This window comes from Acinetobacter sp. YH12129 (assembly GCF_013418685.1).
In the GTDB taxonomy this organism is placed as follows: Bacteria; Pseudomonadota; Gammaproteobacteria; order Pseudomonadales; family Moraxellaceae; genus Acinetobacter; species Acinetobacter amyesii.
Window position 1 is genome coordinate 1 of the sequence record NZ_VPBP01000017.1, and the last position, 57,671, is coordinate 57,671.

The window sequence follows — 57,671 nt, forward strand, 5'->3', positions numbered from 1 at the left end:
CTGAGGATCAGAAAGCTTGTTTGAATCGATGTATTTCATCCGCAGATTATGCACGAATGCTAAGAAATCCGGAGTGCAAATATTAACCAAAAAGAAGATCGTTTTTTGATTTATGAAAGAGATCTAATAAACAATAATAAAGTTCTGTTAGCTCATCTACTAACTTAAGTTCTCCAATTTTAAATAGCTGTTCTTTTATAATAAGCTCAAAGTTTTCAGTATCTTTTGCATGTTTTAATTCGATCGTAAAATCAATAAACTTTGTTAAATATTCTTCACCAAGACTTTCATCATAACCATAGTTATGGCATATCACTTTCGAAAATTGAGTTTTATCCATGACCAATATAAAAACAATTTTAGGAATATCAAAGAAATGTTTAATCCTTTCAATTAATCGTATCGCAAAATCAGGCCGACAACGATCTAACCCATCAATAATAAAAACTAAAGGTTTATCTAATTTTCCAGCTAATTCAGCAAGTTCTCTCTTAAAGTCATGAATTGTTTGTTTCTCAACTTGATGATTCTCTATTTTCTTTTCGATTTTCTCCTTAACTTTTGCAGCTATTTCCTTACTTGCTGTGTCATACAACTCTTTTCCTTCTTCATATATCTCTTTAAATGCTTCTCCAGCTCCACCCAAGCCAATCCAATGCATCCCAGCTTTAGCTGCAATCATTGGTATAACAGCAGCCAACGATATTAAAACTGAAGCAGTCTTAGCATTAAAATCTTTAATTTCATTATCATCAATTTCTTTTGATTCTTTAAAAGTTTGACTTATTTCAGCGGCAATCGTTAAAAAAGGATCTTCCAAATAATCATTAGCAAATGCATCCAAATAGATCACGTTATGCTGAGTATCATCTAAATGTTTCGCCCAGTGACGAACAAACCACGTTTTTCCCTCACCCCATCGTGCATCCAAAGCAAGAACAGCTCCGCAATTTAAGCGATCGACGTAATTTGTAAGTTGCTCTCCTAAGCGACGGCGATCCCAAAGATCGCCTTCCCATGCAGTTTCAATATTCTCAAAATTATCTTTAGCCCAGTTCAATTGGTTATCTATCATTTCTATTTATATTCATCAAGTTAACTATGTATTGAGTATAGCAGTAGCGCTATAAATTAACATTTAACCCATGAGCATCTCGTAACTTGTCATAGCCTTTTCCTCAAATTCAGACTATAAAGAACTCATAAAATAAAAAGACCCACTTTTCAGGATGAATGATGACGAGAACCACTCAATTCTCAGGCATATTTATACTTGCCCTGCTGGCAGCAGTCGTCGCAACTTTTTGCGATGCGATTCATGTCTATACAAAAACACTTAGTTATCCCAACCCATTATTTTTCCATCAGGCTTGGTGGGTATTCCCCGGCTTTTTTATTGCCTTTGCTTTCATGGCATTTAGCTATATTCAACTTACACAACTACTTAAACACTATGTGATGACTCAGCTCAGTTGTCATCATGACGGCACTGCGCCCCTCGTCGAGAGCCTAATACTATTTGCCATCGTCTACATACTCAGCGGATTTGGTAATTTTCATCCCGAAGCACTTTGTTGGATTTTTTACCTGAGCTTTTTTATTCGCTGGCTATTTAGCTATGAGCGTACATGGCTACTGATATTGGCCATCATGCTTGCCATTGGTGGCATGTTCTTTGAAGGACTATTGGCTGAGTTTACTTTAGTTAAATATCGCCATGAAGATATTTACAATGTGCCGTATTGGCTCGGTGGCGTATATATGCATGGCGCATTTGCCTTACGTGCAGGTATGCGTCGTTTTGTCTATCGATGATATTTAAGATCTGATGTTACGCCTTTAAAATAATGACGTATTTTTTTAAAAAATGATTTTTAAGCCTATTCGACGGAGTCTTACATCTAGGGTTTAAATAAAGGGATTAGCCTTCAGCTGGAGGTACTCTTACGAAACGTTGTTTCTCATTCGGCAAAATGAGAAGCGTGCTTCGCAAGGAAACCATATTGCGGTGCAATGCACCTCACCGACAAAACTCGTTCACTAGCGTCAAATTATTCAAAGTATCGCAAAAAATATTTTTGAATAGATATAGTCTTGTCTCAAACACTTGCGGATGACCTTACCGCGTATCGTTCTTTTATTTGAATCAAATAGCGCTTCTGATATTACTGCTTAACATCAGTTATGATGATAAAACTTTCGATTTTAAAACGTCGAAACAAAAAAAGACCACTCAATCGGAGTGGTCTTTTTTTGAATATGGTGGCTATGACGAGACTTGAACTTGTGACCCCCGCATTATGAGTGCGGTGCTCTAACCAACTGAGCTACATAGCCTTAAACTGTGCGCGCATTATGGAGGGATATTTAAATATCGTCAAGCCCATAATGCGCGTATTTGATCAAAATTTGTTGAAGTGAACCGATAAGCCGGGTTCTGTCGAGGACGATCATTCCTCTAGGCGTACAATCACTCATACGCTCAAGCGACCTACCCGGATCCAGCATGGGCCATGCCTAAAGGATCCCTATTTGGTCTTGCTTCCGGTGGGGTTTACCATGCCGTGAACTGTTACCAGACACGCGGTGCGCTCTTACCGCACCCTTTCACCCTTACCTCCGATTTCGATTACTCGAAACCATAATGAAGGCGGTCTACTCTCTGCTGCACTTTCCGTCGGCTCACACCGCCCAGGCGTTACCTGGCACCTTGCCCTATGAAGCCCGGACTTTCCTCCCCTGCTTTAGTCACGGAGACCTATACACAGCAGCGATCGTCTGGTTCACTTCGGGGCGCATTCTAACAAATCTGACAACTAATTGCTTGATGTTTTTTGAGCAGTTAGTTTTTCGTACTTTTGTTGAAGCTGTTCCTGAGTTTCAGGATGTGCCGGATCCAATGGAATACAATCCACTGGACAGAACAACTGACACTGCGGTTTATCGTGATGCCCAACGCATTCCGTACACAAATCAGGGTTAATCTCATAAATGAGCTCCCCCATGAAAATCGCCTCATTGGGGCATACAGGTTCACAGACATCGCAGTTGATGCATTCATCAGTGATATATAAAGACACTCTACCAACCTTGCTGTTGTTTACGCTTAAAGGCTTCCACAACAGCTTGTGGTACAAACTGAGTGACATCACCATTTAAACGTGCAATTTCACGCACGAGCGTAGATGAAATAAACGAATATTGCTCTGATGGGGTTAAGAACACCGCTTCAAATTTACTATCCAAACGGCGATTCATATTTGCCAATTGAAATTCATATTCAAAATCTGAAACTGCACGTAAACCACGTAATACGGCTGTTGCTTTTTGCTCGTTAAAGAAGTTGACCAACAGCCCATCAAAACCTACAAACTCAACATTTGACAAATGACTTAAAGACTCTTGCGCTAGTGCAACACGTTCTTCCAGACTAAACACAGGGTTTTTGTGATGTCCAATTGCAATTGCCACGACAACTTCGTCAAACATGCGTGATGCACGTGTCACTAAGTCGATATGACCATTAGTAATTGGATCGAATGTGCCCGGATAAATTACACGAGTTTTAGACATCCAGTTGTACTCTGTTATTTTGTAGACGGGTATTTTAACAAAATCTTGATTTATAGGTGAAGTCAGCTTGTAAATTTAAAAACTTCATCTTATTCAAAGTTCGGGTACAATAGTGCTAAGTTTGGAAGTTTTTGATTATGACGAAAGCAGTAGTTAAAAAAAATAGTAGCAGTACGATTGCCCTAAATAAGCGTGCGCGTCACGATTATTTCATTGAAGAAAAATTTGAAGCGGGTCTTTCATTACAAGGCTGGGAAGTCAAATCAATGCGTGCGGGTCGTATGACTATCGTAGAGAGCTATATTACGTTTAAAAATGGTGAAGCATTTTTATTCGGCGCTCAAGTGCAACCTTTACTGAGTGCTTCGACACATGTGGTGCCTGAAGCAACACGTACACGTAAATTATTGCTGAACCGCCGTGAAATTGAAAAACTACAAGGTGCGATTAACCAAAAAGGTTATTCATGTGTGCCTTTGGCATGTTACTGGAAAGGTCCTCATGCCAAACTTGAAATCGCCCTAGTAAAAGGTAAGCAGCTTCACGACAAGCGTGCGACGGAAAAAGACCGTGATTGGCAGCGCGATAAAGCCCGTATTTTTCATAAATAAGTTCAATAAAAAAACCTCCAAAATGGAGGTTTTTTTATGGTTAAGCGTCCTCACTTATCCATCTTCCACGAAGGGTACCTATTTTTGCGGAAGGGTGGATTATGCTTTTATCAGGATTTACAAGCCGTACCGAGCCTTGAGGTAAACCATAATAAAGTTCAATACTTCTTTGAATTTTTCTTACTCTTGCGTCACTTCTTGCTGCTCGTTGTCGCATAGCACCATGACGGTCAATGGTTTTTTTCTTAGCAATATTTATTTCTGCTGTAAGGTGATCAAAGACAACTGCCTCTTTATCAACTTCTACATCAACAGCATTCAATACCTCTTGCTCACCAATTTCTAATAAGGCTTCGAAAGTTTCAAGTTCACCATTTTCTTCCCAGTTACCCGTAAAGTATTCCCAAGAGTCATCTTCAAATGCACCTGTCAATTTATAAGCAAACTCTTCCTCTAAACCATCCTGATAACGATATTGAATTAAACCCGAAGCGACCTGTTCCTCTAATGAAAGGTGCAACTCAATTTTTCCTGAAAAGTAACGCCCATATTCAGTCGATTTACCTTCAAATAATAAAAATATTCTGTCATCTTTACTTGTTAATTTTACTGAACTAGATGGATAATTTTCCCAAAAAATTTCATTCATAATCTACACAACACCAATTGCTTCATTGTTAAATTTATTTTTCGCAGATGTTACAATTGCGTCGAAATACGGATGTGCTTGCTGTAATTTTTTTAATGCGATTTCAAAAGGTTCTAAAGCATCTTCAATTGTTTCATTTTTATAATTTTCAATTAGTTTTTCTGGATCAATTCCATCAATAATTAAGTACCAACTTCCTTGCTTTGCATTATATTTAAAGCCAAATTCTTCAATTTGCTGATACATTTGATTACTTTCACTCGCAAAATCCTTCCAATCTTTTACCGTACATTTTATAAAATTTTCTCTCCAAGGATAAAAATTGAAAACCAACTTCTCTTTATCATTTTTTAGTAAAGCCGTTAAAAACCATTCCGTCGAATCTCCACCAGTTTCATCACTTTCATAGCCTAAAAAGTATCTCGCATAAAACTGCTGGTGTTTAAAGGTATCACCATTTGTTACTCGCCATTTTTCAGGTGCAAATTGGCTATAACAGTTATCATAAAAATTAAATACTCCCTCCCATTTATCTTCAAAATCGTCGATAAAATTATGTATTTTACTGTCTAAAGCTGCACATATTTTTTCAGAAATTTCACCTTCTAATAGTTTTTTTGCATCCTCCAAATATTCAATATTCTTGATGATAAGTTCCACTGCTTGCATATTGTTCATTTGATTCTCCTAATTTCAATTTTTTAAAACATTTTTGTATGATCAGCAAACTGGCTTAATAGCCATAGGCTTCGATTATTTAAGTTCTGACTATTGGCATATTTTTTAAATGCTTTAGCCATTCTTCCCCATGAAAGCCCACGTAACCCCTCAGCATTATCTAAATAATCTGTTGGTAGCTTTCCATCTTTTGTTAAATAAACGATTAACCAAGGTCTTCCTGCAGCTTTTTTCTTTGCAATTCCTCTATAACGCTCTAATTGCTGAAAACTCTCATTTGCATGAATTTTTATTTCAATAAATAATAGAAACTCTAGAGCATCAATTTCTATATCCACTCTACTTTCTAAATTACCTAACGGACAACATTCTTCGATAGTAGAATAAAATTCTGATTGAAAATCACAAAAAGGAGCTTCTAACAGTTTCAAAAATTGTAATAGTATCTTATTACCTTGACCATGATCACCACTACAATCTAGAAACCATTTCAAAACCTTTGAATTACGAACTTCATCACTGCCTAAACCTGAATTTTTCCAGACATTTAGTAATAAGCCTGCTTCTCTAGCTTCTAGAACAGGAAATAAGGCTTTCTTATAGGCATCAAAAAACCTGCTTAAATTCAAATGATCAACACTGATGACTTTTTCAGGTGTTGGTATATCAAGACTTATCTTTTGCCAAGCTTTAAAAAAAGCTTCTAACTGTTTCGAACAATTCTGTTCTTTAGCAGAAACTATTTCAGTTTCCATTAAACATACACTATGTGTTAAAAAATTCTCAGAGGAATTTTTCGCTATATCCTGAAATTCCAATTATACCCCCAACATTCTAAATCGTTTTTAAATTAATAATTTTGCCTTCTTTTCAATTAAATCAAATATATCTAAAGCCTGATATATTTTTTTAAAGGCATCTTTAACAGGATCCAGTGAACCTATAAATTCTTTATTCTCAAAATCCGTAGCGACTTGAACTGGATCAAGAGTTTCAATAATTAAATACCAATAACCTTCACTTTCATTTAATTTAAAACCAAATGTTGTGAGCTCACCGTATTGCTGAATAAGTTCATTCCTCTTTTTTTTCCAACTCCTTGCTTTTGAAATGCATGTTTGTTGATCATTCTTGTATATCATGTTTTTATTTAAATGAAATTGAATACAAACAAAACCATTTGTATGATTAAAAAAATTTACCGTTGGTAAACGATTTCCGTTATTTGCAAAATAATCATCCAAATAAACTTCTTTTTTATCATGATTCTGAATCGTTAACTTAAAAAATGCATAGCACTCATCTATATTTAAATGTTGGTGATTTGTTTGAATATTACTCCCCAAAATCGGAGAAAACCAAATTTCTTTATACTCAAAGTTTGCGCAGACATCCCATCTAACCGTATGCCAGCGCACATCAGGGTATCGTTTATTTTGATCATTACGGATCAACTGTTCTATTGCTAAATATAAATTTTCACTAAGCACTTCTTCTATCAAATAACATGAGTTTACTAATTCAGATAAATGAAGAAGTTGGTTAATCATAGATATTTTTGAAGACATTACTCATAATCTCCAAAATTTAATTGGTTAAAAACTTCATGCTTTTCAGCTGCTCTCATTATCCGATCCGCAACTTCCTCCTTTAATTCATCGGGTCCTATAATTTGTATATACTCAGCATTTTGAATTAACCAATCCATACGGCTCATTGTAAAAATACAACTTGTATTTAATTCATAATAACCTTCATCTATTTTTACTATAGATTGACAATCACCCAAAGGATTACGCGTCAGCTCATCCAATAATATTTCTTGAAACACAAAAAAAATGTCAATTTCTTCACGGTTAAAATAGGCATCTTCAAACTCGCGTTTTTCAATTAAATCATCTAAATCATATGCATCTATATCAATTGCTATTTTCTCAGGAACTATTTCTAAAAATTCAAAATTTAAAATATTAAATGTTCTTAATACACTTTTTTTAGAATCTATTTTACTTGCCATCAAATATGGTTTTTGCCCAAATTGGACAATTCCTTGTGGCTTTAACGTATAGTTTCCTATTTGCTGCGTACCTTCTTTTCGATATTTTGCTTTAAGCCAAACATCACCTTGTAATAATGCTTTATAAACTAACTGTTGAATTTCGATATGATGTTGCGCTTTCTCTATCTCCCCATATCCATCAGGAATAAATCGCACACGCTTATTCCAGCCATTCAATTTTGTATTTTGCTGAAGTTGCAATTCAGCAGACTGAAAAAAACCCTCAACTTTTGTATAAATTTCATCAGGCAGACTATGATGTAAATATTCATTTGCCATAACCAAAATAAGTGCTAGCTCTTTAGACATTGGCTCTATACACGCATCTTGGCTGAGCTGATAAGTTGCAGGTTGATTTCCTTTGCCCGCTTTTAAAATAAGTTCTCCAGAAATTAAAAGTTCTGGTAATAAATCAAGATCTCTCCGTATAGCTTTTATTAATGAAAGTTCATCAATACATTCTGAATAGTTACTACTGACTTTTTTCTTTAATGTAGATATAGAAACCTGTTCTTGAGGAAATCTCGGAATTATCTTATATAAAGCTAATATTCTATTTATCAATTTAGATTGTATTTTTTTCATTGTACTCAGATATGCTCATCAAGTTAAAAATGAGCATATCAACTTTGTGAGACAAATGATGTCTCACAAATAATTTTTAGCAGAATTTCAACCCACCAAAACAGTTTGTTCGAACTTCCTGATTCCCCAAGACCTGATTTTTTAAAGTTAAATTGGCCGCACCGGCATTGCTGAGGCTAATTGAACCGACATTTTTATAAATCGGTAGACCAAATGCTGCACCAACAGCAGAACCTAAGGGAATATAAATCGGTTCATTGGTTAAAATTTGCGATACTTTTTGTGCAACTTGTGGCAAGACGCCTGAAATATCTACTTCAGATGTTGGATTTAATTTGCCAATATTAATCGGGTCTTTAAATGACATCCACCAACCTGTACGTGCAATATCATCTGCATTGGCATCTGGCCAACTGATATCTTGAGATTGAAGCGATAAATAACCTGCTGTGCCATTTAATGGAATGTTATGAATCATATTTAAGGCTTGCTCAAAGGTAATGTTCATTTTCAAACCATCAATTGATGAACCCGAATCCATAAAGAACTGCGCCCCTTCTACCCATAACAAATTACGGTCAAGTTTGACCTGCAAACTACCACTATCACGGTTGAGTTGAATCGACGGTACAGTCGCACTGATATTTTTGGCAACGGCTTGAGTTTGTCGTTTTCCGTTGATGGTAATTTCAGGGACGGTAAACGGCACATTCATTGAAGGAATTTTTAATCCTTGACTATTTTCAGGTTGGCTGACAAAGCTACGATCATTGTTCCAAATCGTATTAATCACCAAGTTACCGGATAAAGTCTCGCCACTGCTATCCCCAAAGATCGCGGCTTGGGTCTTTGCTGTCCCTGTAGTCGGTGCAATTTTCATATAACCGCTCAGTGACTTAATCCCGTCTGTCGGCACACCCGTGTTTTGAATACCAGTGGTCAGTAAACCTGTAATTGATTCAGCACTGACACGAAAGCCTTTAACTTCGCGTAAAGCGGCTTGTTTAGGGTTTTTAATTGCAAATTCAATAAATGGATTTTTTAGTTTGGCACTTGTTGACGCTCGATCACCATTAAAGACGGGATTACCATTGGCATCGGTCAACGTTACATTACCACTCAGCGCTAGATGACGAATATCAATATCACAGCCATTTGACCCATTTACCCCACCACAGCCGAGTTGCAAACTTTTGACATTGACGTTCAAATCCATGACGGCATCTAAACTGAGTTTGTAGAAACCAATATTTTCATCGACCATTTGTTGGTTGACCAAAATAGGATCGGTATAGGACATATTCATCAATGCCGCACCATTGATGGCAGACAATTCTTCATCGGCTAATCCCACCAAGCCTTCTGCTGCAAAAACAACGTCAGAAACACATAAGGTCAATGCCATTACTATTGTTTAATCCTTTTTAATATTTACCACTCATCCAGAGTGAAATTTATGAGAAGATTAAATCAATAGCTTTGGCGCAAATGAATGGTAATATGTGACTCACATCACATATTAGTTATACGAAATGCCAATTTTCACAGATTTTAGGCCAATAAAAAACCCCAGTAATATTTCCATCACTAGGGTTTTCAAAGATTTATAAATGATAGTTCAAATAATTTATTTACAAATTAATTAACTTTATTTAACAACAACCCCAGATATTCACCAAACCAAATGGCGGTTTCTAAATCGCCCGTAGGTGGAGTGACTTCAACAGGCGCATTATCAGATTGTGTCATCAAACCTAAAAAGCTCGACATCCGATTTAAATCTGTTGTGCTCCGTCCAGTTGGCATCAATGGAAGACCACTCCACAACATGCCGTGCTGCATGGCAAATAAATTAATTTGCTGCAATACTGCCAATTTATCACCACTTAAGCCGCCACCATTGGTAAAACCAGCAGCCAACTTGCCTTGCCATGTCCGTGCTAACCAGCGTTTAGATGATTGCTCCATGAATAATTTCATTGCCGCACTCATACTGCCCATATAGGTTGGGCATCCAAAAACGATGGCATCTGCACTGTCCAATTCGTCCCAATCCACATGCTCTACATTCATGAGATGGACTTTTACACCGGCTTTTTCTGCACCTTGTACAATGAAATTCGCCACTTTGGCAGTGTGCCCATAGGGACTGTGGTAAACAACAGCAAGAGATTTAGCAGTCAAAGACATAACATTTAAAAGTCGATAGATTCAGTCAAGTTTAGCATTTTCAAAGCATAAAGACGAATGTTGCCATACGTCCTGTTTTCGCTTCTCGGCGATAAGAAAAATATTCTTCAGCTTGCAAAAAGGTACATTGGTCGCCACCGGTTACAGCTTTAACCCCATGTAATGCAAGAATATAACGCGCTATCGCATAAAGATCAGCATAATATTTGCCTTCCTTTACACCAGCTTTAAATGCACTTTCAAGTTCTGGGTATTTGGAACAAAAGGCAGCTTTGACTTCTGTGCCAATTTCAAAACTCTCTTGGCAAATGGCTGCCCCCAACCAAGCCCATGTTGGCTGAGTGTGCATGGCTGCAATGGTGTTTTCCACAATACCATTAGCCAGACCCTTCCAACCTGCATGCAGATTGGCAACTTCAGTCCCGTCAGCATTACCCAAAACCACGGGTAAGCAGTCTGCAGTCATCATCATCAGGGCATGGTGTTTAGACTGCGTGACCATACCATCGCCTTCAGGTGCAACAAAGTTGATCTGTTCATCAATGCGATGGCAAAGCGTACTGTGTGTTTGGTTCATCCAACTGATTTTATTCACGCCATATTCAGCAAAGTCTTTGAGCAATTGCATCCGGTGCTTTTGCACACGCGCTGCATCATCACCTACATGCAATGCCAGATTAAATCCTGCCAGCTCAGGCTGTTCAGCGGGTTGCGTCTGATCATGATGAACTCGAGTTTGTCCCACAAAAACACCCTGTGGAAGTCCCTGAACAAATTGCATGTTGCCGTCCTTTTCTATCTATGGCGTGTAAATCAGTTTTAAAACTTAATACGCTTTGTTTTCGCTACGTAAAACTTCAACCAATTGATTAAAGTCTTCAGGCCATGGTGCTTCAAACATCATGTCTTCTCCTGTACGTGGATGAACGAGACCCAATTTAACCGCATGTAAGGCTTGACGTTTAAAGCCACGTAAAGTGTCATCTAATAACATCGACGCGCCTGCAGGCATACGTACACGTGGTACATACACTTGATCGCCAACGAGACCATGACCGATATAAGTGAAATGCACACGAATTTGATGAGTACGACCCGTTTCTAGACGTGCTTGAACGCGGGTAAAGTTTTGGAAACGTTCTTTCACATTGTAGTGAGTCACCGCATCTTTACCGCCCGGCAAGACTGCCATTTTGATGCGATCAACAGGATGACGTTTAATCGGCTCATCCACTGTACCGCCAGCAATAATGTTGCCATATACGATCAAATCGTAAATACGGTAAACCGATTTCTTCGCCAATTGCTTACTTAAAGAAAATTGGGATTCGAGGTTTTTCGCAACCACCAACAGACCTGAGGTGTCTTTATCAATACGATGCACCAAACCTGCACGGGTCAACTCTGAAGATTTTGGGTAGTGGTGCAAAATTGCATTCACCAATGTGCCTGTACTGTTTCCAGCGCCTGGATGAACAACCATACCGACAGGTTTATTAATCACCATAATATCGTCATCTTCATAGACAATATTAAGTGGAATATCTTCAGGTAAGCTACGGGTTTGTGCTTCTAACTCGACGTCTAAAGTCAGTAACTCTGTTCCTTCGCATTTGTACTTTGGTTTCACAGTGTTACCATTGACCAACAAATGGCCCTCTTTGAGCCACTGTTTTAGCTTTTCACGAGAAAAATCAGTCCAAACCAGTGCTGAAACCTGATCAATACGTTGTCCTAAATAGCTTTCATCCAATTGAAATTGCAACGATAAACGTGTTGCAGTTGAGTCTGAAGTATGGTTATCTGCATCCTCAGAATCTTCAAGTAAATTGAAATCAGTTTCAGGGAAATTAGAATTGGAAGATTGTGCTTGACTCATTTGCTCATTCAGACAAAAGTGGTTTAATAGTTCAATTGTAGCTCATTGCCCGTATTAACAGAGGAATTTTTATGTCGCTACCAAAATATAAAATGACAATGCTTGCTCTAACAATAGGCATTGCATCGGCAATGGTAGGCTGTAGCAGTAATCCAAAGAAAGAAGTGGTCGACACAGGTCCACAATCAAGCGAACAGATTTATATCGAAAAAGCACAAAAAGCGCTTGAACGTAACCAATATACAGATGCAGCAAAACACCTTGAAGCTCTAGAGACCTACTACCCTACAGGTAACTATGCGCAGCAAGCACAACTTGAACTATTGTATGTAAAGTTTCAGCAAAAAGACTATGAAGGTGCGATTGCACTTGCAGACCGTTTTATTCGTATGAACCCACAACATCCGCAAGTTGATTATGCGTACTACGTGCGTGGTGTTTCAAACATGGAGCAAAACTACAACGGTTTACTTCGCTATACTTCTTTAAAGCAATCGCATCGTGATGTGAGCTATCTCAAAGTGGCTTATCAAAACTTTGTCGACTTTATCCGTCGCTACCCATCGAGCGAATATGCAGTCGATGCCGCACAACGTATGAAGTTCATCAGTCAAGAATTGGCTGAAAGCGAAATGAATGCGGCACGTTTTAATGTGAAGCGTAAAGCATGGTTAGCTGCTGTTGAACGTTCACTTTGGGTGATCGAACATTATCCGCAAGCACCGCAAGTTCCAGAAGCTCTAGCGACTGTAGCCTATGGTTACGACAAACTTGGTGATAAAACCACGTCTCAGCAATACATTGAAGTACTTAAACTGAACTATCCAAAACTTGTGAAGTCAGACGGTACGGTCAATATGCGTGCTGCACGTAGTGAAGGCAGCTTCCTTAACCGTGCAACTTTGGGTATTTTCGGTAAAGAAGCACAGACGATGTCTGAGCAAACCTCTACAGACGTAGTTGAAACCGATGAAGAAAAACGCAGTTTAACCAATCGTTTAAGCTTTGGCTTATTGGATCGTCCTCATAGCGAAAAAACTGAGTCGTCAGAATAAGCTGAATAATATAGTCGCAACGAAGGTCGATTTTTCACAAAGGGCAAGTTAGAATACTTGCCCTTTTATCTTTTCAGGATCTACAGATTCGGTTAGATTAAAAGGTATACAATAGTTCGATGGACGATGCTGTACTGCATCTCCACCTGAACTTACAGCATTGCTGATTTCAACATATTTCACGAACTGCCCAAATTCAATAGATAGACAGATAAAACAGCATGGCCATTCCTCAACATACAATTGATCAAATTTTAGATCGCACCGATATTGTCGATGTGATTGGTCAATTTGTGAAATTGAAAAAGACTGGACGCACCTACTCAGGATGCTGCCCATTCCATCAGGAAAAATCGCCATCTTTCCATGTCTATCGTGATAAACAATATTTTCACTGCTTTGGTTGTCAGGCCAATGGTAATGCCATCCGTTTTTTAATGGATATTGGTAGCCGTAACTTCATCGAAGTAATGAAGGATTTATCTAGCCAAACGGGTATTGAACTACCGAAAGACAATAACGATTCCAATAAACTCAAATATAAACGCGAATCTAAACCAAAACCTGTACAAAAACCTGCAATCGAAGCAAAAGCTCTGCCGCACAAAACAGGCGAAACCGATACAAATCCTGCTGCAGTAAATTTCGAACACGACCCATTTGCTGAGTTTCAAAATAACGAAGATGCGTTTTATGGGAACGATCCCTTTGCTCACTTTGACCAAGTTACCAATGGTTTTGAAGATGTGCCGCAAGACGGAAACTTATATGACTTGCTGGAAAATGTCGCACAGTTTTATGAGCAACAACTTCCGCTCAGTCCAATCGGGCAAGCTTATTTTAAACAACGGGGTCTCAGTGCAGACACCATTGCCTATTGGCGTTTAGGCTATGCCCCTGAAGATTGGCAACATTTAGAAAAAGCCTTTCCACAAGATATCGAAGGACTCAAACTTCTCGGTTTGATTCGAACCAGTGACAGTGGTCGTGACTTTGACCTACTGCGCGAGCGGGTGATTTTCCCGATTCGAGATGCGAAAGGTCGTGTGGTCGGTTTTGGTGGTCGTGCCCTAAATGATGAAATCAAACCGAAGTATATCAACTCTCCAGACTCTGAAGTTTTCCATAAAAACCAGTTACTTTATGGTTTATATGAAGGCCGTAAACAAAAAGCCCAAGACTGGTTAATGGTCGAAGGTTATATGGATGTCATTGCCCTTCAGCAATATGGCATTCATGGCGCTGTAGCAACTCTTGGGACAGCCAGTAATACAGAACATTTAAACATTTTATTTAAGCAAAATAGCCGTATTACCATTGCATTTGATGGTGATGCCGCGGGTCAAAAAGCAGCTCGTCGTACGCTTGAAATTGCCCTGCCATTACTGAATGATGGACGAGAACTTAAATTCTTTGTTTTGCCGAATGACCATGACCCAGATTCATTGATCCGTCGTGAAGGTATCGAAAATTTTCGACGTTTATTGGACACCTCACCGCTACTTTCTGAATTTGTTTTTGCACATTTAACGCAAAATCATAATGTTGCTTCGCCTGAAGGTAAAAGTCAGGTGATGGGTGAACTGAGACAACTGACTGAACTGTTACCGAAAGGTGGTTCATATCGTTATTTGCTACAACAATATTTCCGTGAAAAATTAGGGTTTAGCCGAAAGTGGCAGCCTCAAGTCAATAATGATGCGTCTCTGAGCTTTAGTACAAAAATTGATGCTGAAGAATATGTGATTGCGATTTTAATCAATCATCCTTATCTCTACATTCATTTTGAGCCTTTACGCGCCTTAGTTTCACAAGATCTCTTGCTTTATCACGTTTTAAATATTTTCAATGTGATTTTTGATGAATTGCCTGATGACCCAGAGTTATCGACCTATTATGTACTCGGTGCTTGCGCAGCACATCATCATGAATTACAACATATTTTAGAGCATGCCAATATCAGTGACTATACATCATCACCTGAACAAGCAGATAAACTCGCAGCAGATTTATCGACAAAATTGCAATATCAATTCTTACAACTCAAGATCAAGTCGAATAAGTTTTCTAGCCTTGCAGAAATGCGTAATTTAAAACAACGTATTTATGATATTGATAAAAAAAGATCGCTCACACTCCTTGAAGATTAAGTTTTAACTTCAAGTTCAAGCTGTGAACAACATACTTTTCAATGAATCAGCTTATTTATTTCTTTGGTTTACGGCGATTTTCAGCCACATTAACTAAATCTTGCTCTATCATTTCAAAATATGCTGGGTCTTCCGCCATCGCCGCATTACGCAGCACAATAGAGGTTGGATGCAGCAGCTTTTGGGTTAAACGATGCGACATTTCTTGCATAATCTTCGCAGCATCTTCACCCTTTTGTAGACGATTCAGCGCCAAAGTCAGTTCTTCTTGACGTAATGACTCACCATGTTCACGGTATGCATGAATCGTCGAACCAGCCAAATTCACTTTTTGCTGTGTGATTAAATCTGTCGCAAGCTGATTGACCATCACTTCGGCTTCAACTGCCGCCTGACGACGCTGAGCCAAATTTTCTTCAATGACAGTTTGCAGGTCATCGACACCATATAAATAAACGCCATCTAGACTTTCAACTTTGGCTTCAATATCTCGTGGTACAGCCAAATCAACCAATAGCATTTGTTTATAACGACGTTTTTTCAGTGCTGCTTTGACATCCGCAAAATAAATCACTTGATGCAAGCTTCCGGTACAACTTGAAATTACATCTGCACGATGTAAATTGTCTGCCAAATCTGCAAAATCAATAATTTCAACTTCTACACGATGAGCAATCTCTTGCGATAAAGCTTCGGCACGGGCACGTGTACGGTTACAGATAATAATTCTACCCACACCCATTTCGGCCAAATGCTTTGCAACCAAGCTATTCATTTCACCAGCAGCAACAATCATCACCGTCAATTTTTCAGGCTGACTAAAGACCTGTAAAGCGAGCTGAGCAACAGCATAGCCCATCGACACCGCATGACTTCCAACGGCTGTTTCAGAACGCACACGTTTTGCCGCATAAAAGGCATATTCAAAAATACGGTTTAAATTTGGGGAAACGGTTTCGGCATCTTTGGCTAAGGACAAAGCCGTTTTGACTTGACCTAAAATTTGAGGCTCACCAAGCATGAGCGAATCCAAGCCGCTAGCCACACGCATGAGGTGTGTCACCGCCTGTTCATTTTCATAACGATACACATGATTTGACAATTGCTTTACATCAATACCATTTGATTGGGCAAGCCAATTCAATACCATGTCTGCATTTTCAGACATCGCATAGACTTCAGTACGATTACATGTAGATACCACCACCATGTCATTGAGTTCAGGTGCATGGCTTTGCTGTTCAAGCAGCGCTGTTAACTTTTCAGGGTTAAATGCAATCTGTTCGCGCAGTTCTACAGAGGCGGTTTGATGGTTGACACCCAATGCAAAGAAAGACATATCAGATCATCATTTCGCTAAATTTATGCTATTGTGCATTATCGGCGTCATAAAAAGCATTACTTGGATCAAGAAAAATTGCGTCTAACAAATAGCCGACTGAACGGCCAGACAATAAAGCAGTATTCTACCACATTCTTACTTGTTGGTAGCATGGCTTCTACTGCCCCAATTCGGGCCGTGGGAGAAGTTTACCATGCAAATTCAGGATATGATGCAATTAAACAAAGTATGATTGCAGAATTTGCCTTAGCTTATAACGACATTCCAACCGCGCTTCATAATTACACCGTGCTTGCAATCAAAAGTAAATCCACCATGGTCAAACAGCGTGCTTTAAACGTTGCTATTGAGCAAAATGATTTACAAGCAGCCTTAGATATTGCTACACATTGGGTTGTGCAAGAACCTGAAGATGTACCAGCATTATTTTATTTATCACATATTGCTTTGAAAGCCCATGAATATGAGCTTGCCGCCGAAACACTTGATAAAATTTTAACCATTGACCCAAATGCAGATTTAGAACAAATTTTGGCGGGTATTTCCCCTGAGTCAGAGGAAGATCGTGCTTATCTGATCCAAGCACTGACCGCCAGCAAAGAAAAAACCAATCCCTCTATTTTGGTCTTAGTCGCAGGTTTACAAGCTCAAAATGGTGCCTTTGCTGATGCCTTAGACACCATTAATTTAGCACTGAAAAAACGCCCGAAAGTGACTGGCTATATCTTAATGAAAGCCAATTTACTTATGTCGTTAGGTGATGAAGAAGAAACCTTAAAATGGTTCGAAAAATCCAGCCGTAAACACCGCAACAATATGGAAGTTCGCTTAGCAGAAGCAAAATATTTAATTAAAATCAATCAGTCAGAATTAGGTCTAGAAAAACTCGAAGATATACTAAAGAAATGGCCATCTGCTGAAGAACCGCTATTTATGGCAGGTTTGACCAGTATTGACTTAGAGCTTTATGAAAAAGCCGAAAAGTATTTGGTGGAGTTACGCTATTCGAGCAAATACCAAAATGAGGCGTATTACTATCTCGCGGTAAATGCTGAACGCAAACAACATTATGAAACAGCGAAAGCCTATTATCGCCTTGTAGATGGTAGTCTTTATACGGTTTCACGTCGCAATATGATCAGCATTTTTAGCCAGCAAAATAAGCTGCATGATGCACTGCGCTTTTTAACCCAAGAGCGGGTTAATTATCCTCAACATGCCAGTTTTTTATATCTTGCTCAGGCAGATATTTTAAAACGCATGAACAATAAAAAAGCAGCAGTCCGTTTACTTGATGAAGCGGTAAAAAACTTACCTGAAGATCCAGAGCTCATTTATGCCGAAGTTCTATTGCTCGACGCCCATCAAGATAAAGATAGACTCGACCAATTACTAAAACAATTACTTGAAATTGAACCCAATAGCCCGACTTATTTAAATGCATATGCCTATACTTTGGCGGTACAAAATAGACGCTTAGATGAAGCCCGAAAGTACGTCGAACATGCCTTAGAATATGCTCCTGAGCAAGCCTCAATTTTAGATACGTTCGGTTATATTTGCTATTTGCAAAATGATTTTAGTACCTCTGCATCGGTTTTGGCCAAAGCGTATGAACTGAGTAATAGCTTAAAAATTGGCATTCGCTATGCACGATCCGTCTTCATGCAAGGTGATATGAATAAATTTGACGCGTTGTTACAACAACTCCAACAAAAACATCCGAATGATCCGCAATTAGAGCAACTACATTCGTTATTGTTACCCCAACCCATGAAAAAGAGTTAGAAAGAGTTTATGCAAGTATCTTCAAAATTTGGGGTATCTGCCCTGACCTGCTGCGCTTTATTTTTTACCGGTTGTCAGCAATATGTTAAAACACCCGATCAACCCAGCCCTGAAGAAGTCGCTGCAAATCAATTCAACTTACAAGGTAAGATTGGTGTGCGCACGCCACAACAGTCAGGAAGTGCTTTTTTTACTTGGGTTCAAGACCGCAATGAATATGATATCGAACTGAGTGGCATATTAGGTGTTGGAAAAACTCAAATCAGCGGTAAACCCGGTCAAGTTCAGTTAAACAGTGCAAAAACCGGTTTAATTGAAGCAGAAACACCTGAAGAATTACTGGAACGTGCTACTGGTTGGCAAGCTCCCATTACCCACCTCGTCGACTGGGTACAGGCGCGCCCTGCAACCACACAAGCAAAAATTCAACGCGATACTGCACAGCGCCCACAACAGATTATTGAAGATGGTTGGACGGTTGACCTAAGCTATAACGAGACTGCGACGGTACCGAACAAGTTAATTTTAAAACAAGCACTTGAATCCGGTCAGGAAAACCGTATTACAATGGTGATTCAAAATCGTTAATTTGCCTAAAAGCTGAGCTATGACTTCTGTGATTCGTGTACCTTCTCCTGCAAAACTCAATTTGTTTTTGCACATTACTGGCCGACGTCCTAATGGATATCACGAATTGCAGACGATTTTTCAGCTCATCGATTTATCTGATTGGATGGAATTTCACCCACTTGCAAATTCTGCTGATGAAAATTTTATTCAAATTGAGGGCTTAAACAGCGTCAATCTAGAGCAAAATTTAATTTATCGTGCTGCTCAAATACTCAAACCGTTTGCTAAAGCACTGACTGCACAAAAAATCCACATCGAAAAAAATATTCCGATGGGTGCCGGGCTCGGTGGTGGTTCATCCAATGCAGCAACAACCCTTATTGTGCTCAATCAACTGTGGAAATGTGGTCTAAATACTGAACAACTAGCAGAACTCGGCTTACAACTTGGGGCAGATGTTCCCGTGTTTGTACATGGTCTAAATGCATGGGCTGAAGGCATCGGTGAACACTTAACATTCATAGATTTAGCTCAAAAACAGTACATTGTGCTGAAACCTGACTGTTTTATCAGCACTCAACTGCTTTTTTCACAAAAAACGTTGACAAGAGACTCAAAGCCCACTAAATTTTGCGGCTATCAGGAAACGCCATCTGATTTTGGAAATAACTTTGAGCCTGTGGCACGAAGCTTATATCCCGAAGTCGATGAAGCAATGCAGTACTTAGATCAGTTCGGTGCCGCAAAGCTTACAGGTACAGGTGCTTGTGTATTTACTGAAGTGACTGAAAATATGAATATTGATGACATATTGAAAAATGCACCATGTAAATCTTACTTGGTTCGCAGTTTACAAGAATCACCATTACGTCATTTTGAAGTTTGATATAGGGGCGTCGCCAAGTGGTAAGGCACCGGGTTTTGATCTCGGCATCCGTTGGTTCGAATCCAGCCGCCCCTGCCATCATTTTTCACCTGTAGATGTAATTGCTGTAAAGTATTAGGGGCGTCGCCAAGTGGTAAGGCACCGGGTTTTGATCTCGGCATCCGTTGGTTCGAATCCAGCCGCCCCTGCCATTTACTTTATTCGCTATTTCATCAATTTAGGGGCGTCGCCAAGTGGTAAGGCACCGGGTTTTGATCTCGGCATCCGTTGGTTCGAATCCAGCCGCCCCTGCCATTAACTTCAAAAAAGACAGAGCATAATTTGCAGTATCTTTGTTGTTTCAACTTGACAAAATACCGCAAAAATATTAAAGTTCTGCCGCATTAGGGGCGTCGCCAAGTGGTAAGGCACCGGGTTTTGATCTCGGCATCCGTTGGTTCGAATCCAGCCGCCCCTGCCATCTAATTCCCTAATTTGCCAACCGCCAAGGGTGCTTCATGCCCAATCTTGTCGTTTTTAGTGGATCTGCACATCCACAATTCGCCCAAAAAGTCGTTAGCCACCTTCACATCCCTCTAGGTGCTGCATCTGTAGGTCAATTTTCTGACGGTGAAATCGCTGTCGAAATTACTGAAAATGTTCGTGGTAAAGACGTATTCATCGTACAACCAACTTGTGCCCCAACTAACGATAACCTTATGGAAATCTTAGTTATGGCTGATGCTTTGCGTCGTGCAAGTGCTGGTCGTATCACTGCTGTCATTCCTTACTTTGGTTATGCTCGTCAAGATCGTCGTCCACGTTCAAGCCGTGTGCCAATTACAGCAAAAGTTGTTGCAGATATGCTCACAACTGTTGGTATTGACCGCGTTGTCATGATCGACCTTCATGCTGACCAAATCCAAGGTTTCTTCGATATTCCTGTAGACAACATCTACGGTACTCCTGCGCTTTTAGCAGATCTTCGTCAACAGTCACACGACAACTTAATGGTTGTTTCTCCTGACGTTGGTGGTGTAGTACGTGCGCGTGCTGTTGCTAAGCAAATGGGTGATATCGATCTTGCGATCATCGACAAACGCCGTCAAAAAGCGAATGAATCTCAAGTAATGCACTTGATCGGTGACGTTAAAGGCCGTGACTGTGTCATCGTTGATGATATGGTGGATACAGCAGGTACATTGTGTAAAGCTGCTGACGCACTAAAAACTTTTGGTGCTCGCAAAGTTGTTGCTTACGCAACTCACCCAGTACTTTCTGGTAAAGCTTTAGAAAACTTGAAAAACTCTGTGATTGACGAATTGGTTGTAACAGACACCATTCCGCTTTCAGAAGAAGCTCAAGCTCTTGGTAAGATTCGCCAAGTTTCAGTTGCAAGTATGGTTGCTGAAACAATTCGTCGTATTAACAACGAAGAATCTATTAGCGCAATGTTCGATTCTTATCTATAATATAGCGCTAAATTTAAAAGCCCTGCCTTTTGGTGGGGCTTTCTATCACTAGACTGGTCGAAGGTCTAGTCAATTAAACTTAAATAGGAATGTCTATCATGGCAAACTTCGTATTAAATGCAGTAGCACGTGAAGAAGCAGTACAAGGGAAAGGTTCGAGCCGCCGCCTTCGTCTTCAAAATAAAGTACCAGCAATCATCTACGGTGGTGCAGCTGAACCTGTAGCAGTTACTTTGGAACTTCGCGAACTTGTTAAAGCTTTAGAAAACAACGCATTCTTTGAAGAAGTTGTTGAAATCAACATCGACGGTAAAGCTGAAAGCGTTAAAATCCAAGCTTTACAACGTCACCCAGCTAAAAACACTCCTATGCACGCTGACTTCAAACGCGCATAAGTGTTAAATGGTGTAAATGAGTGAGTAAACTTTCACTGATTGTTGGTTTGGGTAACCCAGGTTCTGAGTATGCCCAAACCCGCCATAATGCAGGCTTCTGGTTTGTAGAACGCCTTGCAGAACAATATGGCATCCAACTTAAAGCTGATCCTAAATATAAAGGCATCAGTGGTCGTGGTAATATCGAAGGTCAAGACGTTCGTCTGCTGTTACCCACAACCTTTATGAACCTCTCTGGTCAAAGTGTTGTTCCCTTCGCCAAATTCTATCAAATTGCTCCTGAAGCAATGCTTATCGCACACGATGAACTTGATATGAACCCTGGTGTCATTCGCCTGAAAACTGGCGGTGGTCATGGTGGTCATAATGGTTTACGCGATATCGTCCCGCATATTGGTCCAAATTTCCATCGTTTACGTATTGGTATTGGTCATCCAGGTTCTAAAGAACGTGTCTCAGGCCATGTCTTAGGTAAAGCACCAAGTAGTGAACAAGGCTTAATGGATGATGCTATTGCACATGCCTTATCACGTACTAAATTGTTGGTAAGTGGTGAGATTCAGCAAGCCATGAACCAGATCAATGCTTACAAATAGAACTGACAATTCCACAAATTGTTGAACAATACTTATTGCCATCTGAATAATTTCAGAGCAAAATGCGCTTGCATTTGACTGCTCACCCAGCATTCAAGAGATTGTTCCACCATAAGATACGATCTTAGGTCTACCAAGGAGACGCTAGCCATGCTATCTCGTTTATTAAAAGCTAAAATCCACCGTTGCGTCGTTACACAAGCAGAATTACATTATGAAGGTTCTTGTGCAATTGACGGTATTCTTCTAGATTTAGCCGGTATCCGTGAATATGAAGAAATTCATATGTGGAACGTGACTAATGGTAAGCGTTTTACCACTTACGCCATTCGTGGTGAAGAAGGTTCTGGCATTATCTCTGTAAATGGCGGTGCTGCTCACCAAGCAGATATTGGTGATTTGATGATTATTGCAACTTTTGGCGATTTCACAGAAGCTGAAGCAAATGCACATAAGCCACGTTTAGTCTATGCGAACCCAAATAACACAGTGAACCACACAGCGAACTGTATTCCAGTTCAAGTTGCTTAATTCAAGCATTCAAAGATTCTAAATGCCCGCAAATTTGCGGGCTTTTTTATGCGATCAATCACATAATCCGCTTTTATTCACTTCGTGGCCCCTTCCACCAAACTTTCTTCTGCTCACACAGAAGTGACTGCAGGTTTTCACCCACTAGACCCACCAATAAGGGCTGACCATTTTCCTGTACTTTCAGCTCTGCAAATTGCGCATTGCGATAGCACGGTTCCAAGCCTTCGGCAAACAAAAAGCTGCTTGCAGCGGGATATAAACCCTCAAATCTATTGTCAGGATTTTTGAGCACCAGTTTTGTAGATGAGCTTGGATACTGCACTAATAACTCTGGGTTGAAACTGGTTCGAATCACTCTACGCTGTGCATCAAGCTGCACATAACTCACAATACTTTTTTGATCTACAAAATAGTCACGGTGTACATTTTCTTCTTTGTTCGCTTTGGCAGCCTGCCCATTAGCAGATTGCTCTTCAGAAGGCTGACCACCAAAATAGAGCTGATAATTCAAGGCCATATAATCCCCTTGAATCAAAGAGCGAGGATCGACCGGTTGCAGCTTTACATAAATACTCTGACTGTTTGCCAGATGCCATTCATGCCGTGCAATCATCAGTACAAATAAAAGAATACTGAGTACAGCCAAACCAATAGGAAGCATTTTTTTATTGAGTATGTTCATCATGCTCCTTCCCCTTGTTTATGCTGTATCGCAGTTAACATTTTGGTGATGCCAAGCAGCAAAAGACCAGAGATCAAAATCGTTAAACTTTTCAGTAAAAAGCTCAACCCTAAATTGTAATACAGCATCCATAAGCTAAAAATGATCAACACGATGCAAAGGGCTTTAACCAAAGATTGCTGATAGACCTGCGCCCATGCCAATAAAACCAATAACAAGAAAATTCCAAAATAGCCCATCGCAATCAGCACAAGGCCCAATAGCAGTAACAGCCATTTTTCGCGCCCCGCCTGTTTTTGCTGATTTGCGATGTAAAGGCCAAGCCAAACCACAGGCAGTAGATAACAGACAAATAGGTCAAGAATGCCATGTTGGGTCTGTTCAAAATGTAGAACGTTATTTGACAAGGTCTGCAACACCACACCCGCCAATACGATGCATAACATCCACAACACAACACTTTTTCGATACATCGAGTGCAACCAAGCTGTTGCACTCCCGAGCAAGAAAATCAGTAGAATATAATTCAATCCAATCACAGCTAAGATGACATGTTCATCGCTCATAAAAAGATCGGCATCAAATAGTGTGGCCACTGCAAGGCCATATCCTGCAATGAGTTGAATAAAAACAATAAACCAATGCATTCGACTAAACAAACAGAGCAAGATAACGCCAATTTGTAATACTAAAATAAACCCAATGCTATCGGTCAAGCTCTCTGTATGTATGAAGACCGCAGATTGGCCACATACCCATAAGCAGTAAGCAAATTGGCGACTAAAGATACTTTTAGCTCGTCGAATCAACCACCAAGCCACAGCCACAAAAACTAAGCCCATGACGATTGAAAACGCCTTCCAATAGGTCAGCAATAAGCTCGATAAAATAATGCCTGCGAACCATGCCCCAATCGCTAAAGGAATAACCGCAAATTTAGTCTGTGGCAGAAATTTCATCAGTGCCCAACTGATCACCGCAAACCAAGCAAATATCAGCAAGGCAAAAACCAACAATCCTGCACTCGAGTCAGATAAAATATGTTCTGCCCATTGGAAAATCAAAATACTGAAACTCGCGGCGAGACCTGCAGCTTGTAAACTGGTTTCTAATGCACGATGTTGTCGATAAAAATAGATAATCAGATAAATTGGAAGCAACAATGCAAAAATTAAATATTGCCATTGATACTGCTCTGCCCCATTTCCGCAGTATAAAAACATGCAATACATCGACATTAGTGTAATAAATGCAACAAATACAAAGCGCAGTGCAGCATAATATTTCAAACACAAGGTCACACATATTGCGGTCAATACATTCATGCAGAGTAAATACCACCATGAATGATCAACGATTAAATAGCTTTGTTTAAAATATAAAAATAATGCCAATTGACTGATCAAACACAGTAACGCAAAGACTCCAATATTCGGTCGAGATAACCAAGGTAAAAGCAGCAAAGCCCAGACCAAAAATAACAGATAACTGTCTGCTCCTGTTTGATAGACCTGCCCAATCACAGCTAAACTTAATCCGAGCAACAAAGCACTTAAAGCATCTAAGCTTTGCTGAATCCAAGCATGCCTTGCAAAATATACACTCGTCACAGCACTCAGTAGCAACAGCAACATTGGAATTGCCAATTGGATGAATTTTGGCAACATCAGCCAGTTTGCCGCGATCAAATACACGAAACTGGCTGCTATCAGTGCAACACCGATCACTTGCAGATACCGAATGACCTGTACATCTTGGAACAGATCTGTTGAAAACTCTTGATCTAACTGTGAACAATGCAGCTTTATATTCTGCTGCTGAGAATGCTGAGGAAGCGTCATTTTTTATCATTATGCAATCATGGTTGATTTATCGGCACGATAGCATGCTTTGGCACACTTTATAAAAATGCTTACAAATCCAATCTTATAACTTTACTTATCTAAAATTTTGCAAATGATTCTACGCAATAATTCCCCATCACCACACAAACAGGTCTATACTCAAGACACATCGCTTCAGGGCGGGGTGAAACTCCCCACCGGTGGTAAATTTGCTGGGTTGAACGCCCTGCAAAAAGCCCACGAGCCAATCGTTTAAACGCGATTCGCAGATCAGGTGCAATGCCTGAGCCGACGGTATAGTCCGGATGAAAGAAGACGACGTCACATCTCTATATCATTGATCATTTTCAATATATATCGTAACGCCACTATTTCACATGTCCTGAAATGTTCAACCGTATCTAAAATTTACGCGAGCGTTTCAATGTCTAGTTTAATTCAACCCGAAATTTTCTTTTCTGCCCTTCCACCTGCAGAACAGCGCATGCTGCAAGCCTTAGAAGACATTCGTCATGGCAAGCCTGTTTTAGTCATGGACGATTTTGACCGTGAAAATGAAGCCGACCTGATTGTTGCTGCAGAAACACTCACTGTAGAAACCATGGCACGTATGATTCGTGACGGTTCAGGGATTGTCTGCCTGTGTTTAACCGATGCTCAGGCTAATCATTTAGAACTTCCACCCATGGTGTCTGATAACTCTAGCCATTTTAAAACTGCCTTTACTGTCACCATTGAAGCTGCGGAAGGTGTTACTACTGGAGTTTCTGCAAAAGACCGAACAACTACAGTCAAAGCCGCAATTAAAGATGGTGCTGTTGCTGCTGACTTAAACCGTCCGGGTCATGTTTTTCCTTTACGTGCGCGTGAAGGCGGCGTATTGACCCGTCGCGGACATACTGAAGGGACTATTGATTTGGCCCGTCTGGCCGGTTTAAAACCTGCAGGTGTTTTGTGTGAATTAACTAACCTAGACGGCACAATGGCGAATGGCGTACAAGTTTTAGCGTATGCACAAACCCATCATTTGACTGTACTCACCATTGAAGAAATTGTGCAATATCGTTTACAGCACAATCTCTAGTGCGAATTAATTAAAGCTCTACACGTTCATAAAAAGGCTGATTTAATCAGCCTTTTTATTTTTTTAATAGACGTTTCAAGTTAAGAATTAAGCCGTGAATGTGCTATAGATGCCATAGATGGCAACCACCACTAAAATCAGCCCACACAGTGCCAACAATTTTTTATACCAACGTGATTTCGACAAGCGATGAAAAGATAAATACACCAAAGACAAGGTCGCAAAATCTAAAACGATCCAACTGAGGGTCAACACAATTAAACTCAGATCAAGATGAGGAGTAATTCCTACAAACTGCGGAAAAAATGAAGCAAAGAAAATAATATCCTTAGGATTTGAAATCCCCACGATCAGTCCTTGCTTAAAGCCCCCTTGTGCTGCTTTTAACTGCAGAGATTACTCAGTGGGCTGTGTCATCACTTCTTTTAAAATATCAAACCCAATATAAGCAATATATATACAACCCAGTGTTTTAATGCCATCGAGCCAGTGCGCATTCACATTTAAAATGCCTTTTAAAATACACACCGACAGTACGATCAAAATCAGTGAAGCAAAATTCGTCCCGACAATGGTTTGAAATGCCTTTTTATAGCCGCCTTGTAAGCCTGCACTTGCGACCAACAGCATGACAGGTCCAGGCGTTGCAATCATCACGATGACTGCCACACAATATAAAAAGTACTCCGAATAATTCACGCTGAGATTCCTTCACTTATTTTTTAGATCACGATAAATTTCATAAATAAAAAAAGAGGACTTAGTCCTCTTCATCCATGTTTTGCAATAAATGCAAGCGAATGGCATCTGCTCTTAAAAATGCCAAATCATAGCTGGCTGTGGCGAGTGCTAAAACACGACGCTCAAATTCATCCCACAACGGTCGCACCTGTTTGTAATGTATCCCGAGTCCACTTTCATCTGTGAAATGACGGTTTTTTTCGCAGAGCTTGAGTGCGTGATACAGTTTACGGCCTTTGCTTGCATCTGGACGTAAGCGAACTCGCTTAGACAAGACAAAGCCTTCGACATGGATGATATCTGCTTGCGGCAACATCGGTATTAAAATTTGATCTAATTGTGCATCTAAACGACACCAAATGGCCGTGTGTTGCTCTGCTGTATAGGTATTCCATTTTATGACTTCATGGTTAAAGCGGCGGCAACCACGACAGACTGAATCACCAAATACCGTAGAACAACGCCCTGCACATGGGGTTAACGAGGCAATTCGACGAGCAGTACTCAAAACCGGCTCCATTCAAGCAATATTTATGGGATAAAAACAACTCGGCATGACTATACACGCTAAAACTACTGAAATGAAGCTATGATCAAATGTGTGGTTAAAAGCCATCGCTTTACTCGCTTATTCATCCAAATCACGGTAGAATGTGCGCCTTAATTTTTATCCTGTTTATTCACTTGGAGTACTCCATGAACGCTACTGTAGAACAGCTTGCACCTGTAGAACAGCAAGCGACCTCTGGTTGGGTTGTTGCCGCACTTTATCAATTCAAAGAAGTTCAAGATCCTGCTGATCTTCAACAACGTCTTTTAGACTTGGTAAAAACCATCAACCTTTGCGGTACTCTAATTGTGGCAGGTGAAGGTATTAACGGTACGGTTGCCGGTGACCGTAAATCTGTAGATATCATCCATCAATTCCTTCTCAATGAAGGCTTCAATGCGATGGAATACAAAGAATCGCATAGTACGGATAAACCATTCCGTAAAATGAAGATCAAACTGAAAAAAGAAATCGTGACTTTAGGTGTGGAAGTGAAACCACGTGATTTAGTCGGTCACTATCTTGATCCTAAAGAATGGAATGAACTAATTACACGTGATGACGTAATCCTAATTGATACACGTAACGACTATGAGTACAAAGCAGGTACATTTAAGGGTGCGATTGACCCGAAAACTGAGACTTTCCGTGAATTCCCTGAATACGTGAAAAAAGAGCTTGAGCAGCATAAAGATAAGAAAATTGCCATGTTCTGTACAGGCGGTATTCGCTGTGAAAAATCAACCTCACTTTTACTTCAAGAAGGCTTTAATGAGGTTTATCACCTTAAAGGCGGTATCTTAAAATATTTAGAAGAAACCCCTGCTTCCGACAGCATGTGGGAAGGTGAATGTTTCGTATTTGACGGTCGTACTGCTGTCACTCACGGTATGGAAGAAGGCGAAAATATCAAATGTCACGCATGCGGTTGGCCACTGGCTCCTGCTGAAGTTGAACTTCCGAGCTACGAACACGGCGTATCATGCAAATACTGTATCGACAAAACTACTGAACAGCAAAAAGCAGGCTTCCGTATGCGTCAATCACAAATTGTGGCAGCAAAACGTAAGCGCCTCTAAGGAAAATTTGTTGTAACGATATATAAATAAAAGCCCTATTTTTAGGGCTTTTTTTACGCATTCTCAACAGTGACTTAATTTTTTTGACAAAATAACTATATCTGGTTATTTACGAGAATCAGTTCGCGCATTTATGCTTATTCTGATCAATTGATCCGAGAAAATCATTATAGATAATTGAAAAGGAAAGCATTATGCCAAAATTAATCAACTCTCCAATTGCAACCTCAAGGCGCCTTGCTTTACCCGCTCCCCGTGTAAAAGAAAGTGTAGGAGAATTAAAACACCTCCTTAACCAACAGTCGCATATTTTGATAGTCAGTATTGCCACATGCATTGGTGCAATTTTTGCCTTATTTATTGCTTATACCTTGCACTTACAACCCACTCTGCTCAACATTCTTGGACTTTGTGCGATTCCATTTGCTTTATCTCTGAGCTTACGCCAAGTCTATATTCACACCCTGTTAAATATGGAACATGATGATTAATTTACGCACATTGCAACGTCACTTATTGCAACTTTGTCCTACGCTGTTCAGTACATAAAACGATTTTTAAGGCTGCTAAAGCGCCAAAAATCAAAAATAAAATCCAAACTGAACAGCGTACGCTCAATACTATAAAAACTATGATCCAAGCCTTTCAATTATTCAGCCTTATATCATTCAGCATATCTTAATGCCCTCACGCATTGATACATTTTCCTTCTCATTAAGCCTACGTGCTACTTAATACAAGATGAACTCAACATTTGTTGTTTTTGCTTAGGTGGTTTCAGGAATATTTAAAACGGAACTTTACCCACTGCGCTTTTCAACATAGGATAAATACACCTTTTCTCTGCCTTGGCTGCCATGAATTTAACTGAATGGATCATTTCAATCATGGAACAATTGGGTTATCTCGGTATTGCCCTACTCATGTTCCTTGACAATGTCTTCCCCCCAATCCCCTCAGAAATCATCATGCCCTCGGCTGGCTATTCTGCCTCCCAAGGTCAACTGCTGCTCATTGGTGTCATTATTTCAGGCTGCATTGGCTCTTTACTGGCGGCAGCATTGCTGTATTGGATTGGCTATAAATTTAAGCATGAATCTATCTTTCACTTCGTCGATCGCTATGGAAAGTATTTATTTATCAAATCGGCAGATGTAAAAAAATCTCTAGCATGGTTTGAGCAATACGGTCACCGCATTGTATTTTTCGGACGAATGATTCCAGCTGTGCGTTCTCTCATTAGTATTCCTGCGGGAATGAGCCGCATGCCATTTTGGAAGTTCATGTTTTATAGTGGTTTAGGCACGATTATTTGGACCACTTTTTTAGCTTGTATGGGTTTTTATTTAGGTGAAAATCAGCAGTTAATGCAGCAAATATTTAGTAAAGTTGGCCATGTGATTATTCTGATCACAGTCATCATTATTGCTTGGATTTTGTACCGTCGACATCAACGTCGACCTCGTTAATTTTTTGTTTTGGGGCTTAAATGAAACACTATCTCCTACACTTTGCTGCTGTTTATAGCATCGCCTTGGTGCTTTTGATTACCGTATTAATTTTTGGATTAAATCTTGGTGGTATTACATTAATTCCTACATTGGTGGCATGTGCATTAATCAGCGTTGGGCATTTTGTAAAGAAAGAACAACGTGTGCCTAGCAACCATGAAAAGATCCAACTGGTTTGGGGCTCCAGTGCCGTTGCAATCATCATTGGTAGCTTTTTTGTGCTGTTCTTGGTGCTAATGAATCCCAATGCCGAAAGCATTATGAAATCTGTAGATCATGCAGGCATCGGGCTAACTGCTGTGGTTATGCTTTGTTTGGTCGCCATTCATGGCACAATATTTCATATTGCCTATGGTTGGTATGCAGACTACTGCGCTAAAAAATTATAAATTTTTTCAATGTATTGCGTTAAAATTTAAATCATCACCACTTCAATGAAAGTTAAAATTCAGTGAAGACACTTCAGGTAAGTTATACTCGCACTTTATATAATGAAAACATGAACATTAAATAATGAAAAAATACATCATCACATTTAGCATTGCTTATGCCCTCGCCATGGTCGCTGTCGCAGCCATAGAGTCTTTCTTTGATTTACCCGGTGGTTCATCCATTACCTGTCTCATCGTGGGCGGTTTTGCTGCGGCATCCAGCTTTGTTAAAGACCATCAGCGAGTGCCAAATAAGTTAGAAAAGCGAACTTTGATTTGGAGCTGTATTTTAGCTTCGGTTCTCATCAGTGTCGTTGCTACAGTCATTTGTCTCTTGATCTTCCCTGAAACCCAAGCCTTTATTCAAATGGCGCTAACGCAATTACCCGCTTGGGTCTGGCTGCTTGCTATCAGCTTTACCTTATTCATCCATTATCTCATGTTGGCTTTATCTTTTGGATGGATGGCAAAGAGCTTCTTAAAAGCCAAACGTAGTTAAGCCTTTAGACTAACTTTGAATTGAAAAGGTATAGCGCTAAAAAAAGCACCCCAAGGTGCTTTTTTTAAATTTCGTCGAAATTAATTTGGTGTGTGATACATCAAATATAATTCGTTCAAATTGGTTGGGATTTCTTCTGCAAGTTCATCCATCAACTGACCATTACGACGGAAAGATTCCATTTGTGGATCTTCTTCATCAATGCCGCTGAACACCATGATTGGCAAAGTTAAATCAACCAATTGTTCTTCAAACTCGTCGGTGAACCATGCATCTTCGTTTAGGAACATGGCATCAACGAAGCCAACACTCCAGTCACCAAGACTTGATTCAACATCGGCTTCTTCAATTTCAAATGGAAATTCAATACCATCTTCATTGGCAAGATTCTGACGAATCGATTCGAGCCATGCTTTTACTTGTGCAATAATTTCAGCAGGTACTTTTTTCTGATTGTTATCAAAAAGTTCGTCTAGCCATTTATCAAAAGCTGGGCCTACTGCAATTGCACATAAAAAACCATGAGTCGCTGCAAAATCTAGACCATGCTCGTTGTCATCGCCGTCTAAATAGTCACTCAAAAGGTCTAAATCTAAAGCACTCATTTCAAATCCAGAGTTAGAAACTTAATGCGTAAGCATAGCATTTTCAAGCGCTATGCTAAATCGCTATTTAGTCTTCTTCGTCATCAAAATCATCGTCATCGTCGATGTCGTAATCAAAATCTTTAAGCTCACGTTCAAGACGGCGCTGAGCCAGAAGGTCATCAATAAGTCGGCGCTTTTCTAACGATTCTTTCGCGCTAGTTTTTGCACTGGCCTCATCGAAATTCACATCATCATCACCGTAGTTATCATCTAGTTCAAAATCTGTAGAAGACACCAAAACTACCTCATAATGAAAAAAATTGAAGGGGTCTAGCCGCTATTTATATGGGATATAAAATATTGTCAAGTTTTATTTGTTTTTTTAACAACTAAACTTTAAAAATAGGTCTTTTTTTCTTACCAAAACCTGTGGCATGATATAATCCACCCTGCGTCCTTCATTTTTATGACAGTCAAAGATGACCCATAAAATAATCGATGCATGGGATGAACTTGAAAACAACAATTTCAGCCCCACCTAAATTACTGAATTTAAATTTTTAATATCTCATTGGACAGCTTGATGCTGTACCGTCCTAATGGGATAAGCCAGCTATTCACAAGATTTAATGAGACGATCGTGCTAAAATGCACGGTTTTTTACTGCCACAGATTCAACGAAGAGTAAGCAAAGATGAGCGATATGACTTCCCCTACTTCTCAAGTAGCGGCTCTGATTAGCCGAGGCAAAGAGCAAGGTTACCTAACTTTCGCCGAGGTTAACGATCATCTCCCGGACTCAATCACCGAAAGTGAACAGATTGAAGACATCATTCAGATGTTGAATGACGTGGGTATTCCGGTACATGATCGTGCACCAGAAACTGACGATACAATGTTTGAAGGTGGCAGCGAAGCGACTGACGAAGTTGCTGAAGAAGAAGCCGCTGCTGTACTTGCATCTGTTGAAAATGAGCCCGGTCGCACCACTGACCCTGTGCGTATGTATATGCGCGAAATGGGTACAGTTGAACTTTTAACACGTGAAGGCGAAATTAGCATTGCAAAACGCATCGAAGAAGGTATTCGTGACGTTTTACATTCTATTGCTTATTGGCCAAATGCAGTCGAAGTTGTATTGCAAGAATATAAAGATTATGAAGCGGGTGAACGCCGTTTAGCTGATATTCTTTCTGGTTATTTAGATCCAGAATCTGACGAAGCCATCCCAGAAGTGATCGATGAAGATGATTCTGAGATCGATGAAGATGAAGCGTCAACCAACAAGCCAACTAAAGATGTCAAACTTGATGATGACGATGAAGAAGAAGAGTCTGAAGGTGATGATGATTCTGAAGGCGAATCTGGTCCAGATCCTGAAATTGCTAAAGCACGTTTCACTGAGCTTGAACAAGCATGGTTAGTCACTAAAGCTGCAATTGAAAAACATGGTCGTAACAGTAAAGAAGCTGCTGCTGCACTTGAAGCACTTGCAACTGTGTTCATGATGTTCAAATTCACACCACGTTTATTCGACATCATCTCTGATTTGATTCGTAATACCCATGACCAAATCCGTACTTCTGAACGTGAAGTTATGCGCTATGCAGTACGTCGTGGTCGTATGGACCGTACTCAATTCCGTACGTCTTTCCCAGGTCAAGAATCTAACTTTGCTTGGTTAGATGAACAAATTGCTAAAGCACCTGCAGAAATGAAAGGCTATCTTGAAAAAGTCCGCCCTGACGTTCTGGCTTTCCAACAAAAAATCGCTGACATCGAGAAAGAACTTGGTTTAGATGTTAAAGGCATCAAAGACATTTCTAAACGTATGTCGATTGGTGAAGCGAAAGCTCGCCGTGCGAAAAAGGAAATGGTTGAAGCTAACTTACGTTTGGTAATTTCGATTGCGAAAAAATACACCAACCGTGGTTTGCAATTCCTCGACTTGATCCAAGAAGGTAACATTGGCTTGATGAAAGCGGTGGATAAATTCGAGTATCGTCGTGGTTATAAATTCTCTACTTATGCAACTTGGTGGATTCGTCAGGCGATTACGCGTTCGATTGCTGACCAAGCACGTACTATTCGTATTCCAGTACACATGATCGAAACCATTAACAAGATCAACCGTGTATCTCGCCAACTTCTTCAAGAAATGGGTCGTGAACCTACACCAGAAGAATTAGGTGAACGTCTAGAAATGGACGAAGTGAAAGTTCGTAAAGTGCTTAAAATCGCGAAAGAACCAATTTCAATGGAAACACCAATTGGTGATGATGAAGATTCGCATCTTGGTGACTTCATTGAAGACGGTAATATCACCTCTCCTATTGACGCTGCAACGTCAGAAGGCTTAAAAGAAGCAACACGTGAAGTTCTTGAAAACTTGACTGAACGTGAAGCGAAAGTCTTGAAAATGCGTTTCGGTATCGATATGCCAACCGACCATACCTTGGAAGAAGTGGGTAAACAGTTTGACGTAACACGTGAACGTATTCGTCAGATTGAAGCGAAAGCATTGCGTAAATTACGTCATCCTTCACGCTCAGAACATCTGCGTTCATTCCTTGAGAATGATTAACCTATAACTAGGACAATGCAGGCTTGAATATGGGGTTTTCCGCCCCATATTATGAGCATGTAGCAAATGATTCCAAATACCTGCTCATTGCAGGTATTTTTAAATAATGAGGTGTCCCATGACTGATATGACTAATCGCGCTCCTTCACGTGAATTGCAAGAGCATCTTTGGGTCTTCCCTATGGACTACCCTATTAAATTGATTGGTAATGCAGGTGAAGAACTTCGCCTTGCAGTGAATGAAATTTTTGTTAAACATTTTCCTGATTTTGATGGCAGTAAAATGACTGTGACTCCATCTCGTACAGGTAAATATCATTCCATTACTGCTCAATTACGTTTCGAAGAGTTAGAACAAGTACATGCGGTCTATGCGGATTTAGCAGCTTGTAAACACATTCGTACCGCGCTGTAATTCTGTTGATTTAAATAAAAAAGCACGCTTTAGGGCGTGTTTTTTTATGTCTAAGTATAATAGTAATACCCTCAAGTATTCAGTATTTAACCCCCCTTTTGTACGTCTAATTCATTATAATCCATACATGACTTTGATAGAAAAGGACACGAAATACGTGACTGAAACTGTTCAAAAACCCGAATTAATTATTCGTCAATATAACCACCTGACCCCTTATGCAGACCGCTTTTTAGAGATGAAAACACTCACTGAACAGCGCGATGAAAACACACCTGATGAACTGTGGATTTTGCAACATCCCGATGTATTAACTCAGGGGCAAGCTGGCAAACCTGAACATATTTTGGTGCATAGTAACATCCCTGTGGTACAAACAGACCGTGGTGGGCAAGTCACTTGGCATGGGCCGGGTCAATTGGTGGCTTATTTCATGTTTGACCTAAACCGTTTGGGATGGAATGTTCGTACATTGGTTTCGTATGCCGAAACCCTCATGATCGATTTGCTGAACAAATATGGTATTCAAGCTTATGCCAAGCCTGATGCACCGGGTGTATATGTCAATGAACGAAAGATTGGTTCCTTGGGCTTTAAAATTCGTAAAGGCCGTTCATATCATGGTTTAGCACTGAATATTGATTGCGATTTATTTGGGTTTCATACCATCAATCCATGTGGCTATGCAGGATTGGAAATGGTGCGCATACAAGATTTAGTACAGGATTACCCTAAATTTGAAAACTTATGCGTCGATATCATTGATACTTTGAAAAACAGTGGTTACTTTAAAGACGTAACAGTCAAACAACTATAAAAGACTTTGCTTTCTCAAATAAAATAATTTAGAGTAAAAGCTCTAAATTTAATAATTATAGATAAGGGATGTACACGTGATTGCAACTAAATCCGTTAAACCCGCGCTCCAGCAGGCCTATGTCAAACTCATGATGGATGTGATTGGCAGAGGTCTGGTCATGGCGAGCCAGGTCGATGAAGAAATTAAACAAGAAGTTGCTAAATTTCCAGTTAATTTTATTTTATCTATGAATGTTTTTCCAAATGGTGCTGCATTTGTCGCGCAAGTCACGGAAGACCACCAACTCAAACTCCTCACACCCGGCACTCAAAAGCCTGACTTAACCATTACGTTTAAGCATTTGAATCATGCCTTTTTGGTCTTCTCATTTCAAGAAAGTACCGCACAAGCCTTTGCCAATGACCGCATGATCGCCGATGGTGATTTGTCTTATGCCATCCGACTGGTGCGTTGTCTCAACAAAATGGAAGCGTTAATTTTACCTAAATTGGTGGCTGAATTGGCTGTCAAAGAATATCCAACACATTTAAGCCTAAAAGAAAAACTGAGCGGTGCTGCAAATATTTATTTAAAAGTAGCCCAGTCTTATTTAAAACGGAGCGCATAACACATGGCTAAACCATATTACGAATTTTTCTGTCCTGTAAAAGTGATTGCTGGCCATGCTGCTTTAGAACACATCCCATTCGAACTGTCTACTTTCGGTGCTAAACGCCCCATGATCATTACTGACAAAGGCGTTCGTAGTAATCAATTACTTGCACCGATTGAAGCGGCATTTGAAAGTACCGAGACGGTGATTGGCTATATTTTTGATGATGTTCCGCCAGACTCAAGTCTAGAAACCGTACGTAAAGCGGCTCAACTTTACCGCGACAACCAATGTGATGCCATTATTGCCGTCGGTGGCGGTTCAGTGATTGATACCTCTAAAGCAACCAACATCTTGGTATCTGAAGGTGGTGATGACTTACTGAAATACTCAGGTGCGCACAACTTACCAAAACCTTTAAAACCATTTTTTGTGATTCCAACAACCTCAGGGACAGGTTCAGAAGTGACTATGGTCGCTGTGGTTTCTGACCCTGAAAAGAATGTTAAAATGGCTTTTGCATCGAATTATTTGATGCCACATGCAGCAATTCTTGACCCACGTATGACGCAAACTTTGCCACCTCATCTTACAGCAATGACAGCGATGGATGCGATGACGCATGCCATTGAAGCCTATACGTGCATGGCGGCGAACCCGATTTCAGATGCCTATGCAACTGCCGCAATCAAGAAAATTAGCAATAGCTTATTTGGTGTATTAGATAATACCAGCGATGCACATGGGCGCTTAGAACTTGCACAAGCTTCTACAATGGCAGGAATTGCATTTTCGAATTCGATGGTTGGATTAGTCCACTCATTGGGTCATGCTTTAGGTGCTGTTGCTCACCTGCCCCATGGATTATGCATGAATTTATTCTTGCCGTATGTGTTGGAATACAACAAAGAAGTGAATGGCGATAAGATTGCTGAATTGCTATTACCACTGGCTGGTCCTGATATTTATGCACAAACACCGGCCAACCTCCGCGCTGAAAAAGCCATTTCAACGCTTTTAGCCATGCGTGACCGCTTGTTTAGTTTGACCAAATTACCACGTACTTTGAGTGAAACAGGTAAAGTGACTGAAGCTCAATTAGATGAAGTGGCAGAGAAAGCACTGAATGATGGATCTATTATTTATAATCCTAAAGAAGCCAGCTTAGAAGACCTTAAAACTGTTCTAAAAAAAGCTTGGTAATTGCTGAAAAATAAGCGAATATAGCGAAAAATTAAGCCTGATGTTTTTTTAAACATCGGGCTTTTCACTTGCAGAACGCAATATCAGTTATTTTTTAATCAAACTGGCATAATTTCTGCTAAAAATAATTTCAAAGTTACTGACAAAATGTACCAATTTGGAGTAGATTGGCGCACTTTTGTTTTAAAACGTAGGGGGGATCGTTCGTCTCAAACGATCCTTAGAATATGACTGATCCTTGATCAACGATAAGAGGATAACGCCGTTGACAAATATCTCTGGGACTCAATCGGCAGCTAAACTGCAAAAAACGCTTGGACTCTGGCACATTATTATTATTGGTTTGGCTTACATCCAACCAATGACTCTATTTGATACTTTTGGTTTAGTATCTGAAGAAAGTCATAGACACGTGCCGACTTCTTACATTATTGCCCTTATTGCAATTCTGTTTACCTCGATTAGTTATGGTCATATGATCCGTCGCTACCCTTCTTCGGGTTCTGCGTATACCTATGCCCAAAAATCCATTCACCCGAACGTAGGTTTCATGGTCGGTTGGTCGTCATGGCTAGATTACCTGCTGTCTCCAATGGTGAATATTATTCTTGCAGTGATTTACCTTGAAGCACTATTTCCAACAGTAAACCACTGGGTATGGGTCATTGTGCTAACGGCATTCATGACTGGAATTAACTTACGCGGTGCGCGTTTTGTTGCTAACTTTAACAGCTTGATTGTACTTGTGCAGTTATTAGTAATTGGTATTTTCACGTGGATGGTCTACAGCAAGCTTCAAATGGGCTTCAATGCTGATGGCCCTATTTCTGCTGCAGAACGCTACCAATTATGGAGCCTTGAGCCATTCTGGAATGAGCTGACGTCTGTGGGTGCGCTGATTACAGGTGCAACATTACTGTGCTTCTCGTTCACTGGTTTTGACTCATTAAGTTCATTGGCAGAAGAAACCAAAGATACTGAGAAAACACTGCCGAAAGCGATTTTCTTAACTGCTTTAATCGCAGGGATTATCTTCATTATTAGTACCTACTTTATGCAGCTGTTCTTCCCTGCTGAGCCGGGTAACTATTTCAAGAATATTGCTGAAACACAGCCAGAGATACTCTTGCTCGTCGGCGGCTCACTGTTCCAATCCTATGTGTTAACTTTTGCGATTGTGACAGTAATGGCATCAGGTATTTCTGCACATGCTGGCGTATCACGTCTGATGTATGTAATGGGTCGTGATGGCGTCATTAACAAAAAGATTTTTGGTCATATTAGTCCGAAAAACTTCACACCATCGTACAACATCATGATCGTAGGTGCGGTTGCATTAACTGCGGGCTTTATGAATCTTGATATTGTCATTTCGATGATTAGTTTTGGTGCATTGACAGCCTTTACTTTCGTGAACTTATCTGTGATTTCACGTTATGCGCTACGTGATGGCCGCACAAAAACAGCCAAAGATATTTTTAGCTTTGTCGTTATTCCAATGCTTGGCTTTATCAGTATCTTTGCAATGTGGTTGGAAATTGAAGAAACTGCATTGAAATATGGTTTGTGGTGGGCAATGTTTGGTATTTTATACCTTGGTTATAAAACCAAAGGTTTTAAACACCCTGCCCCGCAACATAACGAATTTGATGATAAATTCTAAGCAAGTTTATCTCTAAACAAAAAAGGCGCTTAAAGCGCCTTTTTTGTTTTAAATATACCAATTAAGGTTGTATGAATTTTCTAGATTGCTGAAATTGAATTGAAATTTCTTCACACTTGTCTGGTGTATTGCCTTTTAATTCAACCGATGCTCCATCACCGTGTGACCATATACCATCTTCAACAGTCTCTAAATTTACAGCTGCTTCAAATATATGCTGTTGTTGTGGATAGAGTTTGATATCTATAGGTGTATCACATACTTGTTTTGGAAAATATGGTCTAACCTGCTCGAATAATTGCATGGTTAATGGCATATCACATTGCAAATGAATGGTGACTGGTACGCTATTGGTATTTTTTAAGATCAATTGAACATTTTGCGAATTAAGATCCGCTTGGGCAGCAGGTATTTCTACATACGTTTTTGTGTCAATCGACTGACGATCAAATGGATTGAGGAAGGCTAATTTACGTTCCACGCCATAACAAGAATCCTGCACGGAAGCTGAAAACTCTAAATATCGTGTCCCCAAGATAATTGTTCCGCGGCCATCCCCTGCATGACCGATATCAATGATTGGATCACCTGTGCCTTCGATCGTTACCCCACCGCTCGAAAAAAAATCAATTTCACAGCCTGACAATATGGACATCAGGCTGCAAAGTGTCAGTATTTTAAAATTTAATTTTCGCATCATGTTGATAAACTCCAAAGCGAAATGCACGATTTGCTTCAGGATTCCCGTCATCCATTGCGCAACGCTCCGCGGCAAGTTTTAAAAGTTGTAGTGAGTATTTCTGCCAAAGCTCTAAGCTCATTTCATGTAATTTATTAATCGATTCTTCTGTTAATTCGTCAGCACAAATGGCTTGTTCTAAGTAAGGTATTTCATCAGGATTCAATAAATTATGCAAACCCGCTTCTAAATGCGCTTGAACATTTCGCGTTAAAATTTTACGTGCTTCTAACTGCGAAGGATCTGGAATAAAACGACGTTGTTGTAAATACACCTGTCCATCTTTTTCAGTGGCAATTTCCAAACGAACAAGCTCATTGAGTACCGAACGTGGATGGCGCTCGGTGGAGATACGTTTCACTAACATTTCAAAACTATTTTCTGACTCACTGCTGAAGGGCAATGAATCCCCCCAGCCTTCTGCAAGCCACAAACCAATCACACGTGATGGCACACTAATTGGCTCTGAAACAGTTGCTTCATTCAGATCCTTACCCTCAGAAATCACTTCTTTATAAGCAGTCACGTCTTTACGGTGTAGGCCAGAAAGTAAACTGATCGCAGAAATTGTCGGTTTTTGATCGATACGCTCTAACTCATGTACAGCTTGTTGGAAAAAAACCGGTTTCAATGCAGCAGTAAACTCGGTATACCCCACACCTGAGCGAATCAGCCATTGGCTCAGCTCATTCATCAGCACCAATACTTGCTGTAAATTTTGATCTGCCTCATTAGTGAGAAGTTTGCTCATTGAATTGCCATGAAAATTAGACTGCATAAGTGAAATTTTCGCATTATTTAATCTACTTCACAATTTTTATCTGATGAGATCTTGAGGATATTCAGTAAAAAAATGATTATTTACATTAAAATGCGTAAAAGAAACACTGATCGATATGTCTAAACTTTCAACACTATGCCACCAGCCAATTGGGATAAATAAGGTTTCTCCAGGTTGCAAAATGCACTCAAATGGCGTCACTTTTTCTAACAATGGATAGTCTGCTAGATCAGCCTTTGCGACGTCTGAAACCTGACTGAATACCCAATGATCGTTATACATATACGGCATTTGCCATGCAGGAATCAAAGTCACTTTTTTACGTCCATAGATTTGTGCCAACATATTATTGGTTAAGTCATAATGCAGTGGTGTAAATGTGCCTGCAGGGCCAAACCATAAAAAATGTCGATTTTTGATCTCTTTTTGACAATAAGCTTTGGCGAAGTCACCTAGATCTTCACTAATCTTTTGCATAAATTGCTTATTTTGAGCGGCGTTATTCGCAGTTAAATAAATGTCATTGCTGTGCTTAGTGGCTTTAATTTGTGCGACAAAATCTTGCATCAAAATAATACGTTTCAATTGTACCGATTTTTTTTCAAAATCTTGATGTTGCTCACGATGCATCTGGACTTCAACCAACTCATTTTCAAAATGCTGTGCAAAATAATCAGGACTCCATTTATGCAGTGCAGGCCAATGTTGTATCCCACCTTTTAAAATGACTGGTCGCATCTGGCTATAATACCGCTCTATAAATGTTTCAAAATCAGGTGTTTCTATGCAATCGATTGTGGATGGAATGTGGTCGTTCAATTGATTCAATTGACCCATCACCTGTAATAGCCAACGCTGTTTATTCTGCTGTTGCTGTACTTGCTTCAGTTTTTTAAAAATTACGTTATTGTTTACACGCTTTAAAAACTGAATGATCAAATGATTTGAAATATTTTTTTGCTTAATTTTTTCTAAAATTTCATCTGTCTCTAAGCCCTCAAGACTGTAGTCCAAAAGTTCATTTTGCAGCTGTTCTGAAAGTTGGTCTGCATCAGAAAATAAGTATTGATCCGCCCTTGGGCTTAATCCATGTGATTGTAAAATTAGACTTATTTTCTGTACATCGCAACCATTTTCAATATTTTCATTCAACCAATTTTGCCATTCCGTCGGTAAGGACTGATACCAATTTTTACTTTGCTTTAGATGTTCACTCTGGCTTTCTACATTCATTTTCACCACTCCACCCTCTTTACAAGTGAAGTATAAATGATCTATTTTAAAAATGCTAAATTTTCGCATTTTATAATTATTTAAACACCGCGAATGTTATGAATCCGTCAGATATCACGCGGAATGACATAACAAAGTAAAGGAGAAAGTTCATGAAAATTCGTCATTTAGTCATCGTTAGCAGTCTGTCTTTAGCTTCAATATCAGTATATGCAGGTTTTGCCGATACCATGCGTGATTTAAGAAATACACTGAATCAATTTAATGAAACATCCAAAGAAGTATCGAATACCGCAAAAGAATGGACAGGCAGTCAGGCCACGACTAATTCAAATTATGCTGCAAATGGTTTCAGTATGGGACAGCAACTTAGACCTAAAATTAATAATCTACCGCTTTATAAAACTGCCGATAAATCGAGCCAAGTCATTAATAAACTGTCAAAAAATGCAGATATTATTTTTGCGGGAAACATGACTAAAACAGGTTTGATAGAAGTCACTACAGAACATGGCAATGGCTGGATTGAATCACACCTTGTTCAATAAATCTTGATTTTAAATGTTTATACAACCGCATCAGCCGTACATAACAACTTTACTCTATTGAGCACTAGTCATGAATAATAATCACAAAATCAGCATTATCGCTGCTGTATTTACGACATTGGTGGGCTGTGGTGGATCAAGCTCCAATGATGATGGCGCGACACCTACACCTACACCTACACCTACACCTACACCTACACCTACACCTACACCTACACCTACACCTACACCTACACCTACACCTACACCAACGCCAACGCCAACGCCAACGCCAACGCCAACGCCAACAACTGTAGCGGATAAATTCACAGGAGAATGGATTCAAGGGAATTCTGCCCTCGGTAACAGTAATTGTGATTTGCCACAAATTTCAATTCATAAAACCAGTGAAAATTCAGTCAGTTCACTGAACGAAGAACTAAAATATGCGGTACACAATAGTTCAAGTAAAACTTGCAGCGGTGAATTTGTTTCCAAACGCTATCAATTACTTCATGACATGGTTATAAGTGAAATACAGCCGGCTGCAACACTAAATAACTTTGAATATCATTCGATTAAGTTTCAACCAGTCAGAGGTGGCGCGACGAGCAACCGCGTTTTAACTTTTTTAAATAATCATTCTTTCTGTGTAATTAACGCGACGATTTCAAATCCAAGCTATATCATCATGCAACGAGGTCTAATTACCGACCCACTCAAGGACAGCCGCTGCTATACAAAAAATTCCAATGAATTCTTCACCAATTTAAAACCGAAAACCAAAATCACAACTGCAGATTTTAAGTCTGAGAATTTTATTAATACCACCGACACAGTAAACTTCTTGGCTCAGCTCAATACAATGGGACAAAGCGGTTATAAGTTAATTGGCTATGATACTAAAACCCTGGACAATGGTAATGTTAATAACTACATGAAACTTGCCAATGAAAATACGCGTTTCAATCATATTGTTGCAGACCGTACAGCACCCTCTACCGCTGACATATATTTTACATGGCGTAATCAGTTAAATGAAAAAGGTAAATCAGGCTATCAATACTTGCATAGCGTCAGACCAACCAATGCCCTGAATTTCAAAGATTATTTCATTAAAAAGGAAAATGATACCGCGACATATACCTATGACAGCGGCTATGTTTCCCCGCTCGTAGACCCAGTGCAACTGGAAACTATGCTCAATACACTGGGTGCCCAAGGCTGCCGTATTATTCAATTCAAAAGCTATTTCACTGGTTTACGTCCTGAAATTCTAAACGGCAATCAAAACAGTCCTAAAGTTGCAACCTGTATAAATAGCAGCGCACACCATGGCACCTACAGCTATCGCTATAAAACTTACCCAACCGGCAGCAATAGTGTAGAGCGCAGCTTAAAATTACAGGAGTTGATTGATGAGCAAGCTAAAGACGGTTACCGCTTAGTCAGCCGTGCTTTAGATATGAGTTCAACCACCAAAAACGGCATGCTGTTTATGAAAGACAGCGAAAACACTAATGTCGGTGAGTTTAAAGTCTTTAGTGAAACTGTCTTTGCAACGTCGACATTTAACGACGTCTTACTGAAACGTCTTCAGCAGCAAGGTCAATTGGGTTGGTTATACACCAGCGGTCAACTGCTGTTTGCAAATAATCCAAAACATCTACAAACAGAACTGAGTGACTTTAATTTAATTGATTAATTCATGAGGTATCTCGAGCTTTTCCATGTCCTTTATTTTTTACATCAAGGACATGGATCATTCACATAAATCAAAGCAGTGATAAAAATCACTTATTTTAAGCGGCAATTAAAACCCATCTTGGTATCAACGATATTATTTTCATAACCTAAGCTTTGAATAAATTGATTGCGGTCTGATATTTGTTTTTGATCCGCTTGACTCAATCTTGCTTTATTTTTTTGTGCCAACCCATAGGTTTCATTCACTAAACCCTGATAGATCCCGCAAACTTCCTGACGCTTGGACTTTTTCAATTGACGACCACCATACCATGAACGTTCAAAATCGTCGGCTTTTAGTGTTTTTCCCCATTCCTCAATACGCTGATTTTGTCTTTGCTGCATTTCCAGCATGCCCTGTTGTACTTCAGCCTTAGTAAAAGGCTTAACCACCTCAACCTTTGGTACAACTGGAACATTTTCTGTAGTTGTAGTGACGGTCACTGGTGTCTGTTCCGTTGTAGTCGATACGGTTGGATTAGCCCAACTCACTGATGAAATGAATCCGGTCGCAATCACGACACCAAAAGCTTTTAAATTTATAGATTTCAAGTTTTAAGTACCCGTTTTATTTCTTCACAGTGTTCTTATACACATTTTTATATTGATGCTGAAGTTTTTAAGCCCGTATTTTACAAAACTTCATTGCTGTAAATGGTTCACTGTGTTCACTCCCAATAAAAAACCGCTCGATAGAGCGGCTTTTTGAACAGATCACACTTAGACCAATTCTTTAAAGTCTTGCTGACGCCAAGCTTCATATAAAATCACAGCAGTAGCATTAGACAAGTTTAAACTGCGTGAATTTGGTGCCATCGGCAGGCGAATCCAATGTTCTTTCGGAAACATCATACGGACATCTTCCGGCAAACCACGTGTTTCTGGCCCCATTAACAATGCTACAGGACGGTTTAAATCAGAGGTATGCGGTGTTTCAAAACCTTTGGTGGTTAATGGATAAATGGCATCCATCTCAATACCTTGTGCTTTTAAGCCAGCAAGGCATTCTTCAAAGTTTTCCCACACTTTCATGTGTGCCCATTCATGATAATCCAAACCAGCGCGGCGAAGTTTTTTATCATCTAGCTCAAAACCTAATGGTTTGACCAAATGCAACTGCGCTCCAGTATTGGCACATAAACGAATGATATTCCCTGTATTTGCAGGAATTTCTGGCTCGTATAAAACAACATGGATCACAGTTTTTTTCTCTACTCTTTAGTTAAATAATGGCTTAAAGCTCAGGCTATAGTTTCTATAGCTGTAGCATAAGTTTAGATGGTACAACAAGCGCTTGTTTATCCTCTTTGCTTAGCTTTCGCATTGCAATTGGATAATACCAGAACTTGTTTATCCTCTTTGCTTAGCTTGCGCATTGCAATTGGACAATACCAGAACTTGCTTATCCTCTTTGCTCAGGCATAGCCTTCGCCTTGCGCTCGGGCAACGCGTTGCGTTGCTTATCCTCGCTCATGCCATTGAAGTTGTTCACGCAGACTCACCACATCACCAATAATCGTCAATGTAGGCGCCTGAATTTGGTATTCACTGACTTTAGATGCAATATCTGCCAATGTCCCGACCACGACTTTTTGTTCAGGTGTCGTCCCTTTAGAAACCAATGCGACAGGCATGTCTGAACGCTGCCCATGCGCGATGAGTTTCTCACAAATTTTTTCTAGACCGACCAAGCCCATATACAGCACAAGCGTTTGATTTTGATAAACCAACTCATTCCAAGGCAGCTCAGGCGAACCTTCTTTCAGATGGCCTGTCAGGAAGCGTACACTTTGCGCATAATCACGATGCGTTAAAGGAATCCCTGCATAAGCCGAACAACCAGATGCAGCAGTAATCCCTGGAACGACTTGGAAGGCAACGCCTGCCGCAAAAAGTTCCTGAATTTCTTCACCGCCGCGGCCAAAGATGAATGGATCTCCGCCTTTTAAACGGCAGACACGTTTGCCTTCACTTGCATATTTCACCAGTAAGGCATTGATGCCTTCTTGCGGAACAGCATGATTAGATCGTGCTTTACCTACGTAAATTTTTTCAGCGTCACGGCGGCAGAGGTCCATAATCGGCTGAGAAACCAAACGGTCATAGATCACCACATCCGCTTGCTGCATTAAACGCAGGGCTTTTAAGGTCAGCAGTTCAGGATCACCCGGCCCTGCACCCACCAAATACACCTCGCCTTTCGGCTGTTTCCATTCCAATATGGCCTGTTCAATCAAACGATTGGCTTCGGTCAAATTGTCATTAAATACCTGCTCTTTGAGCGGACTTGCATACAAGTCTTCCCAAAAAATACGGCGTTCATCTGGATTGACGATTTTGGATTTAACGGCTGCGCGCCACTTACCTGAGAACTCAGCCAGTTTGCCCATGCCATGCGGTATTGAGCTTTCTAACTGGGTGCGTATTTGACGCGAGAGTACTGGCGATGTGCCATTAGATGCAACGGAGATGACCAGCGGAGAACGGTTAATAATCGCAGGAACCATAAAACGGCAATGCGGCGGATCATCAACACTATTGACCAAGACATTTTCAGCTTCGCAGGCTTCAAATACCGCCTGATTGACAGCTTTGTCATTGGTTGCTGCAATCACTAAACGAAACTGACGCAGCGCAATGGCATTTTCTTGATAAACCGATTCGTGATAAATCGAGTTGAGATATTGACCTTGGGTTTTATTAACCAAGCTCAATAAATCATCTTCAATTTCAGGTGAGCAAACTGTCAGCTGAGCGCCCGCTTTTGCAAGCAGCACAGCCTTTCGATATGCAATTCGACCACCGCCAACAATCAGACAAGGTTGCTGCTGCAACTTCAAAGAGATTGGAAAGATATCCACACACGACCTCAATAGTTTAAATCTGATTGTCTTAAGTAATTTTTGTGCACAAATGTATGCACTTTATCGACTATTAATCGATAAATTCAGCACCGCCCATATATGGACGAAGTACTGCTGGAATTTCAATTGAACCGTCTGCACGTTGATAGTTTTCCATCACGGCAAGTAAAGTACGACCAACTGCCAAACCTGAACCATTCAGCGTGTGTACAAACTCAGTTTTCTTTTGGTCAGCACGGTAACGCGCTTTCATACGGCGTGCTTGGAAGTCACCCATGCATGAGCAAGATGAAATTTCACGGTAGGTATTTTGACTTGGCACCCAAACTTCTAAATCATACGTTTTGATTGCACCAAAGCCCATGTCTCCGCCACACAGAACGACTTTACGGTATGGTAAGCCTAATGCTTGAAGAATACCTTCGGCATGACCCGTTAATTCTTCCAAAGCATCCATCGAAGTTTCAGGTTTTACAATTTGAACCATTTCAACTTTGTCGAATTGATGCTGACGAATTAAGCCACGCGTATCACGACCATACGAACCTGCTTCACTACGGAAACATGGTGTATGCGCTGCATATTTTAATGGCAAACGTTCTGGGTCAATGATTTCATCACGCACGAAGTTGGTTACAGGCACTTCTGCAGTAGGAATCAGGTAGTATTCTTTTTCGCCTTGAAGTTTAAATAAATCTTCTTCAAATTTAGGCAATTGGCCTGTACCACGTAAAGAGTCTGCATTAACCAAATAAGGTACATAAGCTTCGGTATAGCCATTTTCCAAGGTATGTGTATTTAACATAAATTGGGTAATTGCACGTTGTAAACGCGCCAATGGGCCTTTGAGTACGCTAAAACGAGTACCTGTCAATTTAGTTGCGGTTTCAAATTCTAAACCGCCCATCATTTCACCAAGATCAGTATGGTCTTTGACTTCAAAATCAAACTGACGTGGTGTACCCCATTTTAGAACTTCAACATTGTCATTTTCGTCTTTACCTTCTGGCACAGACTCATGAGGTAAATTTGGAATCGATAAAGATTTGGCTTCGAGTTCAGCCTGAAGGTCAGAAAGTGCGAGTTCTGCCGCTTTAATTTCATCACCAATGGCAGACATACGTGCCATGATTTCAGATGCATCACCGCCAGCTTTTTTAATTTGACCAACTTGTTTTGCACCAGCATTACGTTCAGCTTGTAACGACTCAGTTTTAGACTGAATTTCCTTACGGCGAGCTTCAAGGTCTGCCCACTCTGCTACGTTGAGTTGAACACCACGTTTTGCTAAGGCTAAGTTTACAGCCTCAATATTATTTCTGAGTAATTTCGGGTCGATCATAGCCAATCTTAAGTAAAGAAAAAAACTGGCTATAGTGTAAGCTCTTAACACTCAAAAATACAGTGACCGAGCTTACAGCTGCCCCTTATTAGACCAATAATCTTGCTGCAAATTGTCTTATTTGGTTTCGTAATTTGGCAAACTTGGTAAATATTCAGGTTTAAATAGCCCTTTAGCCATAAAATATGGAAGTTTTAGCTCAGGCATGCCCTCTGCGTAGCTCGCCAATTCATACAGCGGATAAGCAAATACGATCCCGTTCGCGCCATAATAAAAATTATCGCTTAACTGTAGTTTTGAACGTTCAATATCGTGACTATCTAACCACATATAGTTGGCATCAAATAATGCGCTAATCACTTTCGCATCTGCACCTTTGACCAAGACATCTTGTAAAGCCAAACGTTTTTTGGCTTTTAAATCAAAATTGACATATTCGACATGAGACATGCCGTGAGCAGCATGCGCTGCATAGGTATAGCTTTCGATCGCAAAAGTTGCAATATACCCCCACTGACTAATGTATCGAACAGAAGTGGTACTTTGACTTAGGCCTGCATCCGTCTTGTCCGATAAATCAATTTTTTGATTCGGCTCAGTTGAAAATGCAATCGGATCTGCCTTTTTAATTCGGTCAGTAAAATATTGATTAATCCAATCAACATTGGTTTCAACCGTTTGAATCGTATATTGGGTACAACCTTCCGCATCGCAAGCTTGTGCTTTCGGCAATTGCATCGCAACAGATTTCGATTGAATAAGTGGAATCGCATCAGCGACGACCGCTGGCTTCTGTTCCGTCGTTGTACCTTCAACAGGTTCATTTCGAGGATGACAGGCCGTTAATGACCCAATTAAAACCACAGCTGAAACAGCCCAAGCTATATTATTCATATGATTTTTTTTCATCCCAAAATTCCCTATAGCAACAGTCAAAACCACAAGTCACTTCATTTAAGCAACCTGCGAATATCAGCATACTACTAAATTTCACTTAAATTCAGCTTGCTTGCTTTACATTTCTCCATAAAAAAAGCAGACCGATGTCTGCTTTTTTTCGTTCATGAGAATTATTGATCAATAATGTCCGTACCTTTTGGAGGTACAAAGTTAAAGGTTGACGCTGGAATAGACGCATTCACCTTCACATTATTGAAACGTACATTTGTTGTTTGACCTAATGAGTCTTGGAGAATCATTAAGGTTGGTGCATTTTTCGCACCAAAACTAATGGTTAAGCTTTGAAATACGCCATCATCACTTTTTGGATATAAGGTGTAATAAGTTTTTGTCTTATTTGGCTGTGTAATACGATAAGACTTCATGATTTGAGCCGTATTACCCGACAATAATAATGCAGGCGTATTCGCAACTTGGTCATCTAAGCTTTGGCGTACTGCTTGTTGTAGGTCTGGGTCATAGATCCAAACTGTTTTACCTGTAGTCGCAATGGTTTGCTTAGATGGGCTGGTTGTTTCCCAATAGAATTTACCCGGACGCTGAACTTTCATTACCCCAGTAAAAGTCTGGTTCATATGCTGCGCACTTAAACCTTTCTTTTGAGTGGCTTTCGGGTTGGTCACTTTTGTAGTTTGCTGAAAGTTAGCAGTAAAACTTTTAATACCCGATAATTGTTTCACCAAATTGGCAGTTGCCTGCTGCTCCGACGCTGCAACTGGTGCCGCGAATACTGTCGTACTCATAACCGGTGCCAGTGTCGCTGCACCTAATGCCATAGCACAGATGGTTTTACGAAGCATTTTCATAGATTCACCTTTTATATTTGCATCAACGCAATTTGTTAGATGGCTCCATCTTAAACCACTTTCATTGACTAAATTTAGAGAAAATAAGAAGTTTTGTATGGTTATTAATGCAAATTGCTGTTTTTTATTCATCATGATGGAGAAATATAAAATAAAAAGGCACTTGACTTGACTCAAATGCCTTTCAAATAATTAAACAACATTTTAGCAATTTCAACATTCCAATATTGAGTTATTTCCATTGCCAACCGATCGATGCACCAGCGCCAAAGTCACCTTCAGAGTTCCCTGTTGCAGCCAATTTATAAACATATTTATTGCTCTCAGTTACTCCTCTAAAACCAACTGCATAGCCTTGTGAACCTTCCCAAGTCCCCATACCTACACTAAACATGTTGTATCCAGCATCTGTGGGTTGCGGTAAGGAGGCGATTGCAATACTTGAAGCAACAGCACCATAAACATTATCTTTAAATTTATTGAAATTATGGTTCAATTCATTCACACGTTGGTTGGTATAACTATTGGCTTGATTGAGTACATTTGCCCCATGCTGATCTGTATATGTTTTTGAACTATTTAGCACTTCTAGATCTGCTTGACGCATTTGCTTCACATTCACTGCATCAGTGTCTGCCGTACCAGCTGCCACATGAATAATTTGCCGCTCTGCACCAGCCGAGCCAACAGAAACCGTATTATTGCGATTAGAGCTTGAACCATTGCCTAGTACAACAGCATTATTTGCCGATGTGTTGATATTGTTACCAATCACATAGGTATTATTACCTGTGACTGTATTATTTGAACCTACTGCACCAGAGCCATCACCATTGACGGTATTGTTTACACCGAGGGCAATAGACTGATTGCCATCAGCTTTATTACCGGCACCGACTGCAATCGCATCTTGTCCATTCGCAGTTGGTTTAGGTGCGGTATTGGCAACGTTTGATTGTATTTTAATGTACGGATCTGTTCCTTTTAAGCTCAATAACCAGTCCACTTCAGTACCGACAAATCCATTTTTTATCGCAAGTTCATATGCACTGAAACCATTTTCACCTGTTAGCCCTTGTGCGCCAACTGCACCACGTAGACTTTCTAACCATTGGTCTTCATTGCCTTCATAACCATTGCTCACCGCAACTTGATAAGCACTTGCACCATCTAGACCATTGCTTCCATTCAGACCGTTCAAACCATCTTTACCATCGATTCCGTCTCGGCCATTGAGTCCATCACGACCATTTAATCCGTCGACACCATCCTTACCATCGATTCCGTCTCGACCATTGAGTCCATTGACGCCATCTTTGCCGTCAATTCCATCTCGGCCATTGAGTCCATCGACACCATCTTTACCATCGACTCCATCACAGCCATTAAGTCCGTCGACACCATCCTTGCCGTCTATACCATCTTTGCCATCGACGCCATCTTTGCCGTCTACACCATCCACGCCATCTTTGCCGTCCACACCATCCACGCCATCTTTGCCATCAGCGCCAGGTAAACCTTGATGCCCACCATGAGGTTTTCCTCCGCCACTATGTCCATAACCATTGCCATCTCCATGACTTGTGTGTCCTTTTCCGCCCGAATGTTGATGTGAATCATTACAACCACTCGAACAGGTTAAACCACCTGAGGTATGCTCTCCTGAACCACCAGCCCATGCAATTGAACCTAGAGAAAGTAAAATACTCACAGCAAGTAATTTTGGTATAGCTTTAATAGCGATTGAAGTTGTTTCACCAAGTCCTAGCGTCTTTTCAAATGCAATTTGTCGGCTTTTATCAGGACAATTCCTTTTCTGATAGTCAGCATTGATAAAAACTGTATTCAAGATTTTATTCATGTCCTTATCCTTTTTTAGTATTTATGCTCCTCTATTACGCTCTTTATATTTTGTGATTTAAGTCACTATTTATGGTGATTTATTGATTTATACATCGTTTGTAACAATCTAAAAAAATACTTCACATATTCTTCGGACGAAAAAAAACCCGCAAAAAATACGGGTTTTTTTCTATTAAAGCTTACGCTTCAACAGATACGTAGCGACGACCGAATTGGCCTTTCACTTCGAATTTTACAACGCCGTCAGCAGTTGCAAATAAAGTATGGTCACGGCCCATACCTACATTTACACCAGCGTGGAATTCAGTACCACGTTGACGAACGATGATGTTACCAGCAGTCACAGATTGACCGCCGTAGATTTTAACACCCAACATTTTTGGGTTCGAGTCACGACCGTTTTTAGTCGAACCACCGGCTTTTTTAGTTGCCATGTCTACTTACTCCTCGTAATTAGCCTGAAATAGCTGTAATTTTCAACTCAGTGAACCATTGACGGTGACCTTGTTGTTTACGATAGTGTTTACGACGACGCATTTTGATGATGCGGATTTTGTCGTGACGACCATGGCTAACTACTTCAGCAGTTACTTTAGCGCCAGCTACTACTGGTGCACCAATTTGAATGCTGTCACCGTTAACAAGCATCAACACGTCATCAAAAGTAACAGTTGAGCCAGTTTCAGCTTTCAATAATTCTACTTTAAGGGTTTCACCCTCAACTACACGGTGTTGTTTACCACCGCTTTGGATTACTGCGTACATTTAAGTACTCCAAACATGCCCGTGTTGTCGTGCCGGTAAAGGGATATACCGATCTTAAAACGATCGTCACTGGGGTTTCGCAAAGGCAAAGATTTTAAGGGATAACCCAAAAAACAACAAGTCATTTCCGTAAAATATTAGATGAGTATGCGTTTATTATATAAACAGTGTCATTAAAACCATTAAAATGAGTGCTCTATTTCACTTATCATGCTTTTGGCAAGGTTTAACATAGATTTTTAGCAACAATTCGCTAATATACACTGGACTGACATCAACAACATGCTGTTCAAACAACATGCTAAAGATAAAAGTCTGTTAAAAAATAAGTACAATACTTCCGCTTGATGAAAAAAATCACTTAAGATTAAGTCAATTGAGTAAGTTCTTATCTGTTATTCATATAACAAATTGCTACACTACGTCTGTAATTCAAAAATTATTGAGGTTTCTCTTCATATGACCATCGACTTTAAGCAAGATATTCTCGCGCCTGTTGCTACTGACTTTGCTGCGATGGACAAATTTATTAATGAAGGGATCACGTCTAAAGTTGCCTTGGTCATGGCAGTCAGTAAACATGTGGTTGAAGCAGGCGGTAAACGCATGCGTCCCATTATGTGCTTACTTGCAGCAAAGGCATGTGGCGCAGAAGATTTAGAAAAACACCGTAAACTTGCAGCAATTATAGAAATGCTACATACCGCAACCTTGGTTCATGACGACGTAGTCGATGAATCGGGTTTACGCCGTGGCCGCCCAACAGCAAATGCGACATGGAATAATCAAACTGCCGTACTTGTGGGTGATTTTTTGATTTCTCGCGCTTTTGATTTATTGGTGGATCTAGACAGCAAAGTATTACTCAAAGACTTTTCAACAGGTACCTGTGAAATTGCTGAAGGTGAAGTTTTACAACTTCAATCACAACACCAACCCGAAACTACTGAACAAACCTATTTAGATATTATTCACGGTAAAACTTCGCGTTTATTTGAGCTCGCTACCGAAGGTGCAGCGATTTTGACGGGTACACCAGAGTACCGTGAACCGCTTAGAAAATTTGCGGGACACTTTGGAAATGCCTTTCAAATTATTGACGATATTTTAGATTACACCTCAGATGCTGAAACATTAGGTAAAAATATTGGCGATGATTTGATGGAAGGTAAACCAACTTTACCTTTAATCTCTGCCTTAAAGAATACCACTGGCGAAGAACATGACATTATTCGCCGCAGTATTGCCACAGGTGGTACGGCAGATTTAGAGCGTGTTATTCAGATTGTACAAAGCTCTGGGGCACTTGATTATTGTAGCCAACGAGCGACTGAAGAAACTGAGGCAGCACTAGCCGCTTTAGCAGCGCTACCAGATACTGAATATCGTCAAGCTTTAATCAACCTCGCAAACTTGGCATTACACCGAATTCAATAATTAACAATATTCCTCGTAATTCCCCTTGCCTATGCATATAAAACTCAATGATATCTTTTTGACCATGCAGCAACAGCTCGATACCCCTCGGGCTGTGCTGGATGAAAACTTGCTGATCGAATTGGTCAACCGAATTCGACCAGAAGATACAAAAAATACCGACGAAATTAAGAAAAAATTTCAGGCTTTCATCCAAGCTTTACTCATCACGCCAGATGCAGCCTCTACCTTGCAAAGTTTTGTCCTAAAACTCATTAGCCGATATAAACAAACCAGTTTATATGCGGACACGGGTATTTTGTCTCTCGATGGTTTTTGGGGACAACTGTTCCAACGGCTTGGCGCACATTTTCTTCCTCTGATCAATGACGAAACTCAATTACAAGATTTAGTCCGTCGAGTTTTTTATCGTCATAGCGACAAATATTGGCTGGACAGTATTGATGATCAGCAATGGATGCAGCTCTTTCGATTGTTTAACCAAGGCCATAGCAATCAGGAAGAAAAAAAGAAAATTCGCCGTGAGTTAATTAAAGCCATTACCGTTTTGTCCTATCGGGTAAGTGGTATTGGCTTATATCCTGAATTTATTAATGCACAGCCTGAACTGACCGAATATGAATCACCTTTTTTGGTGCAAAACCGCGAAATAAACGATTTTATTCAGCAGTATAAAAAGCTCCATCAAAGTGCTGAAGAAATGAGTGCTGTGCTACCGCCAGATGCTTCTCAAGCGTTGGTAATGCTGGAACAATGTCGTGATGTGGTGCTGAAGATTCGGCGTGCGACCAAACGAATTGGTGTAAGTGTCAGCCTGACTTACTTATTGTCGCTTTTAGAACAGTGTTTAGATCGCTTAGAAATCTTACTCAACCTGATTGTTGAAGAAGATGATGTCCGCTATGTGTCCATGGGCAGTTTACTCAGTGATGTGACGTCAGCGATTTATAGCGAGCGCAGTGTGCGCGATTTGCTCGCCACCAATAGTGAATTGGTTGCCCTACAAGTCACCGAAAACGCAAGTAAAACTGGCGAACACTATGTAAGTACGGACAAACAAGGCTTTATGAGCATGTACAGATCTGCGGCAGGTGCCGGTGTGATCATTGCGTGTATGGCAACTTTAAAAGTACTGATGACACGTTTGACAATGGCTCCTTTAATGCAAGCCATTTCATACAGCCTAAATTACTCTCTCGGCTTTATGCTGATACATGTCTTACATTTTACTGTTGCCACTAAACAGCCTGCGATGACAGCTGCCGCCCTTGCCTCGACGGTTCAGCATCGTAAAGGCTCGAAAATGGCGCAGATTGCCGAACTTGCCGCGCTAATTATTAACATCATTCGAACCCAGTTTATTGCAATCTTAGGCAACATCAGTATTGCGATTCCTGTTGCAGCATTGATCGCATTAAGTTGGGACATGGCTTTGCATGAGCCATTAATGAATCATGCAAAAGCAGCTAAAACCTTACACGACCTCAATCCATTTACCTCATTGGCTGTGCCACATGCTGCGATAGCTGGGGTATGTTTGTTTTTATCAGGTTTGCTTGCTGGATACTTTGACAACATGGCGATCTATCGCAAAGTTGGACCACGGATTCAAGCACATCCAAAGTTAAAACGCATCATGGGTCAAGAGAGACTGGATAAGCTTGCCGCTTACATTGAGCGAAACTTAGGTGCTTTAGCAGGTAACTTCTTATTCGGGATCATGCTGGGCAGTATGGGAACAATTGGATTTATTTTTGGTTTACCTTTAGATATTCGCCATATCGCCTTCGCCTCGGCCAACTTCATTCAAGGCCTCATCAATATTAATGGTTCACCAGACATTGGCTTAATCATTGTGTCATTCTTAGGGGTTATTCTGATCGGTCTGACTAACTTATTCGTCAGTTTCACGTTAACCATTATTGTGGCACTACGGGCACGTCGCGTAAGATTTGAACAATGGAAACCACTGGCTAAACTGGTGATGACTCATTTTCTAACGCGACCAAGTGACTTTTTCTGGCCACCGAAAACCCCACTTGAAGTTGAAGATGGCACACAAGCCAGTAAGAACAATCATTAGCAGATTTGTGTTTTATTTTAGTAAGATGTAAATGAACACAAAAAATAAAATCAGTATGATTTACACATACTTGAAATAAAGTGTACTGATGAGTACACTTTAATCCATTAATTAACCGAGCTCAAACCGGTTAAAATGACAAGGAATAAAATATGCCACGAACGCTACTGTTTGTTGGTTTTTTTGCATTAATTATCAGTGTGTTGTCGCTTTATTCTAGCTATTTAAATCTATTAGATTTAAGTATCGTGGAATGGATGAGTCAGCACCGTATTGCTGTTTTTAATCAAATTGCCATCGGACTTTCGGCGCTAGGGGGCATGCCTTTTGTATTATTTTTCACCACGCTATGGTGTTTACACTTTGCGTGGTATAAAAAATACACAGAGATTGTTTTTATCAGTATAGGGATCTTTGGAAGTATCGGCCTTGCATGGTTGCTTAAATTTACGTTCACCAGACCGCGTCCCCCAGAAATGTACTATCTTGTAGCGTCTTACGGGAGTTCATTCCCAAGCGCACACAGTTGTTATGCTGCATCGCTTGCGTGTCTTATGATCTTGATTTACCGACAACATGCTCAACATCGCTTGATCACCATTTTGGCATTGTTATGGATGCTGTGTATGGGTGTTTCGCGAGTTTATGTTGGGGTTCATTTTCCGACAGATGTCTTATCCGGTTGGAGCATAAGTTTTATTTGGATCACGCTACTTTATTTGAGTTACATCAAAATCAGTAAAGCGTAAACAAATGAATAATTTAGATAAATATCTAATTGAGGTGGAACAATGATGTCTGCAAAGCTTTGGGCTCCTGCCCTGACTGCTTGCGCATTGGCAACAAGTATTGCACTTGTTGGTTGTAGCAAAGATCCTAAAGATGCACAGCAAGCTGCTGCTGCACAGCAAATGCCACCAACTGAAGTCGGTGTCATTGTTGCCCAACCGCAAAGCGTTGAACAATCTGTTGAACTTTCAGGCCGTACATCTGCCTATGAAATTTCAGAAGTACGTCCACAAACCAGTGGTGTAGTACTGAAACGTCTATTTGCAGAAGGCAGTTATGTTCGCGAAGGACAAGCCTTGTACGAGATCGACTCGCGTACAAACCGTGCTTCAGCTGACAGTGCTCGTGCTGCTTTAACACGTCAACAAGCAAACCTAAACGTGTTACGTGTTAAAGAAGGTCGTTACCGTCAGCTTGTTGGCTCAAATGCGATTTCAAAACAAGAATATGACGATATTGT

Annotated in this window: 59 protein-coding genes, 5 tRNA genes, 1 other RNA gene, 1 pseudogene and 1 riboswitch (1 of these 67 running past the window's edge); of the genes and pseudogenes, 33 read left to right on the plus strand and 33 right to left on the minus strand. The window is 40.2% G+C overall.

All coding sequences use genetic code 11. The features are described 5' to 3' along the window. Window positions 1-82: 82 nt before the first annotated feature. On the minus strand, window positions 83-1,060 hold the full coding sequence (locus FTU65_RS09855; RefSeq protein WP_306670473.1) for a P-loop NTPase fold protein: 978 nt from the start codon (window positions 1,058-1,060) through the stop codon (window positions 83-85). Window positions 1,061-1,236: 176 nt separating this feature from the next. Between FTU65_RS09855 and FTU65_RS09860 the strand changes: the two genes are divergently transcribed. Then, window positions 1,237-1,815 (plus strand): hypothetical protein, encoded by a 579-nt coding sequence (locus FTU65_RS09860; RefSeq protein ID WP_180011572.1) that lies wholly within the window; start codon window positions 1,237-1,239, stop codon window positions 1,813-1,815. Between the two features lie 445 nt (window positions 1,816-2,260). Here FTU65_RS09860 and FTU65_RS09865 read toward each other — a convergent pair. The 4 genes from FTU65_RS09865 to coaD form a co-directional block, all read right to left on the minus strand. Next, window positions 2,261-2,337 (minus strand) — tRNA-Met (locus FTU65_RS09865). Window positions 2,338-2,410: 73 nt separating this feature from the next. Further along, window positions 2,411-2,790: RNase P RNA component class A (gene rnpB, locus FTU65_RS09870), an RNA gene on the minus strand. 26 nt (window positions 2,791-2,816) lie between these two features. Continuing rightward, the gene (locus FTU65_RS09875; protein ID WP_078191349.1) at window positions 2,817-3,080 is read right to left on the minus strand and encodes a YfhL family 4Fe-4S dicluster ferredoxin; all 264 of its coding nucleotides are present in this window, start codon (window positions 3,078-3,080) and stop codon (window positions 2,817-2,819) included. Window position 3,081: 1 nt separating this feature from the next. Continuing rightward, window positions 3,082-3,573, minus strand: coding sequence for a pantetheine-phosphate adenylyltransferase (gene coaD / locus FTU65_RS09880; RefSeq protein WP_078191350.1), 492 nt, complete (start codon window positions 3,571-3,573; stop codon window positions 3,082-3,084). A 137-nt stretch (window positions 3,574-3,710) separates the two neighbouring features. On the opposite strand from coaD, the gene smpB reads away from it, so the two are divergent. Then, window positions 3,711-4,184, plus strand: a complete 474-nt coding sequence (gene smpB, locus FTU65_RS09885; protein WP_078191351.1) for an SsrA-binding protein SmpB — start codon at window positions 3,711-3,713, stop codon at window positions 4,182-4,184. A 40-nt stretch (window positions 4,185-4,224) separates the two neighbouring features. On the opposite strand, the gene FTU65_RS09890 is transcribed toward smpB, so the two are convergent. The 9 genes from FTU65_RS09890 to rluD form a co-directional block, all read right to left on the minus strand. Next, a complete protein-coding gene (locus FTU65_RS09890) occupies window positions 4,225-4,833 on the minus strand; it encodes a hypothetical protein (RefSeq protein ID WP_180011566.1) in 609 nt (202 codons plus the stop codon). 3 nt (window positions 4,834-4,836) lie between these two features. Beyond that, on the minus strand, window positions 4,837-5,511 hold the full coding sequence (locus tag FTU65_RS09895) for a hypothetical protein (RefSeq protein ID WP_180011564.1): 675 nt from the start codon (window positions 5,509-5,511) through the stop codon (window positions 4,837-4,839). Between the two features lie 23 nt (window positions 5,512-5,534). Then, a complete protein-coding gene (locus FTU65_RS09900) occupies window positions 5,535-6,329 on the minus strand; it encodes a PD-(D/E)XK nuclease family protein (protein ID WP_180011563.1) in 795 nt (264 codons plus the stop codon). 27 nt (window positions 6,330-6,356) lie between these two features. Next, window positions 6,357-7,079, minus strand: a complete 723-nt coding sequence (locus tag FTU65_RS09905; protein ID WP_180007597.1) for a hypothetical protein — start codon at window positions 7,077-7,079, stop codon at window positions 6,357-6,359. Then, window positions 7,079-8,155, minus strand: a complete 1,077-nt coding sequence (locus tag FTU65_RS09910) for a YafY family protein (protein ID WP_180065824.1) — start codon at window positions 8,153-8,155, stop codon at window positions 7,079-7,081. The genes FTU65_RS09905 and FTU65_RS09910 overlap by 1 nt, the downstream gene beginning before the upstream one ends. 76 nt (window positions 8,156-8,231) lie before the next feature. Next, window positions 8,232-9,560, minus strand: coding sequence for a hypothetical protein (locus tag FTU65_RS09915; protein WP_180065826.1), 1,329 nt, complete (start codon window positions 9,558-9,560; stop codon window positions 8,232-8,234). Between the two features lie 233 nt (window positions 9,561-9,793). Beyond that, the gene (locus FTU65_RS09920) at window positions 9,794-10,345 is read right to left on the minus strand and encodes a flavodoxin family protein (RefSeq protein ID WP_180059759.1); all 552 of its coding nucleotides are present in this window, start codon (window positions 10,343-10,345) and stop codon (window positions 9,794-9,796) included. A gap of 40 nt (window positions 10,346-10,385) precedes the next feature. After that, complete coding sequence (pgeF, locus tag FTU65_RS09925; protein WP_180065827.1) at window positions 10,386-11,126, minus strand: peptidoglycan editing factor PgeF; 741 nt, start codon at window positions 11,124-11,126, stop codon at window positions 10,386-10,388. 45 nt (window positions 11,127-11,171) lie between these two features. Then, window positions 11,172-12,224 carry a 23S rRNA pseudouridine(1911/1915/1917) synthase RluD gene (rluD, locus tag FTU65_RS09930; RefSeq protein ID WP_078191355.1) on the minus strand — a complete coding sequence of 351 codons (1,053 nt, stop codon included), beginning with the start codon at window positions 12,222-12,224 and terminating at the stop codon, window positions 11,172-11,174. Between the two features lie 71 nt (window positions 12,225-12,295). Between rluD and FTU65_RS09935 the strand changes: the two genes are divergently transcribed. Together FTU65_RS09935 and FTU65_RS09940 are read left to right on the plus strand one after the other, a co-directional pair. After that, complete coding sequence (locus tag FTU65_RS09935; RefSeq protein WP_180065829.1) at window positions 12,296-13,279, plus strand: outer membrane protein assembly factor BamD; 984 nt, start codon at window positions 12,296-12,298, stop codon at window positions 13,277-13,279. A 221-nt stretch (window positions 13,280-13,500) separates the two neighbouring features. Then, window positions 13,501-15,429 carry a DNA primase gene (locus FTU65_RS09940; RefSeq protein ID WP_180065831.1) on the plus strand — a complete coding sequence of 643 codons (1,929 nt, stop codon included), beginning with the start codon at window positions 13,501-13,503 and terminating at the stop codon, window positions 15,427-15,429. 55 nt (window positions 15,430-15,484) lie between these two features. On the opposite strand, the gene hemA is transcribed toward FTU65_RS09940, so the two are convergent. Then, a complete protein-coding gene (hemA, locus tag FTU65_RS09945) occupies window positions 15,485-16,768 on the minus strand; it encodes a glutamyl-tRNA reductase (protein ID WP_180065833.1) in 1,284 nt (427 codons plus the stop codon). Between the two features lie 78 nt (window positions 16,769-16,846). On the opposite strand from hemA, the gene FTU65_RS09950 reads away from it, so the two are divergent. The 11 genes from FTU65_RS09950 to panD all read left to right on the plus strand — a co-directional run bounded on the left by FTU65_RS09950 (window position 16,847) and on the right by panD (window position 22,988). Beyond that, window positions 16,847-18,559: a hypothetical protein gene (locus FTU65_RS09950; RefSeq protein WP_180005451.1), complete on the plus strand. Its 1,713-nt coding sequence runs from the start codon at window positions 16,847-16,849 to the stop codon at window positions 18,557-18,559. Between the two features lie 9 nt (window positions 18,560-18,568). Beyond that, on the plus strand, window positions 18,569-19,147 hold the full coding sequence (lolB, locus tag FTU65_RS09955; protein ID WP_180005450.1) for a lipoprotein insertase outer membrane protein LolB: 579 nt from the start codon (window positions 18,569-18,571) through the stop codon (window positions 19,145-19,147). A gap of 28 nt (window positions 19,148-19,175) precedes the next feature. Further along, window positions 19,176-20,015: a 4-(cytidine 5'-diphospho)-2-C-methyl-D-erythritol kinase gene (gene ispE, locus FTU65_RS09960; protein WP_180011570.1), complete on the plus strand. Its 840-nt coding sequence runs from the start codon at window positions 19,176-19,178 to the stop codon at window positions 20,013-20,015. Window positions 20,016-20,018: 3 nt separating this feature from the next. Further along, a tRNA-Gln gene (locus FTU65_RS09965) sits at window positions 20,019-20,093 on the plus strand. A gap of 38 nt (window positions 20,094-20,131) precedes the next feature. Beyond that, window positions 20,132-20,206, plus strand: a tRNA-Gln gene (locus FTU65_RS09970). 28 nt (window positions 20,207-20,234) lie between these two features. Beyond that, a tRNA-Gln gene (locus FTU65_RS09975) sits at window positions 20,235-20,309 on the plus strand. A 91-nt stretch (window positions 20,310-20,400) separates the two neighbouring features. After that, a tRNA-Gln gene (locus tag FTU65_RS09980) sits at window positions 20,401-20,475 on the plus strand. A gap of 37 nt (window positions 20,476-20,512) precedes the next feature. Continuing rightward, entirely contained in the window at window positions 20,513-21,466 is a 954-nt protein-coding gene (locus tag FTU65_RS09985; protein WP_078191360.1) for a ribose-phosphate pyrophosphokinase, read from the plus strand. Window positions 21,467-21,564: 98 nt separating this feature from the next. Beyond that, window positions 21,565-21,861, plus strand: coding sequence for a 50S ribosomal protein L25 (rplY, locus tag FTU65_RS09990; protein WP_078192179.1), 297 nt, complete (start codon window positions 21,565-21,567; stop codon window positions 21,859-21,861). 20 nt (window positions 21,862-21,881) lie between these two features. Beyond that, a complete protein-coding gene (pth, locus tag FTU65_RS09995; protein WP_168378106.1) occupies window positions 21,882-22,457 on the plus strand; it encodes an aminoacyl-tRNA hydrolase in 576 nt (191 codons plus the stop codon). Between the two features lie 150 nt (window positions 22,458-22,607). Continuing rightward, entirely contained in the window at window positions 22,608-22,988 is a 381-nt protein-coding gene (gene panD, locus FTU65_RS10000) for an aspartate 1-decarboxylase (protein ID WP_078192181.1), read from the plus strand. 73 nt (window positions 22,989-23,061) lie between these two features. Here panD and FTU65_RS10005 read toward each other — a convergent pair whose 3' ends face one another. Both FTU65_RS10005 and FTU65_RS10010 read right to left on the minus strand, forming a co-directional pair. Beyond that, window positions 23,062-23,676, minus strand: coding sequence for a GDYXXLXY domain-containing protein (locus FTU65_RS10005; RefSeq protein ID WP_257222709.1), 615 nt, complete (start codon window positions 23,674-23,676; stop codon window positions 23,062-23,064). Beyond that, the gene (locus FTU65_RS10010; protein ID WP_180065835.1) at window positions 23,673-25,514 is read right to left on the minus strand and encodes a DUF2157 domain-containing protein; all 1,842 of its coding nucleotides are present in this window, start codon (window positions 25,512-25,514) and stop codon (window positions 23,673-23,675) included. The genes FTU65_RS10005 and FTU65_RS10010 overlap by 4 nt, the downstream gene beginning before the upstream one ends. A 170-nt stretch (window positions 25,515-25,684) precedes the next feature. Further along, window positions 25,685-25,838, plus strand: a riboswitch (FMN riboswitch). 103 nt (window positions 25,839-25,941) lie between these two features. Here FTU65_RS10010 and ribB point away from each other — a divergent pair. Continuing rightward, a complete protein-coding gene (ribB, locus tag FTU65_RS10015; RefSeq protein WP_180005445.1) occupies window positions 25,942-26,601 on the plus strand; it encodes a 3,4-dihydroxy-2-butanone-4-phosphate synthase in 660 nt (219 codons plus the stop codon). Window positions 26,602-26,688: 87 nt separating this feature from the next. On the opposite strand, the pseudogene FTU65_RS10020 reads toward ribB, so the two are convergent. Continuing rightward, window positions 26,689-27,300 (minus strand): annotated as a pseudogene (locus FTU65_RS10020) (LysE family translocator). Between the two features lie 61 nt (window positions 27,301-27,361). After that, window positions 27,362-27,850, minus strand: a complete 489-nt coding sequence (locus FTU65_RS10025) for a DUF1289 domain-containing protein (RefSeq protein ID WP_180065837.1) — start codon at window positions 27,848-27,850, stop codon at window positions 27,362-27,364. A 188-nt stretch (window positions 27,851-28,038) separates the two neighbouring features. Here FTU65_RS10025 and FTU65_RS10030 point away from each other — a divergent pair, with 188 nt between their 5' ends. The 5 genes from FTU65_RS10030 (at window position 28,039) to FTU65_RS10050 (ending at window position 31,412) form a co-directional block, all read left to right on the plus strand. Further along, window positions 28,039-28,971: a rhodanese-related sulfurtransferase gene (locus tag FTU65_RS10030; protein ID WP_180005054.1), complete on the plus strand. Its 933-nt coding sequence runs from the start codon at window positions 28,039-28,041 to the stop codon at window positions 28,969-28,971. A gap of 194 nt (window positions 28,972-29,165) precedes the next feature. Next, on the plus strand, window positions 29,166-29,462 hold the full coding sequence (locus FTU65_RS10035; protein ID WP_180065839.1) for a hypothetical protein: 297 nt from the start codon (window positions 29,166-29,168) through the stop codon (window positions 29,460-29,462). Window positions 29,463-29,828: 366 nt separating this feature from the next. Further along, on the plus strand, window positions 29,829-30,440 hold the full coding sequence (locus tag FTU65_RS10040) for a DedA family protein (protein ID WP_180065841.1): 612 nt from the start codon (window positions 29,829-29,831) through the stop codon (window positions 30,438-30,440). A gap of 20 nt (window positions 30,441-30,460) precedes the next feature. Then, on the plus strand, window positions 30,461-30,871 hold the full coding sequence (locus tag FTU65_RS10045) for an ABZJ_00895 family protein (protein ID WP_111885304.1): 411 nt from the start codon (window positions 30,461-30,463) through the stop codon (window positions 30,869-30,871). Window positions 30,872-30,995: 124 nt separating this feature from the next. Beyond that, window positions 30,996-31,412 (plus strand): ABZJ_00895 family protein, encoded by a 417-nt coding sequence (locus FTU65_RS10050; protein ID WP_078192190.1) that lies wholly within the window; start codon window positions 30,996-30,998, stop codon window positions 31,410-31,412. A gap of 80 nt (window positions 31,413-31,492) precedes the next feature. Here FTU65_RS10050 and FTU65_RS10055 read toward each other — a convergent pair whose 3' ends face one another. Both FTU65_RS10055 and FTU65_RS10060 read right to left on the minus strand, forming a co-directional pair. Continuing rightward, entirely contained in the window at window positions 31,493-32,017 is a 525-nt protein-coding gene (locus FTU65_RS10055) for a YecA family protein (protein ID WP_078191372.1), read from the minus strand. A gap of 67 nt (window positions 32,018-32,084) precedes the next feature. After that, window positions 32,085-32,294: a PA3496 family putative envelope integrity protein gene (locus FTU65_RS10060; protein ID WP_078191373.1), complete on the minus strand. Its 210-nt coding sequence runs from the start codon at window positions 32,292-32,294 to the stop codon at window positions 32,085-32,087. Between the two features lie 399 nt (window positions 32,295-32,693). Here FTU65_RS10060 and rpoD point away from each other — a divergent pair, with 399 nt between their 5' ends. The 6 genes from rpoD to FTU65_RS10090 all read left to right on the plus strand — a co-directional run bounded on the left by rpoD (window position 32,694) and on the right by FTU65_RS10090 (window position 39,276). After that, on the plus strand, window positions 32,694-34,583 hold the full coding sequence (gene rpoD, locus FTU65_RS10065) for an RNA polymerase sigma factor RpoD (RefSeq protein ID WP_078192191.1): 1,890 nt from the start codon (window positions 32,694-32,696) through the stop codon (window positions 34,581-34,583). Window positions 34,584-34,710: 127 nt separating this feature from the next. Beyond that, window positions 34,711-34,998, plus strand: a complete 288-nt coding sequence (locus tag FTU65_RS10070; protein ID WP_078191448.1) for a YbeD family protein — start codon at window positions 34,711-34,713, stop codon at window positions 34,996-34,998. Between the two features lie 157 nt (window positions 34,999-35,155). After that, window positions 35,156-35,815 carry a lipoyl(octanoyl) transferase LipB gene (lipB, locus tag FTU65_RS10075; RefSeq protein ID WP_168378112.1) on the plus strand — a complete coding sequence of 220 codons (660 nt, stop codon included), beginning with the start codon at window positions 35,156-35,158 and terminating at the stop codon, window positions 35,813-35,815. Window positions 35,816-35,891: 76 nt separating this feature from the next. Beyond that, window positions 35,892-36,425, plus strand: a complete 534-nt coding sequence (locus FTU65_RS10080; protein WP_180011534.1) for a hypothetical protein — start codon at window positions 35,892-35,894, stop codon at window positions 36,423-36,425. Between the two features lie 3 nt (window positions 36,426-36,428). Further along, window positions 36,429-37,613: an iron-containing alcohol dehydrogenase gene (locus tag FTU65_RS10085; protein WP_180011532.1), complete on the plus strand. Its 1,185-nt coding sequence runs from the start codon at window positions 36,429-36,431 to the stop codon at window positions 37,611-37,613. Window positions 37,614-37,878: 265 nt separating this feature from the next. Further along, on the plus strand, window positions 37,879-39,276 hold the full coding sequence (locus tag FTU65_RS10090; RefSeq protein ID WP_111885298.1) for an APC family permease: 1,398 nt from the start codon (window positions 37,879-37,881) through the stop codon (window positions 39,274-39,276). A 61-nt stretch (window positions 39,277-39,337) separates the two neighbouring features. Here FTU65_RS10090 and FTU65_RS10095 read toward each other — a convergent pair whose 3' ends face one another. From FTU65_RS10095 to FTU65_RS10105, 3 genes are all read right to left on the minus strand, one after another. Beyond that, complete coding sequence (locus tag FTU65_RS10095; RefSeq protein WP_180025802.1) at window positions 39,338-39,976, minus strand: hypothetical protein; 639 nt, start codon at window positions 39,974-39,976, stop codon at window positions 39,338-39,340. Then, window positions 39,954-40,766: a DUF6502 family protein gene (locus FTU65_RS10100; protein ID WP_180066750.1), complete on the minus strand. Its 813-nt coding sequence runs from the start codon at window positions 40,764-40,766 to the stop codon at window positions 39,954-39,956. Before FTU65_RS10100 ends, FTU65_RS10095 begins: the two co-directional genes overlap by 23 nt. Window positions 40,767-40,832: 66 nt before the next feature. Next, window positions 40,833-42,029, minus strand: a complete 1,197-nt coding sequence (locus FTU65_RS10105) for a cupin-like domain-containing protein (RefSeq protein ID WP_180066752.1) — start codon at window positions 42,027-42,029, stop codon at window positions 40,833-40,835. Window positions 42,030-42,181: 152 nt separating this feature from the next. Between FTU65_RS10105 and FTU65_RS10110 the strand changes: the two genes are divergently transcribed. Beyond that, the gene (locus tag FTU65_RS10110; protein WP_180055768.1) at window positions 42,182-42,577 is read left to right on the plus strand and encodes a hypothetical protein; all 396 of its coding nucleotides are present in this window, start codon (window positions 42,182-42,184) and stop codon (window positions 42,575-42,577) included. Window positions 42,578-42,647: 70 nt separating this feature from the next. Continuing rightward, complete coding sequence (locus tag FTU65_RS10115) at window positions 42,648-44,261, plus strand: PT dipeptide repeat lipoprotein (protein ID WP_180066753.1); 1,614 nt, start codon at window positions 42,648-42,650, stop codon at window positions 44,259-44,261. A gap of 92 nt (window positions 44,262-44,353) precedes the next feature. Here the strand turns inward: FTU65_RS10115 and FTU65_RS10120 are convergent, their stop codons facing one another. The 9 genes from FTU65_RS10120 to rplU form a co-directional block, all read right to left on the minus strand. Next, window positions 44,354-44,854 carry a hypothetical protein gene (locus tag FTU65_RS10120; protein WP_218952799.1) on the minus strand — a complete coding sequence of 167 codons (501 nt, stop codon included), beginning with the start codon at window positions 44,852-44,854 and terminating at the stop codon, window positions 44,354-44,356. Between the two features lie 168 nt (window positions 44,855-45,022). After that, window positions 45,023-45,502, minus strand: a complete 480-nt coding sequence (locus FTU65_RS10125) for a tRNA (cytidine(34)-2'-O)-methyltransferase (RefSeq protein ID WP_078192202.1) — start codon at window positions 45,500-45,502, stop codon at window positions 45,023-45,025. Between the two features lie 260 nt (window positions 45,503-45,762). Then, window positions 45,763-47,163: a siroheme synthase CysG gene (gene cysG / locus FTU65_RS10130; RefSeq protein ID WP_168378121.1), complete on the minus strand. Its 1,401-nt coding sequence runs from the start codon at window positions 47,161-47,163 to the stop codon at window positions 45,763-45,765. 73 nt (window positions 47,164-47,236) lie between these two features. After that, window positions 47,237-48,508, minus strand: coding sequence for a serine--tRNA ligase (gene serS / locus FTU65_RS10135; RefSeq protein ID WP_180066755.1), 1,272 nt, complete (start codon window positions 48,506-48,508; stop codon window positions 47,237-47,239). 117 nt (window positions 48,509-48,625) lie between these two features. Further along, window positions 48,626-49,417: an RsiV family protein gene (locus FTU65_RS10140; RefSeq protein WP_180066756.1), complete on the minus strand. Its 792-nt coding sequence runs from the start codon at window positions 49,415-49,417 to the stop codon at window positions 48,626-48,628. Between the two features lie 161 nt (window positions 49,418-49,578). Next, entirely contained in the window at window positions 49,579-50,274 is a 696-nt protein-coding gene (gene lolA / locus FTU65_RS10145) for an outer membrane lipoprotein chaperone LolA (RefSeq protein ID WP_180011509.1), read from the minus strand. Between the two features lie 232 nt (window positions 50,275-50,506). Then, complete coding sequence (locus tag FTU65_RS16180; protein WP_218952800.1) at window positions 50,507-52,135, minus strand: YadA-like family protein; 1,629 nt, start codon at window positions 52,133-52,135, stop codon at window positions 50,507-50,509. Between the two features lie 181 nt (window positions 52,136-52,316). Further along, complete coding sequence (rpmA, locus tag FTU65_RS10155; protein WP_067764378.1) at window positions 52,317-52,571, minus strand: 50S ribosomal protein L27; 255 nt, start codon at window positions 52,569-52,571, stop codon at window positions 52,317-52,319. Window positions 52,572-52,590: 19 nt separating this feature from the next. After that, a complete protein-coding gene (rplU, locus tag FTU65_RS10160) occupies window positions 52,591-52,902 on the minus strand; it encodes a 50S ribosomal protein L21 (protein WP_078191390.1) in 312 nt (103 codons plus the stop codon). 459 nt (window positions 52,903-53,361) lie between these two features. Between rplU and sdsA the strand changes: the two genes are divergently transcribed. The 4 genes from sdsA to FTU65_RS10180 all read left to right on the plus strand — a co-directional run. Then, window positions 53,362-54,339: an All-trans-nonaprenyl-diphosphate synthase gene (gene sdsA, locus FTU65_RS10165; RefSeq protein ID WP_078191391.1), complete on the plus strand. Its 978-nt coding sequence runs from the start codon at window positions 53,362-53,364 to the stop codon at window positions 54,337-54,339. A 31-nt stretch (window positions 54,340-54,370) separates the two neighbouring features. After that, window positions 54,371-56,422, plus strand: coding sequence for a site-specific recombinase (locus FTU65_RS10170; RefSeq protein ID WP_180065940.1), 2,052 nt, complete (start codon window positions 54,371-54,373; stop codon window positions 56,420-56,422). A gap of 152 nt (window positions 56,423-56,574) precedes the next feature. Then, the gene (locus tag FTU65_RS10175) at window positions 56,575-57,171 is read left to right on the plus strand and encodes a phosphatase PAP2 family protein (RefSeq protein WP_180065933.1); all 597 of its coding nucleotides are present in this window, start codon (window positions 56,575-56,577) and stop codon (window positions 57,169-57,171) included. Window positions 57,172-57,213: 42 nt separating this feature from the next. Beyond that, a protein-coding gene (locus FTU65_RS10180; protein ID WP_180011503.1) for an efflux RND transporter periplasmic adaptor subunit crosses the window boundary here: on the plus strand, window positions 57,214-57,671 show its 5' end (the start). Its footprint extends 808 nt past the window's final position; only the first 458 of its 1,266 coding nucleotides appear in the window; it begins with the start codon at window positions 57,214-57,216; its stop codon lies beyond the right edge, outside the window.

Bases quoted from the DNA above. Each gene is read 5' to 3' on its own strand.
- FTU65_RS09860 (WP_180011572.1), top strand. From the start codon at position 1,237: ATGACGAGAACCACTCAATTCTCAGGCATATTTATACTTGCCCTGCTG.
- coaD (WP_078191350.1), bottom strand. From the start codon at position 3,573: ATGTCTAAAACTCGTGTAATTTATCCGGGCACATTCGATCCAATTACT.
- smpB (WP_078191351.1), top strand. From the start codon at position 3,711: ATGACGAAAGCAGTAGTTAAAAAAAATAGTAGCAGTACGATTGCCCTA.
- FTU65_RS09890 (WP_180011566.1), bottom strand. From the start codon at position 4,833: ATGAATGAAATTTTTTGGGAAAATTATCCATCTAGTTCAGTAAAATTA.
- FTU65_RS09895 (WP_180011564.1), bottom strand. From the start codon at position 5,511: ATGAACAATATGCAAGCAGTGGAACTTATCATCAAGAATATTGAATAT.
- FTU65_RS09905 (WP_180007597.1), bottom strand. From the start codon at position 7,079: ATGTCTTCAAAAATATCTATGATTAACCAACTTCTTCATTTATCTGAA.
- FTU65_RS09910 (WP_180065824.1), bottom strand. From the start codon at position 8,155: ATGAAAAAAATACAATCTAAATTGATAAATAGAATATTAGCTTTATAT.
- FTU65_RS09915 (WP_180065826.1), bottom strand. From the start codon at position 9,560: ATGGCATTGACCTTATGTGTTTCTGACGTTGTTTTTGCAGCAGAAGGC.
- FTU65_RS09920 (WP_180059759.1), bottom strand. From the start codon at position 10,345: ATGTCTTTGACTGCTAAATCTCTTGCTGTTGTTTACCACAGTCCCTAT.
- pgeF (WP_180065827.1), bottom strand. From the start codon at position 11,126: ATGCAATTTGTTCAGGGACTTCCACAGGGTGTTTTTGTGGGACAAACT.
- rluD (WP_078191355.1), bottom strand. From the start codon at position 12,224: ATGAGTCAAGCACAATCTTCCAATTCTAATTTCCCTGAAACTGATTTC.
- FTU65_RS09935 (WP_180065829.1), top strand. From the start codon at position 12,296: ATGTCGCTACCAAAATATAAAATGACAATGCTTGCTCTAACAATAGGC.
- FTU65_RS09940 (WP_180065831.1), top strand. From the start codon at position 13,501: ATGGCCATTCCTCAACATACAATTGATCAAATTTTAGATCGCACCGAT.
- hemA (WP_180065833.1), bottom strand. From the start codon at position 16,768: ATGTCTTTCTTTGCATTGGGTGTCAACCATCAAACCGCCTCTGTAGAA.
- lolB (WP_180005450.1), top strand. From the start codon at position 18,569: ATGCAAGTATCTTCAAAATTTGGGGTATCTGCCCTGACCTGCTGCGCT.
- FTU65_RS09985 (WP_078191360.1), top strand. From the start codon at position 20,513: ATGCCCAATCTTGTCGTTTTTAGTGGATCTGCACATCCACAATTCGCC.
- rplY (WP_078192179.1), top strand. From the start codon at position 21,565: ATGGCAAACTTCGTATTAAATGCAGTAGCACGTGAAGAAGCAGTACAA.
- panD (WP_078192181.1), top strand. From the start codon at position 22,608: ATGCTATCTCGTTTATTAAAAGCTAAAATCCACCGTTGCGTCGTTACA.
- FTU65_RS10005 (WP_257222709.1), bottom strand. From the start codon at position 23,676: ATGATGAACATACTCAATAAAAAAATGCTTCCTATTGGTTTGGCTGTA.
- FTU65_RS10010 (WP_180065835.1), bottom strand. From the start codon at position 25,514: ATGACGCTTCCTCAGCATTCTCAGCAGCAGAATATAAAGCTGCATTGT.
- ribB (WP_180005445.1), top strand. From the start codon at position 25,942: ATGTCTAGTTTAATTCAACCCGAAATTTTCTTTTCTGCCCTTCCACCT.
- FTU65_RS10030 (WP_180005054.1), top strand. From the start codon at position 28,039: ATGAACGCTACTGTAGAACAGCTTGCACCTGTAGAACAGCAAGCGACC.
- FTU65_RS10035 (WP_180065839.1), top strand. From the start codon at position 29,166: ATGCCAAAATTAATCAACTCTCCAATTGCAACCTCAAGGCGCCTTGCT.
- FTU65_RS10040 (WP_180065841.1), top strand. From the start codon at position 29,829: ATGAATTTAACTGAATGGATCATTTCAATCATGGAACAATTGGGTTAT.
- FTU65_RS10045 (WP_111885304.1), top strand. From the start codon at position 30,461: ATGAAACACTATCTCCTACACTTTGCTGCTGTTTATAGCATCGCCTTG.
- FTU65_RS10050 (WP_078192190.1), top strand. From the start codon at position 30,996: ATGAAAAAATACATCATCACATTTAGCATTGCTTATGCCCTCGCCATG.
- FTU65_RS10055 (WP_078191372.1), bottom strand. From the start codon at position 32,017: ATGAGTGCTTTAGATTTAGACCTTTTGAGTGACTATTTAGACGGCGAT.
- rpoD (WP_078192191.1), top strand. From the start codon at position 32,694: ATGAGCGATATGACTTCCCCTACTTCTCAAGTAGCGGCTCTGATTAGC.
- FTU65_RS10070 (WP_078191448.1), top strand. From the start codon at position 34,711: ATGACTAATCGCGCTCCTTCACGTGAATTGCAAGAGCATCTTTGGGTC.
- FTU65_RS10085 (WP_180011532.1), top strand. From the start codon at position 36,429: ATGGCTAAACCATATTACGAATTTTTCTGTCCTGTAAAAGTGATTGCT.
- FTU65_RS10095 (WP_180025802.1), bottom strand. From the start codon at position 39,976: ATGATGCGAAAATTAAATTTTAAAATACTGACACTTTGCAGCCTGATG.
- FTU65_RS10100 (WP_180066750.1), bottom strand. From the start codon at position 40,766: ATGAGCAAACTTCTCACTAATGAGGCAGATCAAAATTTACAGCAAGTA.
- FTU65_RS10105 (WP_180066752.1), bottom strand. From the start codon at position 42,029: ATGAATGTAGAAAGCCAGAGTGAACATCTAAAGCAAAGTAAAAATTGG.
- FTU65_RS10110 (WP_180055768.1), top strand. From the start codon at position 42,182: ATGAAAATTCGTCATTTAGTCATCGTTAGCAGTCTGTCTTTAGCTTCA.
- FTU65_RS10115 (WP_180066753.1), top strand. From the start codon at position 42,648: ATGAATAATAATCACAAAATCAGCATTATCGCTGCTGTATTTACGACA.
- serS (WP_180066755.1), bottom strand. From the start codon at position 48,508: ATGATCGACCCGAAATTACTCAGAAATAATATTGAGGCTGTAAACTTA.
- FTU65_RS10140 (WP_180066756.1), bottom strand. From the start codon at position 49,417: ATGAAAAAAAATCATATGAATAATATAGCTTGGGCTGTTTCAGCTGTG.
- lolA (WP_180011509.1), bottom strand. From the start codon at position 50,274: ATGAAAATGCTTCGTAAAACCATCTGTGCTATGGCATTAGGTGCAGCG.
- FTU65_RS16180 (WP_218952800.1), bottom strand. From the start codon at position 52,135: ATGAATAAAATCTTGAATACAGTTTTTATCAATGCTGACTATCAGAAA.
- rpmA (WP_067764378.1), bottom strand. From the start codon at position 52,571: ATGGCAACTAAAAAAGCCGGTGGTTCGACTAAAAACGGTCGTGACTCG.
- rplU (WP_078191390.1), bottom strand. From the start codon at position 52,902: ATGTACGCAGTAATCCAAAGCGGTGGTAAACAACACCGTGTAGTTGAG.
- sdsA (WP_078191391.1), top strand. From the start codon at position 53,362: ATGACCATCGACTTTAAGCAAGATATTCTCGCGCCTGTTGCTACTGAC.
- FTU65_RS10170 (WP_180065940.1), top strand. From the start codon at position 54,371: ATGCATATAAAACTCAATGATATCTTTTTGACCATGCAGCAACAGCTC.
- FTU65_RS10175 (WP_180065933.1), top strand. From the start codon at position 56,575: ATGCCACGAACGCTACTGTTTGTTGGTTTTTTTGCATTAATTATCAGT.